The 55,529-nt window shown below is 69.8% G+C and carries 57 protein-coding genes (2 of these 57 running past the window's edge); 30 read left to right on the forward strand and 27 right to left on the reverse strand.

Annotated elements, in window-relative coordinates:
• The 4 genes from KZC51_RS04270 to KZC51_RS04285 form a co-directional block, all read right to left on the reverse strand.
• Nucleotides 1–1,505 carry the 5' portion of a polysaccharide deacetylase family protein gene (locus KZC51_RS04270; RefSeq protein ID WP_247628774.1) on the reverse strand. Its footprint begins 34 nt before the window's first position, so only the first 1,505 of its 1,539 coding nucleotides appear in the window; it begins with the start codon at nucleotides 1,503–1,505; the stop codon falls past the left edge of the window.
• Nucleotides 1,502–2,065 (reverse strand): hypothetical protein, encoded by a 564-nt coding sequence (locus KZC51_RS04275; RefSeq protein WP_247628775.1) that lies wholly within the window; start codon nucleotides 2,063–2,065, stop codon nucleotides 1,502–1,504. Before KZC51_RS04275 ends, KZC51_RS04270 begins: the two co-directional genes overlap by 4 nt.
• 144 nt (nucleotides 2,066–2,209) lie before the next feature.
• Complete coding sequence (locus tag KZC51_RS04280) at nucleotides 2,210–2,701, reverse strand: hypothetical protein (RefSeq protein WP_247628776.1); 492 nt, start codon at nucleotides 2,699–2,701, stop codon at nucleotides 2,210–2,212.
• The gene (locus KZC51_RS04285; RefSeq protein ID WP_247628777.1) at nucleotides 2,698–3,036 is read right to left on the reverse strand and encodes a winged helix-turn-helix transcriptional regulator; all 339 of its coding nucleotides are present in this window, start codon (nucleotides 3,034–3,036) and stop codon (nucleotides 2,698–2,700) included. Before KZC51_RS04285 ends, KZC51_RS04280 begins: the two co-directional genes overlap by 4 nt.
• A gap of 78 nt (nucleotides 3,037–3,114) precedes the next feature.
• On the opposite strand from KZC51_RS04285, the gene KZC51_RS04290 reads away from it, so the two are divergent.
• Nucleotides 3,115–3,771: an FMN-dependent NADH-azoreductase gene (locus KZC51_RS04290; protein WP_247628778.1), complete on the forward strand. Its 657-nt coding sequence runs from the start codon at nucleotides 3,115–3,117 to the stop codon at nucleotides 3,769–3,771.
• Between the two features lie 116 nt (nucleotides 3,772–3,887).
• On the opposite strand, the gene KZC51_RS04295 is transcribed toward KZC51_RS04290, so the two are convergent.
• Nucleotides 3,888–5,120: an Nramp family divalent metal transporter gene (locus tag KZC51_RS04295; protein ID WP_247628779.1), complete on the reverse strand. Its 1,233-nt coding sequence runs from the start codon at nucleotides 5,118–5,120 to the stop codon at nucleotides 3,888–3,890.
• A 170-nt stretch (nucleotides 5,121–5,290) separates the two neighbouring features.
• Entirely contained in the window at nucleotides 5,291–6,226 is a 936-nt protein-coding gene (locus tag KZC51_RS04300) for a dihydrodipicolinate synthase family protein (RefSeq protein ID WP_247628780.1), read from the reverse strand.
• A gap of 144 nt (nucleotides 6,227–6,370) precedes the next feature.
• Between KZC51_RS04300 and KZC51_RS04305 the strand changes: the two genes are divergently transcribed.
• Nucleotides 6,371–7,378, forward strand: coding sequence for a LacI family DNA-binding transcriptional regulator (locus KZC51_RS04305; protein WP_247628781.1), 1,008 nt, complete (start codon nucleotides 6,371–6,373; stop codon nucleotides 7,376–7,378).
• A gap of 20 nt (nucleotides 7,379–7,398) precedes the next feature.
• Here KZC51_RS04305 and KZC51_RS04310 read toward each other — a convergent pair whose 3' ends face one another.
• Nucleotides 7,399–8,466: a sensor histidine kinase gene (locus tag KZC51_RS04310; protein WP_281731712.1), complete on the reverse strand. Its 1,068-nt coding sequence runs from the start codon at nucleotides 8,464–8,466 to the stop codon at nucleotides 7,399–7,401.
• A 10-nt stretch (nucleotides 8,467–8,476) separates the two neighbouring features.
• A complete protein-coding gene (locus KZC51_RS04315; RefSeq protein ID WP_247628783.1) occupies nucleotides 8,477–9,148 on the reverse strand; it encodes a response regulator transcription factor in 672 nt (223 codons plus the stop codon).
• An 87-nt stretch (nucleotides 9,149–9,235) separates the two neighbouring features.
• Here KZC51_RS04315 and KZC51_RS04320 point away from each other — a divergent pair, with 87 nt between their 5' ends.
• From KZC51_RS04320 to KZC51_RS04335, 4 genes are read left to right on the forward strand one after another with little or no spacing between them, the layout of a single operon-like run.
• Complete coding sequence (locus KZC51_RS04320) at nucleotides 9,236–9,904, forward strand: M15 family metallopeptidase (RefSeq protein WP_247628784.1); 669 nt, start codon at nucleotides 9,236–9,238, stop codon at nucleotides 9,902–9,904.
• A complete protein-coding gene (gene alr, locus KZC51_RS04325; RefSeq protein ID WP_247628785.1) occupies nucleotides 9,901–11,031 on the forward strand; it encodes an alanine racemase in 1,131 nt (376 codons plus the stop codon). The genes KZC51_RS04320 and alr overlap by 4 nt, the downstream gene beginning before the upstream one ends.
• Complete coding sequence (locus KZC51_RS04330) at nucleotides 11,028–11,984, forward strand: D-alanine--D-alanine ligase family protein (RefSeq protein ID WP_247628786.1); 957 nt, start codon at nucleotides 11,028–11,030, stop codon at nucleotides 11,982–11,984. The genes alr and KZC51_RS04330 overlap by 4 nt, the downstream gene beginning before the upstream one ends.
• A gap of 56 nt (nucleotides 11,985–12,040) precedes the next feature.
• Nucleotides 12,041–12,430 carry a VOC family protein gene (locus KZC51_RS04335; protein WP_247628787.1) on the forward strand — a complete coding sequence of 130 codons (390 nt, stop codon included), beginning with the start codon at nucleotides 12,041–12,043 and terminating at the stop codon, nucleotides 12,428–12,430.
• A 192-nt stretch (nucleotides 12,431–12,622) separates the two neighbouring features.
• On the opposite strand, the gene KZC51_RS04340 is transcribed toward KZC51_RS04335, so the two are convergent.
• The 4 genes from KZC51_RS04340 to KZC51_RS04355 form a co-directional block, all read right to left on the reverse strand.
• Nucleotides 12,623–15,169: a DEAD/DEAH box helicase gene (locus tag KZC51_RS04340; RefSeq protein WP_247628788.1), complete on the reverse strand. Its 2,547-nt coding sequence runs from the start codon at nucleotides 15,167–15,169 to the stop codon at nucleotides 12,623–12,625.
• 148 nt (nucleotides 15,170–15,317) lie between these two features.
• Nucleotides 15,318–16,031, reverse strand: coding sequence for a purine-nucleoside phosphorylase (gene deoD, locus KZC51_RS04345; RefSeq protein WP_247628789.1), 714 nt, complete (start codon nucleotides 16,029–16,031; stop codon nucleotides 15,318–15,320).
• A 14-nt stretch (nucleotides 16,032–16,045) separates the two neighbouring features.
• A complete protein-coding gene (locus KZC51_RS04350; protein ID WP_247628790.1) occupies nucleotides 16,046–16,714 on the reverse strand; it encodes a DNA alkylation repair protein in 669 nt (222 codons plus the stop codon).
• A gap of 21 nt (nucleotides 16,715–16,735) precedes the next feature.
• A complete protein-coding gene (locus KZC51_RS04355; RefSeq protein WP_247628791.1) occupies nucleotides 16,736–17,770 on the reverse strand; it encodes an FUSC family protein in 1,035 nt (344 codons plus the stop codon).
• A gap of 186 nt (nucleotides 17,771–17,956) precedes the next feature.
• On the opposite strand from KZC51_RS04355, the gene KZC51_RS04360 reads away from it, so the two are divergent.
• The 10 genes from KZC51_RS04360 to KZC51_RS04405 all read left to right on the forward strand — a co-directional run bounded on the left by KZC51_RS04360 (nucleotide 17,957) and on the right by KZC51_RS04405 (nucleotide 29,062).
• A complete protein-coding gene (locus KZC51_RS04360; RefSeq protein WP_247628792.1) occupies nucleotides 17,957–19,012 on the forward strand; it encodes a DUF998 domain-containing protein in 1,056 nt (351 codons plus the stop codon).
• A gap of 116 nt (nucleotides 19,013–19,128) precedes the next feature.
• A complete protein-coding gene (locus KZC51_RS04365; RefSeq protein ID WP_247628793.1) occupies nucleotides 19,129–19,389 on the forward strand; it encodes a hypothetical protein in 261 nt (86 codons plus the stop codon).
• 86 nt (nucleotides 19,390–19,475) lie between these two features.
• Nucleotides 19,476–22,373 carry a helix-turn-helix transcriptional regulator gene (locus KZC51_RS04370; protein ID WP_247628794.1) on the forward strand — a complete coding sequence of 966 codons (2,898 nt, stop codon included), beginning with the start codon at nucleotides 19,476–19,478 and terminating at the stop codon, nucleotides 22,371–22,373.
• Between the two features lie 289 nt (nucleotides 22,374–22,662).
• Nucleotides 22,663–22,866 (forward strand): cold-shock protein, encoded by a 204-nt coding sequence (locus KZC51_RS04375; RefSeq protein ID WP_141874111.1) that lies wholly within the window; start codon nucleotides 22,663–22,665, stop codon nucleotides 22,864–22,866.
• 198 nt (nucleotides 22,867–23,064) lie between these two features.
• Complete coding sequence (locus tag KZC51_RS04380) at nucleotides 23,065–24,099, forward strand: iron-siderophore ABC transporter substrate-binding protein (protein ID WP_247628795.1); 1,035 nt, start codon at nucleotides 23,065–23,067, stop codon at nucleotides 24,097–24,099.
• Between the two features lie 31 nt (nucleotides 24,100–24,130).
• Entirely contained in the window at nucleotides 24,131–25,174 is a 1,044-nt protein-coding gene (locus KZC51_RS04385; RefSeq protein WP_247628796.1) for a FecCD family ABC transporter permease, read from the forward strand.
• A 5-nt stretch (nucleotides 25,175–25,179) separates the two neighbouring features.
• Nucleotides 25,180–26,253, forward strand: a complete 1,074-nt coding sequence (locus KZC51_RS04390) for a FecCD family ABC transporter permease (protein WP_247630585.1) — start codon at nucleotides 25,180–25,182, stop codon at nucleotides 26,251–26,253.
• Nucleotides 26,250–27,050 (forward strand): ABC transporter ATP-binding protein, encoded by an 801-nt coding sequence (locus tag KZC51_RS04395; RefSeq protein ID WP_247628797.1) that lies wholly within the window; start codon nucleotides 26,250–26,252, stop codon nucleotides 27,048–27,050. The genes KZC51_RS04390 and KZC51_RS04395 overlap by 4 nt, the downstream gene beginning before the upstream one ends.
• Nucleotides 27,040–27,996 (forward strand): siderophore-interacting protein, encoded by a 957-nt coding sequence (locus tag KZC51_RS04400; protein WP_247628798.1) that lies wholly within the window; start codon nucleotides 27,040–27,042, stop codon nucleotides 27,994–27,996. The genes KZC51_RS04395 and KZC51_RS04400 overlap by 11 nt, the downstream gene beginning before the upstream one ends.
• A 199-nt stretch (nucleotides 27,997–28,195) precedes the next feature.
• Entirely contained in the window at nucleotides 28,196–29,062 is an 867-nt protein-coding gene (locus KZC51_RS04405) for an alpha/beta fold hydrolase (protein WP_247628799.1), read from the forward strand.
• Nucleotides 29,063–29,185: 123 nt separating this feature from the next.
• Here the strand turns inward: KZC51_RS04405 and KZC51_RS04410 are convergent, their stop codons facing one another.
• Nucleotides 29,186–30,028, reverse strand: a complete 843-nt coding sequence (locus KZC51_RS04410) for an alpha/beta fold hydrolase (protein ID WP_247628800.1) — start codon at nucleotides 30,026–30,028, stop codon at nucleotides 29,186–29,188.
• 96 nt (nucleotides 30,029–30,124) lie between these two features.
• Here KZC51_RS04410 and KZC51_RS04415 point away from each other — a divergent pair, with 96 nt between their 5' ends.
• From KZC51_RS04415 to KZC51_RS04425, 3 genes are all read left to right on the forward strand, one after another.
• A complete protein-coding gene (locus KZC51_RS04415) occupies nucleotides 30,125–30,691 on the forward strand; it encodes a TetR/AcrR family transcriptional regulator (RefSeq protein ID WP_247628801.1) in 567 nt (188 codons plus the stop codon).
• Between the two features lie 118 nt (nucleotides 30,692–30,809).
• Nucleotides 30,810–31,595 (forward strand): TspO/MBR family protein, encoded by a 786-nt coding sequence (locus KZC51_RS04420; RefSeq protein WP_247628802.1) that lies wholly within the window; start codon nucleotides 30,810–30,812, stop codon nucleotides 31,593–31,595.
• A 31-nt stretch (nucleotides 31,596–31,626) separates the two neighbouring features.
• On the forward strand, nucleotides 31,627–31,899 hold the full coding sequence (locus KZC51_RS04425) for a DUF1905 domain-containing protein (RefSeq protein WP_247628803.1): 273 nt from the start codon (nucleotides 31,627–31,629) through the stop codon (nucleotides 31,897–31,899).
• A gap of 6 nt (nucleotides 31,900–31,905) precedes the next feature.
• On the opposite strand, the gene KZC51_RS04430 is transcribed toward KZC51_RS04425, so the two are convergent.
• The 6 genes from KZC51_RS04430 to KZC51_RS04455 are packed head-to-tail and all read right to left on the reverse strand — an operon-like array spanning nucleotide 31,906 to nucleotide 39,689.
• Complete coding sequence (locus KZC51_RS04430; RefSeq protein WP_308194287.1) at nucleotides 31,906–32,577, reverse strand: response regulator; 672 nt, start codon at nucleotides 32,575–32,577, stop codon at nucleotides 31,906–31,908.
• Nucleotides 32,574–35,129, reverse strand: coding sequence for an ATP-binding protein (locus KZC51_RS04435; RefSeq protein ID WP_247628804.1), 2,556 nt, complete (start codon nucleotides 35,127–35,129; stop codon nucleotides 32,574–32,576). The genes KZC51_RS04430 and KZC51_RS04435 overlap by 4 nt, the downstream gene beginning before the upstream one ends.
• Nucleotides 35,126–35,728 (reverse strand): potassium-transporting ATPase subunit KdpC, encoded by a 603-nt coding sequence (gene kdpC, locus KZC51_RS04440; RefSeq protein WP_247628805.1) that lies wholly within the window; start codon nucleotides 35,726–35,728, stop codon nucleotides 35,126–35,128. Before kdpC ends, KZC51_RS04435 begins: the two co-directional genes overlap by 4 nt.
• Before the next feature lie 24 nt (nucleotides 35,729–35,752).
• Nucleotides 35,753–37,918, reverse strand: a complete 2,166-nt coding sequence (gene kdpB / locus KZC51_RS04445; protein ID WP_247628806.1) for a potassium-transporting ATPase subunit KdpB — start codon at nucleotides 37,916–37,918, stop codon at nucleotides 35,753–35,755.
• Nucleotides 37,919–37,920: 2 nt separating this feature from the next.
• Nucleotides 37,921–39,600 carry a potassium-transporting ATPase subunit KdpA gene (gene kdpA, locus KZC51_RS04450; protein ID WP_247628807.1) on the reverse strand — a complete coding sequence of 560 codons (1,680 nt, stop codon included), beginning with the start codon at nucleotides 39,598–39,600 and terminating at the stop codon, nucleotides 37,921–37,923.
• Nucleotides 39,600–39,689, reverse strand: coding sequence for a potassium-transporting ATPase subunit F (locus KZC51_RS04455; protein ID WP_141874126.1), 90 nt, complete (start codon nucleotides 39,687–39,689; stop codon nucleotides 39,600–39,602). Before KZC51_RS04455 ends, kdpA begins: the two co-directional genes overlap by 1 nt.
• Nucleotides 39,690–39,980: 291 nt before the next feature.
• Here KZC51_RS04455 and KZC51_RS04460 point away from each other — a divergent pair, with 291 nt between their 5' ends.
• The 6 genes from KZC51_RS04460 (at nucleotide 39,981) to KZC51_RS04485 (ending at nucleotide 44,659) form a co-directional block, all read left to right on the forward strand.
• Nucleotides 39,981–40,274 (forward strand): hypothetical protein, encoded by a 294-nt coding sequence (locus KZC51_RS04460; RefSeq protein WP_247628808.1) that lies wholly within the window; start codon nucleotides 39,981–39,983, stop codon nucleotides 40,272–40,274.
• Nucleotides 40,271–41,920 (forward strand): hypothetical protein, encoded by a 1,650-nt coding sequence (locus KZC51_RS04465; RefSeq protein ID WP_247628809.1) that lies wholly within the window; start codon nucleotides 40,271–40,273, stop codon nucleotides 41,918–41,920. The genes KZC51_RS04460 and KZC51_RS04465 overlap by 4 nt, the downstream gene beginning before the upstream one ends.
• Nucleotides 41,917–42,426: a hypothetical protein gene (locus tag KZC51_RS04470; RefSeq protein ID WP_247628810.1), complete on the forward strand. Its 510-nt coding sequence runs from the start codon at nucleotides 41,917–41,919 to the stop codon at nucleotides 42,424–42,426. The genes KZC51_RS04465 and KZC51_RS04470 overlap by 4 nt, the downstream gene beginning before the upstream one ends.
• Nucleotides 42,427–42,455: 29 nt before the next feature.
• Nucleotides 42,456–42,923 carry a hypothetical protein gene (locus KZC51_RS04475; protein ID WP_247628811.1) on the forward strand — a complete coding sequence of 156 codons (468 nt, stop codon included), beginning with the start codon at nucleotides 42,456–42,458 and terminating at the stop codon, nucleotides 42,921–42,923.
• 29 nt (nucleotides 42,924–42,952) lie between these two features.
• Nucleotides 42,953–43,429 carry a hypothetical protein gene (locus KZC51_RS04480; RefSeq protein WP_247628812.1) on the forward strand — a complete coding sequence of 159 codons (477 nt, stop codon included), beginning with the start codon at nucleotides 42,953–42,955 and terminating at the stop codon, nucleotides 43,427–43,429.
• 66 nt (nucleotides 43,430–43,495) lie between these two features.
• Complete coding sequence (locus tag KZC51_RS04485) at nucleotides 43,496–44,659, forward strand: SLC13 family permease (protein WP_247630587.1); 1,164 nt, start codon at nucleotides 43,496–43,498, stop codon at nucleotides 44,657–44,659.
• A 53-nt stretch (nucleotides 44,660–44,712) separates the two neighbouring features.
• On the opposite strand, the gene KZC51_RS04490 is transcribed toward KZC51_RS04485, so the two are convergent.
• The gene (locus tag KZC51_RS04490; RefSeq protein ID WP_247628813.1) at nucleotides 44,713–46,818 is read right to left on the reverse strand and encodes an APC family permease; all 2,106 of its coding nucleotides are present in this window, start codon (nucleotides 46,816–46,818) and stop codon (nucleotides 44,713–44,715) included.
• Nucleotides 46,819–46,951: 133 nt separating this feature from the next.
• On the opposite strand from KZC51_RS04490, the gene KZC51_RS04495 reads away from it, so the two are divergent.
• The 5 genes from KZC51_RS04495 (at nucleotide 46,952) to KZC51_RS04515 (ending at nucleotide 50,828) form a co-directional block, all read left to right on the forward strand.
• A complete protein-coding gene (locus KZC51_RS04495) occupies nucleotides 46,952–47,650 on the forward strand; it encodes a GTP pyrophosphokinase (RefSeq protein ID WP_247628814.1) in 699 nt (232 codons plus the stop codon).
• 230 nt (nucleotides 47,651–47,880) lie between these two features.
• On the forward strand, nucleotides 47,881–48,159 hold the full coding sequence (locus KZC51_RS04500) for a hypothetical protein (protein WP_247628815.1): 279 nt from the start codon (nucleotides 47,881–47,883) through the stop codon (nucleotides 48,157–48,159).
• A 97-nt stretch (nucleotides 48,160–48,256) separates the two neighbouring features.
• On the forward strand, nucleotides 48,257–49,867 hold the full coding sequence (locus KZC51_RS04505; protein ID WP_247628816.1) for a molybdopterin-dependent oxidoreductase: 1,611 nt from the start codon (nucleotides 48,257–48,259) through the stop codon (nucleotides 49,865–49,867).
• Between the two features lie 41 nt (nucleotides 49,868–49,908).
• Nucleotides 49,909–50,397, forward strand: coding sequence for a MogA/MoaB family molybdenum cofactor biosynthesis protein (locus tag KZC51_RS04510; RefSeq protein ID WP_247628817.1), 489 nt, complete (start codon nucleotides 49,909–49,911; stop codon nucleotides 50,395–50,397).
• A complete protein-coding gene (locus KZC51_RS04515) occupies nucleotides 50,394–50,828 on the forward strand; it encodes a molybdenum cofactor biosynthesis protein MoaE (protein ID WP_247628818.1) in 435 nt (144 codons plus the stop codon). Before KZC51_RS04510 ends, KZC51_RS04515 begins: the two co-directional genes overlap by 4 nt.
• A gap of 157 nt (nucleotides 50,829–50,985) precedes the next feature.
• On the opposite strand, the gene KZC51_RS04520 is transcribed toward KZC51_RS04515, so the two are convergent.
• From KZC51_RS04520 to KZC51_RS04550, 7 genes are all read right to left on the reverse strand, one after another.
• On the reverse strand, nucleotides 50,986–51,219 hold the full coding sequence (locus KZC51_RS04520) for a MoaD/ThiS family protein (protein ID WP_247628819.1): 234 nt from the start codon (nucleotides 51,217–51,219) through the stop codon (nucleotides 50,986–50,988).
• Nucleotides 51,216–51,722 (reverse strand): cyclic pyranopterin monophosphate synthase MoaC, encoded by a 507-nt coding sequence (moaC, locus tag KZC51_RS04525; protein ID WP_247628820.1) that lies wholly within the window; start codon nucleotides 51,720–51,722, stop codon nucleotides 51,216–51,218. The genes KZC51_RS04520 and moaC overlap by 4 nt, the downstream gene beginning before the upstream one ends.
• Nucleotides 51,719–52,954: a molybdopterin molybdotransferase MoeA gene (locus KZC51_RS04530; RefSeq protein WP_247628821.1), complete on the reverse strand. Its 1,236-nt coding sequence runs from the start codon at nucleotides 52,952–52,954 to the stop codon at nucleotides 51,719–51,721. The genes moaC and KZC51_RS04530 overlap by 4 nt, the downstream gene beginning before the upstream one ends.
• Nucleotides 52,951–53,736, reverse strand: a complete 786-nt coding sequence (locus KZC51_RS04535; RefSeq protein WP_247628822.1) for a HesA/MoeB/ThiF family protein — start codon at nucleotides 53,734–53,736, stop codon at nucleotides 52,951–52,953. The genes KZC51_RS04530 and KZC51_RS04535 overlap by 4 nt, the downstream gene beginning before the upstream one ends.
• Before the next feature lie 71 nt (nucleotides 53,737–53,807).
• A complete protein-coding gene (locus tag KZC51_RS04540; RefSeq protein ID WP_247628823.1) occupies nucleotides 53,808–54,398 on the reverse strand; it encodes an RNA polymerase sigma factor in 591 nt (196 codons plus the stop codon).
• A complete protein-coding gene (locus tag KZC51_RS04545; RefSeq protein ID WP_247628824.1) occupies nucleotides 54,398–55,006 on the reverse strand; it encodes a hypothetical protein in 609 nt (202 codons plus the stop codon). The genes KZC51_RS04540 and KZC51_RS04545 overlap by 1 nt, the downstream gene beginning before the upstream one ends.
• 157 nt (nucleotides 55,007–55,163) lie before the next feature.
• On the reverse strand, nucleotides 55,164–55,529 hold the 3' portion of the coding sequence (locus KZC51_RS04550; protein WP_247628825.1) for a lipase family alpha/beta hydrolase. The gene runs 531 nt beyond the window's last position; the window shows 366 of its 897 coding nt (coding positions 532–897); the start codon falls outside the window, past its right edge; it ends in the stop codon at nucleotides 55,164–55,166.

A 55,529-nucleotide genomic window follows, 5' to 3' on the forward strand; every position in this document is an offset into this window, starting at 1 on the left:
GGCACGCTGCCGTCGAACAGGGCGTCGAGCGTGACGAGCGAGAATCCGCGGTCGCGCAGACCGCTCACGACCCGGTCGAACACGCGTGCCGATCCGGCCTGGATGTCGTGCATGAGCATGATGGTCGACACCGCGGGGGCCTCGATCGCGTAGCGGGCCAGATCGTCGTCGGCGGGCTTCTCCCAGTCCCGGGTGTCCACGCTCCAGAGGATCGCCGGTTCGCCCGCGATCGCCACGACGTCATCGTCGATGAAGCCGCCCGGCGGTCGGAACGTGGCCACCGGCTGTCCGGACAGCTCCCGCAGCAGCGTCGCGGTGCGACCGACCTCGTCCTCGACCTGTTCCTCGGTCAGCTCGGTGAGGTAGGCGTGGCTCCAGGTGTGATTGCCGATCTGGTGGCCCTCGGCCGCGACCCGACGGACGGTGTCCGGATGCGATCGCGCATTCTGGCCGAGCATGAAGAAGGTCGCCGCCGACTGCTCGTCGCGCAGCACGTCGAGGAACTGCGGGGTCAGGTCGGAGGGGCCGTCGTCGAGCGTGAGCGCCATGCACGGAACCAGATCGCACGGGGTGGGCGCGACGCCGGCGCCCGCGGTGGAAGGAGCGGTGAAGTCCCCCTCGGCGCGGATCAGAGCCTGCGCGAAGGGCGTGAGCGCGCGTAGCGCGACGGACGCGTGCAGCGCCACGGACGGCGGATGCTCGCGCGAGCGTTCCCGCCATCCGGCCAGCCCGTCGAGCTCGCGCGCCGTGAGCGCGGTGGGCACCGGGATCACGATCTCGTCATCGGTCAGATGACTGCCCAGTAGAGCATCGCGGAAGATCGCGAGCTGTTCGTCGGTGGGAGCCGCGACGGGTGAGAGACTCAGGCTGCCGGCGTCCCGACGCAGGGTGTCGATGTATGCGGGCCACAGCGCTCCCACGTCGGTGAACAGGTCCGCCTCGGGCACGACCTCATCGGTCGCGACATCGGTGTAGATGACCGTCGAGGTGTCGGACGGCTCCGCGCTGCCCGCCGTGGAGACGACGCGCAGGCGCTCGCCGAAGAGCGACCCGCGTGCCAGCACGATCTCGCAGACGATGACGGTCCCCTCGCGGTTGCCGAGGACGTCGGATGCCGACGCGGTCGCCGTCTCGGGGGTGCAGCCGCGCTCGCCGAGGCCGGCGCCGCTCGGGTGCACCATCGGGCGATAGCCCTGGCCGCTGACCTGAGCCCGCGTCACGACGGCGTCGCGCACCACCGCTTCGACCGCGGCGTTGAAGGCGGCAGCTCCCGGGAGCGTGGCCCAGCGGGCATCGATTCCGACGTCGTCGTTGCGCAGCCGCATGTCGGTCGTCGATGCCTGCCCCGGGTCGGAGGCGGTGGGAGCCTCGATGATCGTGCCGCCTGTCGTCCACTGGCGCGGCTCCCACCCGGCGACCGGCTCCGGCGCGCACCCCGCGAGGAGGAGAGCGGTGCCGACGGCGGCGGCGAGCAGGCGGGCGGATCGCGACCGGCCGGGCGTCATCGCCCGACCTCGATCGTGGAGAGGAGGTCGGCGAGCTCCGCGTCGTAGGCGGGCGACGGGGAGGAGATGAACGTGAGGACGACCGGCCCCTCGGCGACCGCTCCGACGACGGTCTCCTGGTCCCTGACCCGCGCGTGCAGGATCTCGCCGATGCCCGCGGCTCGTTCAGACAGGATCTCCTCGCTCGTGGGGCCGAGCGGAGCGGGCGCGATCTGATTGAGGGCTGCCGAGGCATCCGACCCGGAGAGGAGCGAGAACTCGACGATCATCGCGCGGTCGGGACTGCCGGCGACTCCCCGGGATTCGTCGCCGAAGGGTGTGCGCCACGACCATCCGCCGGGCAGGACGATCGAGGCCTGCCCCGTCTCGTTCTCCAGCACGATGGTGCGCTCCTGCGGCGAGACCGTCGCCGTGAGGCTGCGCACGATGACCGGGGCGACCAGTGCCGCGAGCAGCCCGAGCGCGACCAGCACGGTGATCACGACGATCGGAAGCAGGCGCCGCCGCGGCGGGCGCGGCCGCGGGAGCGTCGCCGCGTCGGCCGGGAGAGGGCCGGTCATGTCATGCGGAGCCTTTCTGCGAGAAGGGTGCCGATCCGTCACGCAGACACAGGCCCCCCGACCTACGGGGAGCCTACCGCGGGGGTGTGCGAGCAGCCCGATGACACGAGGAGCCTCGGGCGGACGGGGCAGCGGGGCGGCAGGTCAGGCGCGGGGTCGCGGTCGGGCGACCCGCAGGATGACGCCGAGCACCAGCAGCACCACGGCGAGAACGCCTGCGGCTGCGGCGCCGCCGATGTCGAAGAGCGACTGGACGGGGCCGACCGTGAACCGTCCGCCCTCGACCGGGCCATCGCACGTGAGGGCGGTGGTCCCCTCGGTGTCGGTGACGAAGCTGCCCTGCGCGTCCCAGGCCTCCGGCACCAGCAGGTTCTGCTGCGTCATGTCGGGGCGGAGCTGCACCTCTCCGCCGTCCGCGACGGTGCCGGTGCAGTCGATGTCGCCCCACCGGTCCGAAGGAGTGACGTAGACGGCGTGGGTGCCGGCGGACAGCTCGACCTCCATCGTCTCGCCGAACGGCGTCGGCGGTGCGAGCCGGAAACCCGGGCTGAAGGCCAGGAAGGCGGCCGCGGCCAGCGAGAGGATGCCGATGGCGAGCAGCAGCAACCAGGCGCGGCGCGGACGCAGCTCGCTCACCCCGAGCGCCGTTCCAGATTGACCGATGCCCAGGCGCCCAGCTGGTCGAGGATCGGCAGCAGCCCCTGCCCGCTCGCGGTGAGCGCGTACGACACGGTCACCGGCGGACCGGCGTCGACCGTGCGGGCGACGAGCCCTGACTGTGCCAGTTCGGTGAGCCGGTCGGAGAGCACGGTGTCGCTGATGCCGGAGACGGCACGACGCAGGGCGACGAAGGTCGACGGGCCGCCGCCGAGCGACGACACGATCATGCCGTTCCACCGCTTGCCGAGCACGCTGAACGCCAATGTGACCGCGGCGTCACACGCGTGGATCTCTGCCTCGGCTTCCGCCATGCCCCCATCCTACCTGTGCTACGTTAACCGCTGTCGCTAATAAAAACCTAGTGACTACGAAAACGAAAGGCAGCCCCCATGTCCCTGTTCCGCCTGGATGCCAGCATCCTTCCCGCGTCGTCCGCCAGCCGTGCGCTCGCCGACCTCGTCGAAGCCGAGTGGTCGGCCTCCCACCCGGACTCGACGGTGACGCGACGCGACGTCGCGGCGGACCCGGTGCCGGCGACGGCGTGGACGGATGCCGTCACCGCCGGCTTCGTGGATGCCGCGCAGCGCACCGAAGGGCAGAACCGGGCGCGCGCCCTCGCGACGCAGTTCGCCGACGAGCTGATCGGCGCCGACGCGCTGCTGTTCGCGGTGCCGCTGTACAACTACGGCGTCTCGCAGCACTTCAAGACCTGGTTCGACCTGGCCTACACCGACGAGCGGATCAACCCGACGGGCACCGCACTGCAGGGCAAGCCCGCGACCCTGGTCACGGTGCTCGGCGGCAACTACGCCCCCGGCACCCCGAAGGAGGGCTGGGACCACTCGACCGGATGGCTGCGCCGCGTGCTGGAAGACGTCTGGGGCCTCGACCTGCGCGTCGTGCAGCGTCCGTTCACGCTGGTCGGCGTCAATCCGGCGCTCGATGCGTTCACCGACACGGCCCGCGAGCTCAAGGAGACCGCCGAGACCGATGCCCGCACGTACGGCCGCGAGCTCGCCGCGCTGCGTGGAGACCAGGTCGCCTGAGGCATCCGGATCGGGTGCGGTGCACAACGGAGGGGGTCCACGCGCCGGAGGTCGGATTCGAGCAGTCCGTCTTCCGCCGTGCGGATCCCCTCCCGAGTGACGCGGGGTCCAGCCGCTCAGCCGATCAGGGTGAGGAACAGTCGCACCGACAGAGCGAGCACGGCCGCGAGTCCGATGACGCCCGCGGCGTTCTGCCACCATGTGTTGCGCATGTCGCCCATGAGCGTTCCCCGGTTCGCCATGACGATGATGAGCGCGGCGAGCACGGGGGCCACGAACACCGTCAGCGCCTGGGCGACGACGATCAGCTGTACCGGAGACTCCTGGAAGGCCACGGTCACGGCGATGCCGAAGAGCAGGATGCCGGCGCTCACCAGTTTCGCGGTCAAGGAGTTCGACGAGGCGCCGCGGCCGAGCCCGTCGGAGAGCATCGTCCCTCCCGCTGTCGCATTCGCGATCATCGACGAGAACGCCGCGCCGAAGAATCCGAGAGCGAACACGGTCGAGCCGACGGGGCCGGCGAGTGGTTCGAAGATGCTGGCGAGGGCGACCACGGTCGGTGCGGCTTCGCCGGTCTGGCCGAGGACGGATGCCGCGACCACGATCACCAGCGCCGTCATGATGCCGGGGGCGATGATGCCGGGGATCGTGTCGACGATCGTGACGTCGCGGTAGTCGGCTTCGGTGCGACCGCGCTCCTTGGTGCCGTATGCGGTGTAGAAGGCGGCGTTGATCGAGAAGTTCGTGCCCACGAGGGCGACGATCAGCAGCCAGGCGCCGTCGGGGAACGTCGGCAGGAGTCCTGCGCCCGCCGCCGCCCAATCGGGGTTGGAGATGAACGCCGAGGCGATGAAGGCGATCGCCATCAGCGCGACGATCACGACCAGCACCTTCTCGACCACGCGGTAGACGTTGCGCAGCAGCAGCAGCGCCCCCACGGCCGCGGTGCAGATGATCGTCCACATGATCGGATTGCCGCCGAACAGCATCGAGAGCCCCAGGCCGGAGCCCACGGCGTTGCCGACGGAGAAGCAGAGCGTGATGAGGAAGACGCCGATGCCGGCCAGCACGCCCACCCAGCCGCCCAGGTGCTCCTTGATCGACGAGATGAGCGAGGTGGGTGACTTGATGCCGAGGCGGACGGCCATGTCGGTGAGGAAGATCATCAGGATCGTCGACACCACGATCACCCAGATGAGCGCGTACTGGTAGCCGCTGCCGGTCTGGACGGCGGTGGTCAGATTGCCGGGGCCGAACTGCCAGGCGCCCGCGACGAACGCCGGGCCGATGAGGGCCAGGTGCTGCCAGAACGGGCGCCGTTGCTTGCGTGAGGTGACGATGTTCTTCATCGTCTCAGTCGAGACCCGTCCGTAGCCAGTGCCGGGGGTGGTAGAGGCGTGACGGGTGGTCGTTCGTTCGTTCATGGTCTGTCCTTCGAGTCGTCGTTGACTGCAGGGGGCGCCCGGGGGGCGGAAGGAGGGGAGGCGAGGCGGCCTCGGAAGCCGCCTCGCCCACGGGGTCATGCGGGGACGGTGACCTCGCCGAGGCCGGCGAGCGCGAATGCGGAGGCGATCTCGTCTTCGGCGCCGGCAGGCAGCGGGAGCAGCGGCGTGCGGACGGTGGCGTGGCTGAGGATGCCGCGCTGGACGAGGCCCCACTTGAGTGCCACGGTGCCCTCCATGTGCGAACCGCGGTGGTACACGTTCTGCGTCACGGGGAGGAGGCGTTCGTGGATGGCATGCGCCGCCTCGTAGTCCCTGGCCTTGCCCGCCGCGATGAGTTCGATCAGGGGCTCGGGGGCGACGTTGCCGTAGCCCACCAGAAGCCCGTCGACGTCGAACATGGTCGGCAGCAGGTACTCGTCGTGGCACGACAGGATCTGCAGTTCGGGGTAGGCGGCGCGCAGGGCGGGGATCTCGGTGTACCAGCGGCGCATGTTGCGCACGCCGTTCTTCGTGGCGAAGACTCCCTCCTGGCCGGCGATCTCGAGCTGGGTGTCGAGGTCGTAGGTGGCCTTGGTGTTGTCGGGGTACTGGAACAGGATGAGGGGCAGGCCGGATTCCTCGTAGATCTCGCGGTAGCGCGATTGCGGTGCGCCCTGCTGGTAGCCGAAACGCAGCCAGCCGTGCGAAGGGTAGACCAGTCCTGCGGCGGCCCCGGCGTCGACGGCGGCCTTCGCCTCGAGACCGGCGGTCTTGTTGCCTTCCTTGGTGATGCCGGCGATCACGGGCACTCGTCCGTCGGTCGATGCGACGAATGCGCGGATGACGTCGAGCTGCTCCTCTTCGGTGAGGAACGTGCCTTCGCCCGCGTGCCCGAGCACGACGAGGCTCTTAACGCCGTCGATCGAGCCGAGCCATGACCCCAGGCGCTGGATCGCGTCGTAGTCGACGGCACCGTCTTCGGTGAAGGGGGTCACGGGGGCGGGGTTGAGGCCGCGGAGGTCGAGGGTCATGGTGGGTCCTTTCCTGGGAGCTTCTTCGCTGTTCTCGTCTTCGAGAAGTGCAAACGTTCGCGGGAACGTTTGCAGGAACGATTGCAAGTATGATCGGAGCCACCGGGGATGTCAACACCCGAGTGAGACACCGAGGGGGACGCCGTGGCAGAGCAGCACGATCGACACATCGTGACGCTGAAGGATGTCGCAGCTGCATCGGGCGTCAGCATCTCCACGGTCAGTCGCGTCCTGGACGACCGCACGCCCCCCTCCCGGTCGGCGACGGCGGAGCGCGTGCGCCGCATCGCCGATGACCTCGGATACCGCCGCAACATGTTCGCATCCGGGTTGCGGCGGGGAGCGACCGGGACGATCGGCGTGCTCGTTCCCCGACTCACCGATCACGTGATGGCGTTGATGTTCGAGGCGATCGAGCGCACCGCGCGCACTCGCGGGGCCTTCGCCGTCGTCGCCACGTGCGGTGACGATCCGGTGGAGGAGAAGAGGGCGACCGAGACCCTGCTCGACCGGAACGTCGACGGGCTCATCCTCGCCACGGCGCGCCTGGACGACACGCTGCCGGCGTCACTGCGCGCGCGGGGGGTGCCGCATGCTCTCGTGCTCCGCACGGACGGGCTGAGCCCGTCTGCGCTCGGGGATGACGAAGCGGGCGGATACTTCGCGGCTCGTCACCTGGTGGATCTCGGTCATCGTGACGTCGCCGTCATCACCGGGCCGTGGTTCACCTCGAGTGCGCGTGATCGGCTCGCCGGGGCGCGTCGCGCGCTCGCCGAGGGCGGCATCGAGATCGGCGAAGACCGGGTGATCTCCACCGGCTACGGCATCGAGTCAGGACACATCGCCGGGCGCACCCTGCTTGCGCACGAGTCCCGTCCCACGGCGATCTTCGCGGCGAACGACAACCTCGCGATCGGGGTCGTGGCCGCCGCCACGGCTGCCGGGCTGACCGTCGGACAGGATCTGTCGGTCGTCGGCTACAACGACATCCCCCTCGCGGCCATGCTGCCCGTGCCGCTGACCTCCGTGCGCACGCCGTTCGACCAGATCGCCGCCAGCGCGCTGGATCTGCTGGGCGAATCGGCGGGCACCGTGACCCGTGCACTGCCGACGCTCATCCCCCGCGCCTCCACCACTGCCCCCAAGGCCTGACTTCCGCTCTCGTTCAGGGGTCACATCGGGTACGGATGCGGCAGCCACACCGTCACGATGAGCCCGCCCTCGGCGCGGGGCGTCAGCACGAGCGTGCCGTCGTGCGCCTCGGTGATGCGCTGGGCGATCGCGAGGCCGAGTCCGACGCCGGCGTGATCCTCGCCGCGGGTGCGCTCGGCGCCGCGCTGGAACGGCTCGACGAGCGTCGTGATCCGCTGCGTCGTGATCGGCTCTCCCGTGTTCTCGACCACGAGCGCCACCGCGTGCGGCAGGGCGTGCGTGCGCACGGCCACCCGCCCGCCGAACGACAGGTTGTGTACGAGCGCGTTGTGCACGAGGTTGGTCGCGAGCTGCTGCAGCAGCGCCGCCGAGCCCCGCACGGGGGCGGGGTCGCCGCCGACCTCGATCGTGATGCCACGACGGTCGGCGAGCGGCAGCAGTTGCTCGACCGCTTCTTCGGCGAGCAGCGAGAGATCGAGGATCTCGCGGGTGAACGTCCGCCGGTCCGCACGGCTGAGCAGCAGCAGTGCCTCGGTCAGGTCGATCGCGCGCGTGTTGACCTCCTGCAGGCGGGCGATGAGCGCATCGACGTCGCGGTCGGGGTCGGTGCGCGCGACCTCCAGCAGCGTCTGCGAGATGGACAGCGGGGTGCGCAGCTCGTGCGAGGCGTTCGCGGCGAACCGCTGCTGCTCGGACACGTGCGCTTCGAGCCGGTCGAGCATCGAGTCGAACACGTCGGCCAGGTTGCGGAACTCATCGCGCGGTCCGGGCAGCGCCACGCGATGAGACAGCGATCCCTGCGCGGCGAGCTGCGCGGCGTGGCTGATGCGGTCGAGCGGCGCCAGCATCCGTCCGGCCAGCAGCCATCCGCCGGCCAGGCCGAACACGAGCAGCACGATCATCACGACCACCGCGACCGGCACGAAGGCGCGCAGCAGATCGGAGCGGTTCGGCACCCGTATGTCGGCGACGATCTGCACGTCCGGCACATACCGCAGCAGGAAGAGGCCGACGACGGCGAGAAGAGCCGCCCCCGACACCACCACGATGCCCGCATAGCTGAGCGTGAGCTTGAGCCGGGCGCTCATCCCGCGACGCCTACGCATCGGCATCCGTCCCGATCCGGTATCCGACTCCGGGCACGGTGAGGATCAGCCACGGCTCCCCGAGCCGCTTGCGCAGCGACGACACCGTGATGCGCACGGCGTTCGTGAACGGGTCGGCGTTCTCGTCCCAGGCCCGCTCGAGCAGCTGCTCCGCGCTCACCACGCCACCGTCGGCGTCGACGAGCACTTCGAGCACGGCGAACTGCTTGCGGGTCAGCGCGACGTAGCGGCCGTCGCGGAACACCTCGCGCCGGAACGGGTCGAGCCGCAGGCCCGCGACCTCGAGCACGGGCGGACGCACGCGCTGACGCCGCCGGTCGAGCGCCCGCAGCCGCAGCACGAGCTCCCGCAGCTCGAACGGCTTGGTGAGATAGTCGTCGGCACCGATCTCGAAGCCGGACGCCTTGTCGTCGAGGCGGTCGGCCGCGGTCAGCATCAGGATCGGGATGCCGCTGCCGGAGGCCACGATCCAGCGCGCGACCTCGTCGCCGTTCGGACCGGGGATGTCGCGGTCGAGCACCGCGAGGTCATAGGAGTTGATGCTCAGCAGCTCGAGCGCGGTGTCGCCGTCTCCGGCTATGTCGGCGGCGATGGCCTCGAGCCGCAACCCGTCGCGGACGGCCTCGGCGAGGTAGGGCTCGTCCTCGACGATCAGCACACGCATGGCTGAGATCCTACGCACCGGCGCATATCGGGAGCATATGAAGAACCGCATACACCCCGGCAACAGCCCGCTGTCTTGGCTGGAGGCATGAACAGCACCACCGTCTCCCTCCCACCCCGTGTGCGGCGCCGTCGACGGATCGCCCTCGCGGTCGTCGGCCTCGTCGCGGCGGTCATCGTCGCGTTCGCCGTGCAGCAGTCGCTCGCGGCGGCATCCGCCACCGTCCCACCGGGGCAGAGCACGGCGACCGGCGAGGCGATGCCGAACGGAGCGATCGACGGGAGCGTCGTCGCGCCCAGCGAGGCCGACGGCGTGATCCGCGATGGCGACCAGCCGACCGTGTTCGATGTGGATCGGGTCGCGGTCTCGAAGCTCGATCCGGCGTTGCTCGCCGCCCTGCAGCGCGCGGCCACGGATGCCGCCGATTCGGGAGTGACCTTCCTCGTCAACAGCGGATGGCGCTCGCCCGTGCTGCAGGACCGGATGCTGCAGGACGCGATCGCGCACTACGGCTCTGAGGCGGAGGCTGCACGCTGGGTCGCCTCGTCGACCACCTCGGCGCACGTCTCGGGCGATGCGGTCGACCTGGGTCCGCTGCCGACGCTGGACTGGCTCGCGCAGCACGGCGCCGGCTACGGGCTGTGCCAGATCTACGCCAACGAGTCATGGCACTACGAGCTGCGGCCGGACGCGGTCACGCAGGGGTGCCCGCAGATGTACGACGATCCCACCGAAGACCCGAGGATGCACCGATGACCGCCGTGCTCACGCCCACGCGGACGCCGCTGTCCGCCCTCGTCGCGCCCACACTCCAGACGATTCCGGAGGCCGTCGCCGCGAACGTGCGACAGGTGCGCGCCGCGACCTCGTCGACCGTCATGGCGGTCGTGAAGGCCGACGGCTACGGCCATGGCGCGGTCACTGTCGCGCGGGCCGCCGTCGATGCGGGTGCGGAGTGGCTGGGGGTGACCGAGGTCGCGGAGGCCGTGGCGCTGCGCGAGGCCGGTCTCTCGGTGCCGATCCTGTCGTGGCTGAACCCCGCCGGGGCAGATGCCGTGCGCGCCGCCGCCCAGCGCATCGACATCGCGGTGGGCTCGGTGGAGGAGCTGCGCCAGCTGGTGGCGGATGCCGAGGAGCCGGTGCGCGTGCACCTGCATCTCGACACGGGCATGGCGCGAGGAGGGTGCGCGGTGGACGACTGGGCCGAGCTGCTGCGTGTCGCGCGGCGGGGGGCCGCCGCCGGGCGCCTCGAAGTCGTGGGGGTCATGGGGCATCTGCCGCGGGCCGACGAGGCCGACCCGGCTGCCAACGCCGCCGCCGTGCTGCGGATGCGGCAGGGGCGGGACGCCGTGCTGCGGGCCGGCTTCGGTCCGCTCCTCGTGCACCTCGCCGCGACGGCTGGCGCGCTGACCGACCCCTCCACGCACTTCGGGATGGTGCGCATCGGCGCGGGGCTCGTCGGGATCGATCCCTCCGAGACGGTGGCTCTGGCCGGGGCATCCCGGTTCACGGCATCCGTCGTGCACAGCGCGGGGGTGCCGGCCGGCACCGCGGTCGGCTACGGCGGAACCTGCGTCCTGCCGAGGGCGACGCACCTCGGCCTGGTCGGGGTGGGCTACGCCGACGGCATCCCGCGGCAGCTGAGCGCCGAGGCCGGCGTCGAGATCGGAGGGAGGCGGTATCCGATCGTGGGGCGGGTCTCGATGGATCAGATCGTGGTGGACACGGGGGAGGAGCGGTATCCACGGGGGACCGCGGTGACGCTGTTCGGACCGGAGGGCGGCGCCGTGCCATCGATACAGGACTGGGCGCGCTGGGCGGGGACGATCCCGCACACCATCGTGACGGGGATCGGCCCTCGCGTGCAGAGGAGCATCGCATGACGACGAACGTGCTTGTCATCGGCGGCGGACAGAACGCCGAGCATGAGGTGTCGCTGGCATCGGCGGCCGCGGTCGCCGCCGCATTGCGGATGGGGGATCACACGGTCACCACCGTGACGATCGATCGCGAGGGGATCTGGCGGGCGGACGGCATCCCGACCGGGGTCTCCGCGGCCGAGTCGCTGGCCCTTGCCGTGCCGCTGTTGGGCCGGGCGGATGTCGTCTTCCCCGCGGTGCATGGAGCGCTCGGCGAGGATGGCGCGCTGGCGGCGGTCTGCGCGCTCGCGGGGGTGCGGGTGGTCGGATCCGCGTTGCGCGCGGGAGCGATCGGCATGGACAAGTGGACGACCAAGCTGGTGGCGGATGCCGTGGGGCTGCGCACGGCTCGCGGACAGCTGGTCGCCGCGGCCGACATCGGCGATGTCGAGTTCGAGGGGCCGGTGGTCGTGAAGCCGGTGTCGGCGGGGTCGAGCTACGGGGTGGGCCTGGTCACGGAGGAGGGTCAGCTGCTCGACGCCCTGCGGGAGGCCGCGCGCTTCGACAGCCGGATCCTGGTCGAGGAGGTCGTGCGGGGGCGCGAGATCGACGTGGCGGTGCTGCGGGAGGCCGGCGGTGTGCGCTGGGCGGCACCGCCGCTCGAGATCCACGCGACCGGGCTGTTCGACACCGCCACGAAGTACGACGGGAGCGCGCGCTTCGAGGTGCCGGCGTCGCTGGACGCGGCCGAGACGGCAGCGTTGAAGCGGGCGGCCATCGCCGTGTTCGACGCGCTCGGCTGCGCGGGCGTCGCCCGGATGGACTTCTTCCTCACCGACGAGGGGCCGGTGCTGAACGAGGTCAACACCATGCCCGGTATGACCGCGGCCTCGCAGGTGCCACGCATGTTCGCGGCCGCGGGTGTGAGCTACGTCGACCTGGTGGCGAGGATGGTGCGGGCGGCCGTGGCGGGGTGAGCGCGGGCTCGCCACCGGCTCTCGACTTTCCGGGAGGGAAGGCGGATGCTGGACGCATGACAGCGTTCACTGCAGAAGGCGCGTTCAGCGGGTTCAGCGTCGATGACATCGATGCGGCGGAGGCGTTCTACGGCTCCACTCTGGGGCTCGACGTCCAGCGCAATGCCATGGGGTTCCTCGATCTGCGGCTGCCGAGCGGCGGATCGATCCTCATCTACGCGAAGCCTAACCACGAGCCGGCGAGCTTCACGATCCTGAACTTCCCCGTCGGCGACATCGATGCCGCGGTCGACGAGCTCATCGACCGCGGGGTGACGACCAAGATCTACAGTGACGCCGAGTTCCCCTCGGACGACCGGGGCATCGTCCGCGGCGACGGGCGGGGACCGGACATCGCGTGGTTCCGCGACCCCGCGGGCAACGTGCTGGCCGTGCTGCAGGCCTGATCCTGCGCGGACGGCTCCTCGAACAGCACGACGCAGGTGCCGGCCGAGGTGCCGATGATGCGGTAGCTCGCCGTGACGTCGTCGCTGGTGAGGCTGAGGCGCAGGCCGGGTGGCGTGCGGCGGGGGACCTCGACGGCACCTCCGTCGAACGGTCCTCCCTGGATCGTCAGTCGCACCGGCGCCATGTCGACCTCAGAGCCGGTCGACCGCGGTGACGGTGACCACCGCGGCGCCTTCCGCGTCGGAGGCGGCGAGGTCGACGGTCGCGGAGATGCCCCAGTCGTGGTCTCCGGCGGGGTCGTCGAGGATCTGGCGGACGGTCCACGTCTCGGCGCCTTCGGTGAGCAGCAGCAGCTTCGAGCTGCGCGCGTCGGCGCCCGTGAGGATCTCGTCGTGGTCGGCGAAGTATCCGTCGAGCGCATCCGACCAGGCATCCGCACCGAAGTCGGGATCGAGCTCGGCGAGGGCATCCACGTCTTCGCGCGCCGCGAGCTGTACCCGGCGGAACAGCTCGTTGCGCACCAGGATCCGGAAGGCGCGCACGTTGCTCGTGAGGCGCTTGGGCGCAGGGGGCACGATCGGCTCGTCACTGCTCCCCGGTCCCTGAGCGAGACCCGGCGCAGCCGGATCGAGACGAAGGGCTTCCCACTCGTCGAGCAGACTGGAGTCGACCTGGCGCACCAGTTCGCCCAGCCACTCGATCAGGTCGCGGAGGTCCTCGTTCTTGAGTTCCTCGGGGATCGTCTGCGAGGCCGCGCGGTAGGCGTCGGAGAGGTACCGCAGCACCACGCCCTCCGAGCGAGCGATCTTGTAGTACGCGACATATTCCCCGAACGACATGGCGCGTTCGTACATATCGCGCACCACCGACTTCGGGTGCAGCTCGAAGTCGCGGATCCACGGCTGCGCGGCGCTGAAGGTCTCGAACGCGGCGCTGAGCAGTTCGTCCAGCGGTTTCGGGTAGGTGACCTGCTCGACCAGCTCCATGCGCTCGTCGTACTCGATCCCTTCGGCCTTCATCGCGCCGATCGCCTCGCCGCGGGCGAGGAACTCCTGCTGCCCGAGGATGGCCCGCGGGTCGTCGAGCGTGGATTCGACGATCGAGATCATGTCGAGCGCGAACGCGGGGCTCTCCGGGTCCAACAGCTCGAACGCGGCGAGGGCGAACGGCGACAGCGGCTGGTTCAGCGCGAAGTTCGGCTGCAGGTCGACCGTGAGGCGCACTTCGTCTCGTCGCTCCGCTTCTCGCTCAGCACGCGGGTCTCCCGGAACGCGCTCCACGACCCCCGATTCGCGCAGGGTCCGGTAGATGCCGAGGGCCCGCAGCGCGAGCTCGCGCTGGCGTCTCCGGGGCTCGTGGTTGTCGTATACCAGCGCGCGTATATTCCCGAACACGTCGCCGCCGCGGCCGATCACGTTGAGCATCATGGCGCTCGTGATCTGCATGTGCGAGGTGAGCGTCTCCGGCACCGCGTCGATGAGCTTGCGGAAAGAGGGCTCTCCCCACGACACGAAGCCGTCCGGCGCCTTCTTGCGCACGATCTTGCGCTTCTTCTTCGGATCGTCACCGGCCTTGCGGATCGCGGCGAGGTTCTCGGTCTCGTGCTCCGGCGCCTGGGCGACGACGGTGCCGGCGGTGTCGTAGCCGGCCCGGCCGGCTCGGCCCGCGATCTGGTGGAACTCGCGGGCGTTGAGCTGCCGCATCCGCGTGCCGTCGAACTTCGTGAGCGCGGTGAGCAGCACGGTGCGGATGGGCACGTTGATGCCGACGCCGAGCGTATCGGTGCCGCAGATCACGCGCAGCAGTCCTCGTTGGGCGAGCTGTTCGACCAGGCGGCGGTACTTCGGCAGCATCCCCGCGTGGTGCACGCCGATGCCGGCGCGGAGGAAGCGCGAGAGCGTCTTGCCGAACGCGGTGGTGAAGCGGAACCCGCCGATCAGCTCGGCGATCTGGTCGCGCTGATCGCGGGTGGCGACCTTGGCGCTGGAGAGTGCCTGAGCCCGCTCCATCGCGGCGGCCTGCGAGAAGTGCACGATGTATACCGGCGCCTGGCCGGTGTTCAGCAGATCGTCGATGGTCTCGTGGATCGGGGTCTGCTCGTAGAAGAAGTGCAGGGGCACCGGGCGCTCGACGCCGGTCACCGAGGCGGTCTCCCTGCCCGTGCGGCGGGAGAGGTCGGCGGCGAGCTCGGTCACGTCGCCGAGTGTCGCCGACATCAGGATGAACTGCGCCTGCGGCAGCTCCAGCAGCGGCACCTGCCACGCCCACCCGCGGTCGGGGTCGGCGTAGAAGTGGAACTCGTCCATCACGACCTGACCGACCGGCAGCTCTGTTCCCTGACGGAGGGCGAGGTTCGCGAGGATCTCGGCCGTGCAGCAGATGATCGGCGCATCCGCATTGACCGAGGAGTCGCCGGTGATCATGCCGACGTTCTCGGCGCCGAAGACGTCGACGAGAGCGAAGAACTTCTCGCTCACCAGAGCCTTGATCGGCGCCGTGTAGTAGCTGCGGGCGCCGGCGTTCAGTGCCGAGAAGTGCGCGGCGATCGCGACGAGCGACTTGCCGGTGCCCGTCGGGGTCGACAGGATCAGGTTCTTGCCGGAGACGATCTCGATGACGGCCTCGTCCTGCGCGGGATACAGGCTGATCCCGGTGGACTCCGCCCATTCGACGAACGCCAGATAGACGGTGTCCGCATCGGCTCCGGCGGGAGGGGCGGCGTCGAGGAGGGAGGGCATGGTCCTCCGATCATCCCACCCTCAGATGAACGGTCCCGGCACGGAGGCGTTCACAACTCCTCAAGTAGTTCGGCTCGCAGGCCGGAGAACACCTGAATTGGCGTGTCGAACCTGGTCTTTGAGGAGTTATGAACGCAAAGACCCGGTGTCAGACCGCGGTGGCCGCCTGCAGGGCGATGCGGATCATGTCGCCGAACGTCTGCTCGCGCTCCTGCGCCGTGGTCTCCTCACCCGTGACGATGTGGTCCGACACCGTGCAGATGCTCAGCGCACGGCGGCCGTGGAACGCGGCGAGGGTGTACAGCCCGCTGGTCTCCATCTCCACTCCGAGCGCGCCGTGCTGCACGAAGGGCGCCGTGAGCTCGGGGCGGGTGCTGTAGAACTGGTCGCTCGACAGCAGCAGTCCCACGTGCACCGACGACTCCAGCGGCTCGCGCTCGCTCGCCTCGACCGCGGCGCGCAGCAGGGAGAAGTCCGCGACCGGCGCGTAGTCGAGCCCGTGGAAGCGCACCCGGTTGATACCCGAGTCCGTGCAGGCGCCGTTGGCGATGATGATGTCGCGCACCTTCAGCTTCTCGGTCAGCGCTCCGCACGACCCCACCCGCACGATGGTCTGCACGTCGTACGACGTGAACAGCTCGGTGGCGTAGATCGCCATGGACGGCTGCCCCATGCCCGAGCCCTGCACCGAGACGCGGTGCCCCTGCCACGTGCCGGTGAAGCCCAGCATCCCGCGGGTCTCGGAGTACAGCTCCGCGTCGTCGAGGAAGGTCTCGGCGATCCACTTCGCCCGCAGCGGGTCGCCGGGGAACAGGACGATGGGGGCGATCTGACCGGGCTCTGCGGCGATGTGCGTGCTCATCGACTCAGCGTAGGTCAGCCCTCGCGGCGTCGCACCATCTCGCCGATCCACAGCGGGGCGAACGGCGAGGTGCAGCCCGGCGCCGTGGGGTAGTCGGCCAGCACCTGCAGTCTCTCGCCGATGGCCAGCGCCCGCGCCCGCAGCTCCGGATGATGGATGCCGATCTGCGCGAGGGTCTCGTTCATCGACCACTGCAGCCGCTTCGGAGCATCTTTCAGGTCGCGTTCGATCAGATCGAGCAGGTGGTCGAGATCGAGGCCGTCCGGCTGTGTCACGACGCGTACGGAGGTGAGCGACCAGGCCGCGGCGGCGACCGTCGGATCGGGATCGTCGAACCAGCGCAGACGCATCTCCTCGGCGAGAGGCGTCTTCTTCGCCACGTAGTTCACGAACCAGTCGTTGACTTTGGGCGGATGTGTCTCGCGCAGCATCGCGTCGAGCTCGTCCGGCGTGAAGGCGCGCGGCGTGCAGATGAGCAGCGCGAGCAGTCGCGCGCCGGTCTCGCCCGTCGCCCACAGCTCCTTCGCGAGCGGCTGATCGGTCTTGATGCGCTTCGCCAGCGTGCGCAGGCGGCTGAGGTTCATGCCGTGGTCGTCGCCGCGCTTCTCGTTCGCGGCGCGCATCTTCGGATCCTCGAGGGCGGCGAGTTCGCCGAGAGCCTCCGGCAGCGTCATGTCGGGCATGCGTCCAGGGTAGGCCGCGCGTCAGTCCTCGACCAGCTGATCGCGGATGCGCCGCAGGTCCTCCATCATCGACCCGATCAGGATCCAGTGCTGCGACGCCGGCGGGCGGATGACCAGGGGAGCCGTCAACGCGGGGATGGCGGAGGTGAGCGCTTCCGGCTCCTGGGCGACGTCGGCGATCTGCACTGCGAGGCGCACGTCGTGCCCGGCCCGGCGCAGCTGCTCGGCGATCGCGGCGACGGCGGGTTCATCGCCGATCGAGTCGTCGTAGTGGTCGAAGTAGGCCCGCGTCATGCCGATGACCTGGGTGACGATGGGCGACAGCCGCTCCAACAGTTCCCGCATCTCCCGCAGGTCGGCGCGGTGGGTGGAGCGCCGGGGATTCAGCGTCAGCGACTCCTCGCCGGCCGCGATGGAGGCTTCGGCCGCATCCTTCATCGGACGCAGCAGCCGTGCCTCCAGCATCAGCTCCTGCATCCTGGCCGGGGTCTGCGGCGAGGGCAGCGCGTCGGCGAGGCGGTCGAGGCAGGCTGCCAGCTCGCCGCCCAGCAGGCCGAGGTCGCGCCGGGCGGGGGCGACGAGCACCGGAGGCACGATCGCGGCGTTCACCACGATGCCGATCGCGACGCCGATCAGCGTCTCGACGATGCGCGCGAATGCGTACTCCGGACTCGACGATCCGAGCGCGAGCACCAGCATCGCCGAGATCGCGACCTGGTTTCCGGTCCCCGGTGAGGCTCGGAACACCCACGCGACGAGCATGGCGACCACGATCGCGAGCAGCACGATCCAGCTCGGCGACCCCAGCAGCAGGCCGAGAGCCATGGCGATCACGACGCCGGCGATCACCCCGATGCTGCGCTCGAGCGCCTTCGAGAGGGACTGGTTCACGCTGGGCTGCACGACCAGCAAAGCGGCGATCGCGGCGAAGACGGGGAGCTGCGCCGGGAACACCCACCCGGCGATCAGCCACGCCGAGATCGTCGCTGCGGCGGACTTGACCACCTGCAGCAACGGGGAGCGCTGCGAAGCGCGGATCGCGGCGGGGATGCGCATGCTCTCCACGGTAGTCGTGCGACGGCGACCGTCGGAGCCGTGTGGATGCTGTGCTGCCGCCTGCCGCCTGCCACCTGCCGCCTGCCGCCTGCCGGTGGCGGTCGGTCCTGCGCTCGGCGTGGCGGGTGTGCTGCATCGCGGCGAGGGCGGATGCCGACGTCGGAGCCGCGTGCTTGCATGGGGCACATGGAGCAGCAGTATCGACTGCAGGGCGAGGCCAGGGCGGTCTGGGCGACGGCGATCTGCTTCGTGCTCGGCACGCTCGCGGGCATGGTGCTGCTGGCCGGTGAGCCGCGACCTCTGACGGGGAACGGCGGGCTTGCGCTCCCTGCCGCCTCGATCGCCGGGGTGATCGCGGCTGCGGCCTTCGTCATCAGCACCCGGATGCATCGACGAGGCGAGACCGTGCCGATGCCCCGCTGGCAGGCCGTCGTCTCTGACGTGTCGGCGATCGCGCTCACCATCGCATTCGGCGCGGTCACCGCGATGGGGGTGCTGCTGGCGACGGAGGTCCTGGCGGTCGGACTGCGTGGACTCGAACTCGGCGCGCTCGGCGGGGGCCTGCTGGCCGGGGTCGCGGCGGCGGTGGGCGGAAGGTTCGCGTTCGGCGCCGGGATCGGGCTGCGTACCGCCGACCTCGCAGGTCTCCTGTCCGGGTACCTCGTGATCGGCACGCTGTTCGCGATGGTCACCGCCGCCGATCCGCGGTGGTGGGAGCGGAACTTCTCGCAGCTGGGCGGCGGGGCGGGCTCCTGGGCGTTCAACGGCACACTCGTGATCGCCGGGCTGCTGGTCGCGACAGTGGGCTCGTACATCGGGCGCGACCTGCACCGGGCGATGGGTGATGGTGCACTGCGGCGCATCGCCGGCATCGTGGCGGTGTGGGCGGCCACCGGGATCGCGCTCGCCGCGGTCGGGCTGCTGCCGTTGCACCGGGTGCCGATCGGGCACGACATCGCGGCGTTCGCGACGCTCGTGCTGTTCGGGGTGGCGATGGTGGCCACGGCGACGACGGTGCCCGATCGTCCGAGAGCGCTGGTGATCACGACGGCGGGTGTCGTGCTGCTGGTGGTCGTGGCGGTCGTGCTGTGCTTCGGATTCGCACTGTTCTCCGTGACGGCGCTCGAGGCGATCGTGGTCGGCCTCGGCCTGCTGTGGATGACCACGCTGGTGCGCGTGCTCGCGATCGTGGTCCCGGGCGCATCCCGCCCGTCGGCCCGTGTCACGCTGCGGCGGGCCTGAGCGTTGCGACGGATGCCCGCAGCGGGGCCACGCGCCGAAGATAGGTAATCCGTCCGATGTGGACGGGGTGCCTCAGAGCGGAGTGTAGGGATATCGCACACCGTCGAGGAGAAGTCATGTACGAGCACCCGTATCTCAGCTACCAGGTCACCGAGTTCGAGCGCGAGGAGTTGGTGCGCGCGGCCGAGCGGCGTCGACTGCTGATCGAACGCGCGGACCAGATCGTGCCGCGTCAGGTCGGAGCAGTGCGTGGGGCGGTGCGCCGGATGCTCGGGCGCACCGGCACGGCGGCGGATGCCGTGACCGCGCGAGCGGCTGCCGGGTCGTCGGTCGAGCGCCGTCCCTCCGGCTCCTGCGAGCCGCTGACCGCCCGGTGAGCCCGGCGATCCCGACCCCGCGGGGCCGCCAGGCGACCGCCGCGGACAGCGCTCCGGATGTCGGTGAGGAGTGGGAGCATGAATCCATGTCCTCGTTCGGGTCCAGCTCCGCGATGGTCGGTCGCGACGCCGATCTCGCGCTCGTGCACCGCGGATTCGGCAATGCCGTCGACGGAACGCCGGCCGCGCTCCTCGTCGAGGGGGAGGCCGGTATCGGCAAGTCACGGCTGCTGCGCGAATTCGCGGCCGAGGTCGCCGATCGGGCCGACGTGCACGTCGGGTGGTGCCTCGACCTCGGGCCCGCGCGCACGCCCTACGGCCCGCTCACCGGCATCCTGCGCTCGCTCGTCTCCGCCGTCGGCGCCGACGAGGTGCGTGAGGCGGTGGGGGTGGGCGCCGAGGCGCTCGGCATGCTGCTGCCCGAACTGGTGGCGGTGCCGAGCGAGCGCGAGCGCACGAGCCCCGAACGGCTCCGCGACGCGATCGCCACACTCATCGAGACGGCGGCGTCCCGCGCCCCGCAGGTGCTCATCGTGGAAGATCTGCACTGGGCGGACGAGTCGACGCTCGCGATCCTCTCCTTCCTGCTGCGCACCCTCACGCGGGGACGGGTGCTCCTGCTTCTCAGCTGCCGCACCGACGATGTGCGTCGTGGCGATGCGGTCAGCAGGTTCATCGCCGAGGCCACCAGGGCGCGGCTGCTCGAGCGCATCGCTCTGCGGCGCCTCGAGGCGGATGCGGTGCGCACCCTCGCCGAGCAGATCACCGGCCATCCGCTGAGCGAGGTCGCGTTGGAGCGCGTGCAGGAGCGCGCCGAGGGCGTCCCGTTCTTCGTCGAGGAGATCGCCGGGTGCACGGCGGGTCCGCTGCCCGACGGTCTGCGCGACATCCTGCTCGCGCGGTTCGACCGTCTCGGCGACGATGCGCGGCGGGTGGTGCAGGTCGCATCGGGGGCGGAGCGTCCGCTCGCGCATCCCCTGCTCCTGCGCCTCGCCGACCTCCCGGAGGAGCGGCTCGACGATGCGCTCCGTGAGGCGATGAGCAGCGGCATCCTCGTGATCTCCGACGACCTGTATCGGTTCCGGCATGCGCTGCTGCGCGAAGCCGTGCACGCCGATCTGCTGCCGGGAGAGCGGTCGAGGCTCCACCGCTCCTACGCCGAGACGCTCGAGGCGCACAGCGACGACACCGAGAGTGGCGATGCCGCGGCGCTGGCATACCACTGGCAGCTCGCCAAAGACGAGCGTCGCGCCCTGATCGCCGCGGTCGAGGCGATGCGTCACGCCAAGGCGCGGTTCGCATTCGGCACGGCCGCCCGGTTCGGCGAGCTCGCCCTCGACCTGTGGCCGCAGGTGCCCGATGCGGCGGACGCGGCGCGCGTCACGCACCTCGAACTGCTCCACACGCTCGGGTCGATCCTTCGCAATGCGGGCGATGGCGAACGGGCGCTCACCGTCGCGAATCTCGCACTCGACGAGGTCGACACCGCGACGGTCGACCCGCGACTGCATGCCCGCCTGCTCCGTAACAAGGCGCTGTACCTGGTGAACCTCGGTCGCGCCGGGGCGATCCCGCTGCTGCAGCAGGCGCTCGCGATCCTCGACGGGAAAGTCGACGACGAGCGCGACGACGACGGGCTCGTCACCGCAGAGCGCGTCGACGATGACGGGCTGAGGGCCGAACTGCTGAACCAGCTGGCCAGCCGGCGCATGATCGCGGGCGACCGGGCGGAGGCGATCGCGATCGCCACCGAAGCCGCGGAGTTCGCCGCCCGCGCGCACTCCGACGATCAGCTCTCGATCGCCGCGAACGTGCGAGGTGCGTCGCGGGCTCATCTCGGCGACATCGAGGGTGGCGTCCGCGAGTATGCGCTCGCCCGCGACCTCGCCCGTGGTTCCACGGCCGAGATGCGCTACCGGGTCAACTACTCCGACCTCCTGGGTCTGCTCGGCCGCTACCGCGAGGCGCTGCTGCTCGCGGAGGAGGGTCTCGCCCGCGCGCGCGTGCTCGGAGTGGAGCGCACGTCGGGATCGATCATGGCGCAGAACATGGCCGTGCCGCTGCTCGAGCGCGGCGAGATCGACCGCGTCGAGCAGATGCTCTCGCGCGACTTCATGCAGGGCACGCTGCGGGTGTTCCGTATGTACGCGACCATGACGTGGGTGCGTGTGCTGGCGTGGCGAGGAAGGTCAGCCGAGGCGGCAGATGCGATGCGCGAATGGCTTCCCGCGTTCCGGGAGACCGGCGCCGTCGAACGGCAGATCTGGTACGACGGGGTGGTGATGGCCGTCGCGGTGGCCGAGAGCGCCGGAGACCCACGCGGAGCGCTCGCCGCGATCCTCGCGATGATCGACGACGACGGTCCCGTGCTGCTGCACCAGCGCCGGCTGCTGCTGCAGGCGGGGGCGATCATCGCGCAGCTGCGGGCCGCAGGAGACGATGTGGCCGCGGCCTCTCGTGCGGTCGCTGCGGCGTGGGCCGCGCAGTCGGCGCCGTTGCGGGGCGGCGCCTGGTCGGTGATCCTCGACGCGCTGCTCGTGCCGACGGCAGAGGCGCTCGATGAGGCGATCGCCCTGGCGGACGGAGAAGACGTGCCGGTCACGTTCCGTGTCGTCAGCCGTATCGAGCGCGCGCGGCTGCTCGTGCACGCCGGCCAGCGCGCAACGGCCGCACCGCTGCTGGCAGATGCCGAGAGGATCGCCGACGAGCTCGGTCACGTGCAGCTGCAGGCCGCGGTCGCGGAGTTCGCCACGGCGGCCGGGCTGCGGGCGGGAGATGTCGATGAGTCCGCACTCCTCACCGCCCGCGAGCGCCAAGTGCTGACGCTCGTCGCCGAGGGGCTCAGCAATCGCCAGATCGGGGAGCGGCTGTTCATCAGCGTGAAGACCGTGAGCGTGCACGTCTCGGCGGTGCTGCGCAAGCTCGGGGTGAGCACGCGCACCGAGGCGGCGCTGGCGGCCCGCGCTTCCCGCGTGCTGTCGTGAGCCGGGTGTGGCGCGCTCCGGAATTCGGGGGCGCACGACCGCGGACGGCGTGGTACGGTTGGCAACGTGCCTCTTCCTGGAGGCGTCATTCATCACCGGCCCGCGAACGCTTGCTGCGACGTGTGTGGCCCGACATCTGGATCCGAATTCTGCGCCGATCGGTTCGGCACGGATCCCCTGAAAATCTCGCCCCTTCATTCGAAGGCGGCTCACTCGTATCCTCCGGTTGTTCCGGGGCGATGCACAAGCCGTGTAAAACAGCGGCTAGTTCAACAGAAAGAAGAAACACATGGCCACTGGCACTGTGAAATGGTTCAACGCGGAAAAGGGCTTCGGCTTCATCGCTCCCGATGACGGCTCCGACGACCTGTTCGCCCACTACTCGGCGATCACGGGCTCGGGCTTCAAGGAGCTTCGCGAGAACCAGAAGGTCGAATTCGACGCTGAGCGTGGCCCCAAGGGCATGCAGGCGGCGAACATCCGCGCACTCTGAGCGCGCACTGATCGTCCGGAAGCCGGTCGGGCCCCTTGTGGGTCCGGCCGGCTTCTGCGTTCCCTCCGGGAGTGGATGCGCGAGGAGAGGGGTCGGTAAGTCCAGACTCTTGGCTTATTAGGGATGCCTAACCATCTGTTAGATTAGGCCAGGCTTACCAAAGCCTCACCCCCCCTCCATCCTCCGAAGGGAATGCCTGTGCGCACCTCTCGACTTCTCGCCGCCGGCGTCGCCGCGGCGCTCGCCCTCAGCCTCACCGCGTGCGCGACCGCGTCGACCGGCGAAGACTCCGGCTCCGTCGGCGGCAACCCTGCCGATCCCTCCGCCTTTCCTGTCACGGTCGAGCACGTCTACGGCGAGACCACGATCACCGAGAAGCCCGAGCGCGTCACGACGATCGCCTGGGCGAACCACGAGGTGCCGTTGGCTCTCGGGATCGTCCCTGTGGGCATGAGCAAGGCCACCTGGGGTGACGACGATGACAACGGCGTGCTGCCCTGGGTCGAGGAGAAGCTCGACGAGCTGGGCGCCGACACCCCGGTGCTGTTCGACGAGACCGACGGCATCGACTACGAGGCTGTGGCCGACACCGAGCCCGACGTCATCCTCGCCGCGTACTCCGGTCTGACGCAGGAGGAGTACGACACCCTCTCCAAGATCGCCCCGGTCGTCGCCTACCCCAAGGTCGCATGGGGGACCTCGGTCGATGACATGATCGAGCTGAACTCGAAGGCGCTCGGCCTGGAGGCAGAGGGTCAGGCGCTGATCGAGGACCTGCACGCCGATTCCGCGGCGGCGCTCGAGGAGAACAGCATCCTCAAGGACAAGAAGGTCCTGTTCGCCTACGTCGACCCGACCGACCTCAGCCAGATCGGCTACTACACGGCGGTCGACACGCGCCCCGGCTTCCTGCACGACAACCTGGGGCTCCCGCTCCCGTCGATCGTCGAGGAGAACGCCGGCAGCGACCAGTTCTACCTCACGGTCAGCGCGGAAGAGGCCGACAAGTTCGCCGACGTCGACGTGTTCGTCACCTACGGAGACGACTCGCTCATCGCGACGCTGCAGGCCGACCCGCTGCTCTCCAAGATCCCGGCCATCGCCGAGGGCCGGATCGCGATCCTGCCCGACGCCACCCCGGTCGCGGCATCCGCGAACCCCTCGCCGCTGTCGATCCCGTGGGGTCTGAGCGACTACCTGGCCCTTCTGGCCGCGCCGCTCGCGGCGAAGTGAGCCTCGGCTCCCGCTCCGTGCACTGAACACAGTGGCCACCGTCACCGTTCCCACGCCGGGCACCGCAGATCTGCGGCGCCCGGCGTGGGCGCGTACCCTCTGGCTGCTGATCGGGCTGGGCGTGCTGCTCGTGCTCTGCGTGCTGTCGGTGTGCTTCGGCGTGCGCGCGGTGAGCATCGACGACATCTTCGCGGCTCTTGGCGGGCAGACCGACACGCTCGCCCAGGCGGCGATCGTCAAGAGGCTGCCGCGCACGGTGCTCGCTCTGCTGGTCGGCGCCGCTCTCGCGCTCTCCGGCGCCACCATGCAGGCCGTGACCCGCAACCCGATCGCCGACCCCGGCATCCTCGGGGTCTCGAACGGCGCCTCGCTCGCGGTCGTCCTCGGCATCGCGTTCCTGGGCCTCACGAACCCCTACGGACAGATGGCCTTCGCGATCGTCGGCGCTGCGATCGCCGCGACCTTCGTCTACACGGTCGGCTCGCTCGGCCGCGGGGGAGCGACACCTCTCAAGCTCGCGCTCGCGGGAGCGGCGACCTCTGCCGCCTTCGCCTCGCTCATCAGCGCGATCATGCTTCCCCGCGTCGACCTGCTGCAGACGTTCCAGTCCTGGCAGATCGGCGGTGTCGGCGGCGCCGAGTGGCCGCGCATCGCTCTGACCGCGCCGGTGCTCGCGGTCGGTGCGCTCATCTGCGTCGCGAGCGCCCGCGGCATGAACTCCCTCGCGCTCGGCGACGATATGGCCAAGGGGCTGGGGGAGCACGTGTTCCGCACCCGCCTGATGTCGGCCCTGGGCGCCGTCATCCTCGCCGGAGCCGCGACCGCCATCGCCGGACCGATCGGTTTCGTCGGCCTGGTGATCCCGCACGTCTGCCGCCTGCTGATCGGCACCGACCACCGCTGGCTGCTGCCGTTCTCCGCACTGGCCGGTGCGGCGCTCCTGCTCGCCAGCGACATCATCGGGCGCGTGATCGCGCCGTCGTCCGAGGAGATCCAGGTGGGCATCATCACCGCGATCGTCGGCGCCCCGTTCTTCATCTGGATCGTCCGCCGCCAGAAGGTGCGTGAACTGTGAGCGCCCTGAAGCAGACCAGCGAGGCGCAACCGCCCGCGTCCGACGCCGCAGCGGCGAGCATCGCCGCGATCATCGCGGGTCGTCGTGCCCGCCACCGCCGCCACGGCATCGCCACCGTCGTGCTCGGCATCCTGCTGTTCGCTCTCTTCGCGGTCGCGCTCATGGTGGGCAACACGTTCTACACGCCGGACCAGATCATCCGGGTGATCCTCGGCGAGACGGTGCCGGGCGCCTCCTTCACGGTCGGCGAGCTGCGGCTGCCGCGCGCCGTGCTGGCGGTGCTCGCCGGGCTCGCGTTCGGGATCGCGGGCGTGTGCTTCCAGACCCTGCTGCGCAACCCGCTCGCCTCCCCCGACATCATCGGCATCTCCGATGGTGCCGGTGCGGCGGCCGTGGTCGGCATCGTGGTGCTGTCGCTGAACGGACCCGTCGTCTCGCTGCTGGCCCTCGCCGGTGCGCTCCTCACCGCCGGGGTGATCTACCTGCTCTCGATCAAGGGCGGCTTCGCGGGCACCCGACTGATCCTGATCGGCATCGGCGTCGCGGCCATGCTGCAGAGCGTCATCTCGTACCTGCTGTCGCGCGCCGCGAGCTGGGATATCCAGACGGCCATGCAGTGGCTCACCGGCAGCCTGAACAACGCGTCGTGGGAGCGGGTGCTCCCGCTCGCGGTCGCCGCAGCGGTCGTCCTGCCGCTCATGCTCACGCAGGGCAGGGCCCTGGGGGCCCTGCAGCTGGGCGACGACTCGGCCTCCGGTCTCGGAGTGCGCGTGAATCGCACCAGGCTCCTGTTCATCCTGGGCGCCGTCACGCTGCTGGCCTTCGCCACGGCGGCCACCGGACCCATCGCCTTCGTCGCGTTCATGGCCGGGCCCATCGCCGCCCGCATCACGGGCCCCGGTGCGAACCTGCTGCTGCCGAGCGCATTCGTCGGCGCGGTGCTGGTGCTCGGCGGCGACCTGATCGGCCAGTTCGCGCTCGGCGCGCGTTACCCGGTCGGCGTCATCACCGGCGTGCTCGGCGCGCCCTACCTCATCTATCTGCTCATCCGCACCAACCGCACGGGGGGCTCGCTGTGACCGTCTCGCACACGCTGTCGGCGGAGGGGGTCACCCTCTCCTACGGCGACCGCACCATCATCGACACGCTCGATCTGCAGATCAGCCCCGGTAAGATCACCACGATCGTCGGGGCGAACGGATGCGGCAAGTCGACGCTGCTGCGCTCGCTCGCCCGGCTCCTGTCGCCCCGCACCGGACAGGTCGTGCTCGACGGCAAGTCGGTGCACGCGCGTCCGACCAAGGAGGTCGCGCGCATCCTCGGCCTGCTCCCGCAGTCGCCTGTCGCGCCGGAGGGCATCGCCGTGGCTGACCTGGTGGGCCGCGGCCGGCATCCGCATCAGAAGGTGCTCGCGCGGTGGAGCGCGCACGACTACGAGGTCGTGGCCGACGCGCTCGCGGCCACCGGCACCACCGAGCTCGCCGACCGCAGCGTCGACGAGCTCTCGGGCGGGCAGCGTCAGCGCGTGTGGATCGCGATGGCGCTCGCGCAGGAGACCGACATCCTGCTGCTGGACGAGCCGACCACGTTCCTCGACGTCGCGCACCAGGTCGAAGTGCTCGATCTGCTCACCGACCTCAGCGTCTCGCGCGGCACGACCATCGTGATGGTGCTGCACGACCTCAACCTCGCCGCGCGCTACGCCGATGAACTCGTCGCCATGAAGGACGGGCGCGTGCACGCGATCGGCGCTCCGCAGGATGTCGTCACCGCTGCACTCGTCGAAGAGGTCTTCGGCCTCGCCAATCAGATCACCATCGACCCGGTCTCCGGCAAGCCGATGGTCACGCCCATCGGGAGGCATCATGTCCGCTGAGACCACCACCGACCGCCCCACCTACGTGCTGGCGCGCGCCGAGGTGCGTGCCGTGAACCGCGTGTCTCCCTCGTTCGTGCGGGTGACCTTCGGCGGCGACGAGCTGTTCGAGTTCGGCACCCCTGGCGAGGTCTTCGACAGCCGGATCAAGCTCATCTTCCCGCCGGCATCCGGCGTGCTCCCGGCCCTCGACCGCGAGAACGGCGATTGGTGGGGCTCGTTCCTGGCGGTGCCGGAGGAGGAGCGCGGATCCATGCGCACCTACTCGGTGCGTGACCTGCGGGTCGATGACGAGGGTACGGAGGTCGACGTGGACTTCGTGCTGCACCTCGAGCCGGGTCTCACCGGGCCCGCGTCCCTCTGGGCGAGCGCCGCCGCGGTGGGGCAGGAGCTGTTCCTGGTCGGACCGCGCCGCGGGGTGGCTGCCGATGCGCACGGTGGCGCGGAGTTCGCCCCCGGAACCGCCGCCTCGGTCGTGCTCGCCGGAGACGAGACGGCCGCGCCGGCCATCGCCCGCATCCTCGAGGACGCCCCGAGCGACCTGCGCGGCGTCGCCTTCATCGAGGTGCCGTCGCCGGCCGACATCCTGCGGATCGACGTGCCAGCCGGCGTCGAGGTGCACTGGCTGCCCCGTGATGTCGGTGAGCCGCACGGGGTGCGCCTGATCCCTGACGTGCTCGCGTACCTCGGCGATGCCGACGCGGCGGACGAGATCGACGTCGCAGACATCGAGTCCGAGGACCTGCTCTGGGAGACACCTGAGTACTCGGGCTTGGGGGAGGAGATCGCGGCGACGGACGCTCCGACCGAACGCTACTTCTGGATCGCGGGTGAGAGCGGCGTCGTCACGACCCTGCGCCGTCATCTCGTGAAGGACCTCGGCATCGACCGCTCTCAGGTCGCGTTCATGGGGTACTGGCGCCGCGGCGTCGCCATGCGCGGCTGACGGGGTCGCGCGGGGCTGCCGCGCCCGTTCTGACGGAGATCTCACGGAATGAAGGACCGTTTCCCATATCCGGTCCTTCATTCCGTGAGATCTCCTTCACCGCGTGCGATCGCGGGGATGCGGAGCTCCGCAGGGACCGGTGGCGGACGCGGGCGCTGCGGCGTAGCATCCCCGTGGATCGTTCGACGAGGAGGCCCCGATGACGCAGCACACGCTCGAGCTCCCGGAGGTGGACCTCGTCTACGACGTGCACGGACCGCTGCCGACCGCGGACGGCCGGCCACCGCTGATGATGATCGGCCAGCCGATGGATGCGAGCGGGTTCCAGGCGCAGGTGGCGCTGTTCGCTGATCGCACCGTCGTGACGTACGACCCTCGCGGCCTCGGCCGCAGCATCCGCAAGGACGGCGGGGTCACGAACGACCCCGAGGTCCAGGCGGAGGACGTCCACGCGATCATCGAGACGCTCGGTGCCGGACCCGTCGACATGCTCGCGAGCAGTGGCGGCGCGGTCACCGCCCTCGCGCTGGTGACGGCGCATCCGCATGACGTCGCGACGCTCGTCGCGCACGAGCCGCCGATCGACAGCGTGCTGCCGGACGCCGAGGCGGTGCATCGAGCCCGTATCGCCTACACGCAGGCGTATCAGGACCGCGGATGGGGCGCCGGGATGGCGGCATTCGTCGCGATGACCTCATGGGAGGGTGAGGTCACCGACGAGTTCCTCGCCCAGCCGGCGCCCGATCCCGCCGCGTTCGGGATGCCAACGGAGGATGACGGGAGGCGGGATGATCCGCTCCTGTCCGAACTCTCCTGGGCGGTGCCGCTCTACGAGCCGGATCTGGAAGCGCTGACGGCGGCGCCGACGCGGATCGTGGTGGCCGTCGGCGAGGAGTCGCTGAAGGGTTACACCGGCCGCACCTCGATCGCGCTCGCCGAGAAGCTCGGACAGCAGGCCACGGTCTTCCCCAGCCATCACGGCGGGTTCATGGGCGGCGAGTTCGGGTATGCCGGGCAGCCCGAGGCCTTCGCCGCGAAGCTCCGCGAGGTGCTCGACCGGACCTAGACGGGGTGCTGAGCCGCGGATCGCCGGATCGCCCTTCGGAGAACTGCGGCATCTCGGACCGATCCGCACGGGATGATCCGAGATGCCGCAGAACTCCGAGATCCGGATGCCGCAGCAGGCGGGTTACTTGTTCAGGAAGTCCTTCAGTGCGGCGTTGACCTCGTCGGCGTGGGTCCAGAGCAGGCCGTGCGGCGCGCCCTCGACCTCGACGTACTCGGCCGCAGGCACTGCCTGGTGGAAGCGGCGGGCGGTCGCGTCGATCGGGAGGATGTTGTCCTTGGTGCCGTGCAGGATCAACGTCGGCTTCGCGGCGGCGGCCACGGCCTCGACGTCGGCGCGGAAGTCCTCGATCCAGGACGAGACGACGGCGTACGCGGCGACGGGTGCGCTGCCGATCGCGACGTTCCAGCTGCCGGTGACGGCCTCCTGGCTGATGCGCGAGCCGAGGTTCTCGTCGAGGTTGTAGAAGTTCTGGTAGAAGTCGGTGAACCACGCGAAGCGGTCGCCCTTCGCCGCCGCTTCGATGCCGTCGAAGACCTCCTGCGGCACGCCCTCGGGGTTGTCGTCGCGCTGCACCAGGAACGGCTCGAGCGAGGCGAGGAACGCGAGCTTGGCGACGCGCTCGTGGCCGTAGCGGGCGACGTAGCGGGCGAGCTCGCCGGTGCCCATCGAGAAGCCGACGAGCACGACGTCGCGCAGGTCGAGGGTCTCGAGCACCGTGTTCAGGTCGGCGGCGAAGGTGTCGTAGTCGTAGCCGGCGTTCACCTTGGATGACTGCCCGAAGCCGCGGCGGTCGTAGGTGATCACGCGGTAGCCCTGGGCGAGCAGCTCACGCGTCTGGCGCTCCCAGCTGTGCCCGTCGAGCGGGTAGCCGTGGATCAGGACGACCGGCTGCCCGGCTCCCTGGTCTTCGTAGTACAGCTCGATCGGGGTGCTGTTCTCGTTTCCGACGGTGATGTAACCCATGATCCTGGTCCTTTCGGTTCCGGTGAGAACGATCGTTCTCGCTCGATGTCCTCAATCTAGAGAACGATCGTTCTCATGTCAAGTACACTTCTGGGTATGACCGAAGAAGACGCTCGCGAACGCATCCTCGCCGCCGCCGAGGAGCTCTACTACCGCAAGGGCTACGCGGCCGTCGGCATGGACGAGCTGCGTCAGAGCGCCGGAGTGTCGCTGCGTCGCCTCTACGGACTGTTCCCCGCCAAGAACGACATCGTCGCCGCGGTGCTCGCCCGCAAGCACGCCGAGTGGGAGGCGGGACTCTCGGCGGCGGTGGCGGACGCCGGGGATGACGCTCGTGCACGGCTGCTCGCGGTGTACGGCTACCTGGAGGACTGGTTCTGCACCGACAGCTTCCGCGGCTGCGCCTTCATCAACGCCTTCGGCGAGCTGGGTGGCACCAACCCCGAGGTCGCCGGGGTCGTGCGCGCGCACAAGGCATCGTTCCAGGCGTACATGGCCGGGCTCGTCGCCGAGATCGGGGCTCCCGCCGCTCTGGCCGCGCAGCTGTCGATCCTCGCCGAGGGGGCGCAGAGCACCGCCGCGATCTCCGCCGACCCGCAGGTCGCGGTGCAGGCGCGCGGTGCCGCCGAGGTGCTGATCGACGCGGCGGTGTCGGCGGACTGACGCGGGCCGATTCTCGGTGCGCAGCGCGGCCGACGCAATTCGCTAGCTAAGCTAGACAATTGCCAGGCGAGAGTCAAGGCCCCTGCGACGGCGACGACCCCTCGGTATCGTCCGGGGTATGGAGTCACAGACCAAGGGCGTCGCCCGACAGAGCCTGATCATCGCCGCGGCATCCTTCATGCTCATCGCGGCCGCCGTCGGCGCCGGAGCATTCGGCGGAGCATCCGTCGACGATCTGCAAGACGGCGCACTCTCGGCACAGGGGTCGTATCTCGCTCCGGCCGGCCCCGCATTCTCGATCTGGTCGCTGATCTACATCGGCCTGCTCGCGTACACGGTGTGGCAGGCGCTGCCGGCGCAACGGGCGGATGCTCGGCAGCAGGCCGTCGGCGGATGGATCGCCGCCTCGATGGTGCTGAACGGTCTGTGGTTGGTGACCGCGCGGTTCCTGACGCTGTGGCTCACCGTGATCGTGATCGCGCTGCTTCTCGCGACCCTCGCCCGCATCATCGTGCTGCTCGGGCGGTTCCCCGCGAAGAACCTCGCCGACCGGATCCTCACCGACGGCGCCAACGGCCTGCACTTCGGCTGGGTGACGATCGCGACCGTGGCGAACACCGCGGCGTGGCTCACTCAGATCGCTCCGGCGGAGTGGGCGGATCAAGCGGATGTCTGGGCCGTCGCCGTGCTCGTGGTCGTGGCGGTCATCGGTGTCGCCGCGGCACTCGTCACCCGCCGCATCGCCCCGGCGCTCGCGACGGCGTGGGGCCTCGTCTGGCTCGCCGTCGGACGCTTCACCGACGCCCCGGAGAGCGTGCCGACCGGCATCGCGGCGCTCGTGGTCGCCGTCGTGCTCGTGCTGGCGGGCGCGATCGGGGTAGCCAGACGGACCTCACGTCGCTGAGGCACCCCTCAGGCCTCGGTATCGTGTGCGCATGGCCACCGAGAAGAAGACATTCACCGCAACGATCGGCGTCGATGTGAAGGGCGAGACGTGGAGCTGCGTCGAGATCCCGGATTCGGCTGAGTTCTTCGGCACGGGGAAGACCGTCAGGGTCGACGCCCAGGTCGACGAGGTCGTGCTGGAGAACGTCGGTGCGATGCCGACGGGAACGGGCGGTCACATGGTGTCGCTGAGCGCGAAGGTGCGTAAGGCCCTCGGCAAGGACGTCGGTGACGAGGTGCGGGTGGCCGTCACCCCGCGATAGCGAGGCTCAGAGCACCAACCGGTAGCCCATCCCCGACTCGGTCAGCAGGTGCACCGGGGCACTGGGCTCCTGCTCGAGCTTCTTGCGCAGCTGTGACATGTACAGCCGCAGGTAGCCGGAGTCGGAGACCTGCTCGCTGCCCCAGATCTCCTTCAGCAGATCCTGCCGGGTCACGAGCGCGCCGGGGTGCCGCGAGAGATGCTCGAGCATGCGCCACTCGGTCGGCGTCAGGTGCACGCGCGAGCCCGCGCGGGTCACGGTCTTGGTGGCGAGGTCGACCAGCACATCGCCGAACGCCACGGCCGACTCGCCACTCGCAGGGAGGGAGCGCCGCGCCAGGGCGCGCAGCCGCGCCAGCAGCTCGTCGACCTGGAACGGCTTGGTGACGAAGTCGTCGGCGCCGGCGTCGAGCGCATCGACCTTGTCGGCCGAACCGGTGCGTCCGGAGACCACGATGATGGGTACGTTCGTCCAGCCGCGCAGTGCCTGGATCACCTCGATGCCGTCAAGTCGTGGCATGCCGAGGTCGAGCATGATGAGGTCGGGGTGGGACTGCGCCGCCGCCGCGATCGCTGCCGCACCGTCGGCCGCGACCACGACCTCGTAGCCGTGGGCGGCGAGCGTGATGCGCAGCGCGCGCACCATCTGCGGGTCGTCGTCGGCGATGAGGAGCTTCACTCCGTGTCCTCCCTGTGCGGATCCGCTGCGGCCAGCGGCAGCGAGATGACCATCGTGAGTCCTCCACCCGGGGTGTCCTCGGGTGTCAGGCTACCGCCCATGCCCTCCGTGAACCCGCGCGACAGGGCGAGTCCGAGCCCCAGGCCGGTCGTGTTGTCGGTGTCGCCGAAGCGCTGGAACGGCTGGAAGATGCTGTCGCGCCGCTCGACAGGCACGCCCTCACCGCGGTCGATGATGCGGATCTCGGCGCGGTCGCCGATCGTGCTCGTCGAGATGATGACGCGTCTGTCCGGCGGCGAATGGCGATGCGCATTGGCCAGCACGTTCACCAGCACCCGCTGCAGCAGCACCGGATCGGCGAACAGCGCGGGCAGGGCGGGGTCGAGCGTCAGGTCGACGTCGCCCGGACCCAGCCCGAGCTCGTCGACGGCGGCGAGGATCGGGGACGTGGCGTCGAGCCGCTGCGCGGACACGGCGAGCACTCCGGCCTGCACGCGGCTCACGTCGAGCAGGTCGGTGACGAGCGTCGACAGTGTCGCGAGGCTCTCGTCGGCGGTGGCGAGCAGCTCGGCGCGATCATCGGCCGAGAGCTCGTGCGCGCCGCGCAGCCCGCCGATCGCGGCGACCGCTGAGGCCAGCGGGCGGCGCAGGTCGTGGCTGAGGGCCGAAAGCAGGGCGCTGCGCACCTGGTCGGTCTCGGCGAGCGCGACCGCCTCCTTCGCGGTGGCGCGCAGGTCGGTGTGCTCGATCGCGGCCGACAGTTGGGCCACGATCGCATCGAGCAGGCGGCGTGCCGGGCCGTCGAGCGGGCCTCCGTGCAGTTCCAGCAGCGCGCGCGGTGTCGTGTCGGATGCCGAGAGCACCGGGATCGTGGTGGCTCGCCCGTCGGGCAGCGGCTCGCCGTCGCTGGCCAGCACCTCGCCGTCGGGGGAGAGCAGCCGCACCCCGCTCAGGCCGAACGCCTCGCGGGTGCGGCTGACGAGGGCGAGCACGGCGCTGTCGCCGCGCAGCACGTTGCCGGCGACCGCGGCGAGCAGTTCGGCCTCTGCCGTCGCGCGCTTGGCTGTGCGCGCCCGTCGGGCGGCCTGGTCGACGATCAGGCTCACCAGGATCGCGATGATGACGTAGAGGGTGAGCGCCAGCGCGTGCAGCGGATGTGCGATCGTGATCGTGAACAGCGGGGCGACGAAGAGGAAGTCGAGGGTGATCCCCGAGAGCACGGCGGCGAACACCGCGGGGCGCAGGCCGCCGATCAGCGCGACGACGACCACGAGCAGCTGGTAGGCGAGGACCTCGGCCGTGATCGACTCGGGGCTGCGGAACGTGAACATCAGCCACGACAGCAGGGGGCCGAACACGAGTGCGACCGTGAAGCCGAGCACCTGGCGCCGCCAGCCCAGTGCGCCGCCGGTGATGCGAGGGAGCGCCGCGCGACCGCCGGCCGCGGCGTGCGTCACGATGTGCACGTCGATGTCGCCGGAGCCGCGGATGATCTCGGAGCCGATGCCCGGTCCGGTGAGCGCCGCCATCATCCGGCTGCGCCTGCTCACGCCGATCACCAGCTGCGTGGCATCCGCACCCTGGGCGAACTCGACGAGGGTGCCGGGGATGTCGTCGCCGATGATCTGGTGGAAGCTGCCGCCCAGCGACTCGACGAGCGCGCGCTGGGAGGCCAGGGCGCCGGGGGTCTCTCCGCGCAGCCCGTCCTGCGTGGAGACGTGCACCGCCAGCAGCTCGCCGCCGGCCGAACGCGCGGCGATGCGGGCGCCGCGGCGCAGCAGGGTCTCGCCCTCCGGGCCCCCGGTCAGCGCCACGACCACGCGCTCGCGCGCCTGCCAGCTGCCCTCGATACCGTGGTCGGCGCGGTAGCTGCGCAGGGCGCTGTCGACCTCATCGGCGAGCCAGAGCAGCGCGAGCTCGCGCAGCGCGGTGAGGTTGCCCAGCCGGAAGTAGTTCGACAGCGCGGCGTCGATGCGCTCCGCGGGGTACACGAGTCCGGCGGAGAGCCGGTCGCGCAGCGACTGCGGGGCCAGATCGACGACCTCGATCTCATCGGCCGCACGCACGACGGCATCCGGGATCGTCTCCTGCTGGGCGATCCCGGTGATCTTCTCGACCACGGCGTTCAGCGACTCGATGTGCTGCACGTTGACGGTGGTGATGACGTCGATGCCGGCGTCGCGCAGCAGCTCGACGTCCTGCCAGCGCTTGGGATGCGCAGAGCCGGGGATGTTCGTGTGTGCGAGCTCGTCGACCAGGGCGATCTCGGGATGACGGGCGATCACCGCATCGACGTCGAGCTCGGTCAGGGTGATGCCGCGGTGGCTGTCGGAGCGACGGGGGACCTCGGGGAGTCCGATGGTCTGCGCCTGCGTCGCGGCTCTGTCGTGCGTCTCGACGATCGCGATCACGACATCGCGGCCCTCGTCGAGCAGCCGTCGGCCCTCGGCCAGCATCTCGAAGGTCTTGCCGACGCCGGGTGCGGCTCCGAGCAGCACGCGCAGACGGCCACGGCGTGCGGGCCCGTGGCTACGCGTCCGCTCTGCGCTCATGCACCCTCCCGCTCATCGAGCGCGAGATTGAGCTCGGCGACGTTGATGCGCTCCTCGCCGAGGAATCCCAGATCCCGCCCTTGAATCCTAGACTCCACGAGCGCCCGCACCTCGGCCTCCGGCAGGTCGCGCGCCTCCGCCACCCTGGGCACCTGCAGCAGCGCGTAGGCCACGCTGATGTGCGGGTCGAGTCCCGAGCCGGATGCCGTGACGGCGTCGGCGGGAACCTCGGACGGGTCGACCCCCTCGCGCGCGGCGATGGCCTTCTTGCGCTCCTGGATCGCGGTGACGAGGTCGGGGTTCTCCGGGCCGAGGTTGCTGCCGCCGGAGGACGTGCCGTCGTAGCCGTCGCCGGCGGCGGAGGGACGCGACTGGAAGTACTCGGGGAGTGCTTCGCCGTCGGCATCCGTGAAGGGCTGCCCGATCAGCGAGCTGCCCTTGCCGTCGGGGAGCGGCGAGCCGTTCGCCTGCCAGGGGAGCAGCAGCTGTCCGATGCCGGTGACGACCAGCGTGTAGCCGATGCCGAGCACCAGGGTGAGGATGAGCATCGCGCGCACGGCGACCCCGGTGGTGCGCAGAGCGGTACGGGTGGAGGACATGTCTGTATCTCTTTCGGATGCGGGTCAGAAGCCCGGGATGAGGCTGACGACGAGGTCGATGAGCTTGATGCCGATGAACGGGGCGATCACTCCGCCGAGCCCGTAGATCAGCAGATTGCGCTGCAGGATCTGCGAGGCGCTCGCCGGGCGGTACTTCACTCCGCGCAGCGCGAGCGGGATCAGGAAGACGATGACGATCGCGTTGAAGATGATCGCGCTCGTCACCGCGGATGCCGGCGAGTGCAGCTGCATCACGTTGAGCACGGCGAGTCCGGGGAAGACGCCCATGAACATCGCGGGGATGATCGCGAAGTACTTCGCGATGTCGTTCGCGAGCGAGAAGGTCGTGAGCGCCCCGCGCGTGATCAGCAGCTGCTTGCCGATGCGCACGATGTCGATGAGCTTGGTCGGGTCGGAGTCGAGGTCGACCATGTTGCCGGCCTCCTTTGCGGCCGAGGTGCCGGTGTTCATCGCGACGCCGACGTCGGCCTGGGCGAGGGCGGGGGCGTCGTTGGTGCCGTCGCCGGTCATCGCGACCAGGCGACCGCCCTCCTGCTCGCGGCGGATCAGCTCGAGCTTCTGCTCGGGCGTGGCCTCGGCGAGGAAGTCGTCCACTCCGGCCTCCGCGGCGATGGCCTGGGCGGTGAGCGGGTTGTCGCCCGTGATCATCACGGTGCGGATGCCCATGCTGCGCAGCTCGTCGAACCGCTCGCGCAGCCCCTCCTTGACGATGTCCTTCAGATGCACGACGCCGAGGATGCGGCCCTCCGTGGGGGTCTTCACCGCGACGACCAGCGGGGTGCCGCCGCTCTGCGCGATGACATCCGTCCGGCTCGCGAGCTCCTCGACCACCTGGGTCCCTGAGCCTGATGAAGGGTCCAGCCACGCTTGCACGGCGGAGCCTGCGCCCTTGCGGATCTGCGTGCCGTCGGCGAGGTCGAGTCCCGACATGCGTGTCTGCGCCGTGAACGGCACGACCACGGCGTCCGACGGCTCGGCGACGCGGACGCCTCGCGCCGTCGCCAGCTCGACGATCGACGCGCCCTCGGGGGTGGGGTCGGCGAGCGACGACAGAGCGGCGACCCGCAGCAGCTCGTCGGGGTCGACGCCGGGCATCTGCACCACCTCGTGGGCGCGGCGGTTGCCGTACGTGATGGTGCCGGTCTTGTCGAGCAGCAGAGTCGTCACGTCTCCGGCGGCCTCGACCGCGCGGCCCGACATCGCCAGCACATTCCGCTGCACGAGGCGGTCCATGCCGGCGATGCCGATGGCCGACAGCAGGGCGCCGATCGTGGTCGGGATGAGGCACACGAGCAGAGCGATCAGCACCGGGATGCTGACGGGCGATGCCGCGTACGAGGCGATCGGGTTGAGGGCGAGCACGACGATCACGAACACGATCGACAGGCTCGCGAGCAGGATGTTGAGGGCGATCTCGTTGGGCGTGCGCTGGCGGCTGGCGCCCTCCACGAGGGCGATCATGCGGTCCACGAACGTCTCGCCGGGCTTCGAGGTGATGCGCACCACGATGCGGTCGGAGAGCACACGGGTGCCGCCGGTGACGGCGCTGCGGTCGCCACCGGACTCGCGGATCACGGGGGCGCTCTCGCCGGTGATCGCGGATTCGTCGACGGTCGCGATGCCGGCGAGGATGTCCCCGTCGCCGGGGATCAGCTCCCCCGCCTCGACGATCACGATGTCGTCGCGCTGCAGCTCGGCCGATGACACCTCGGTCGTCGCGGCGTGTTCGGCCGGGGCATCCGCCGCACCGTCGTAGGCGGTGACGCGCCGCGCCATGGTGCTGGTACGCGTCTTGCGCAGGCTCGCCGCCTGCGCTTTGCCGCGCCCCTCGGCGACTGACTCGGCGACGTTCGCGAACAGCACGGTCAGCCAGAGCCACACCGCGATGCCCCAGGTGAACAGCGGCGGCACGGCGGTGCCTCCGGATTCTCCGGCGCCGCCGAGGAACGGCTCCGCGATGGCGAGCACGGTCGTGAACGCCGCGCCGACCCAGACCAGCAGCATCACGGGGTTGCGCACGAGCGATGCCGGGTTGAGCTTGCGGAGTGCGCCCGGCAGCGCCTGCGCGAGCTGGGCGAGCCCGAAGGCGCGCGCGGCCACGGCGGGCGTCGAGTCGTCCTCGGGCTCAGGGGCCGACGGGGAGTCGGTGGCGGAGGTGATGAGCGTCATGGTCAGACCAGTCCTTCAGCGAGCGGGCCCAGGGTGAGCACCGGGAAGTAGGTGAGCGCGGTGACGATGACCGTCACGGCGAGGAGGAGGCCGACGAACTGCGGCCGATGGGTGGGCAGGGTTCCGACCGTGGCCGGCACGCGTTCCTGTGCGGCGAAGGAGCCGGCCAGCGCGAGCACCAGCACGATCGGGATGAACCGGCCGAGCAGCATCGCCACCCCGAGTGCGGTGTTGAACCAGGGTGTGTTCGCGGTGAGCCCGGCGAAGGCGGAGCCGTTGTTGTTCGCTGCCGAGGTGAAGGCGTAGAGCACCTCGCTCATGCCGTGCACGCCGGGGTTGAGGATGCTGGTCGCCTCGACGTCGGCGCGGATGCCGGGGATCGCGAAGCTCAACGCGGTGCCGCCCAGGACGAGCGCGGGCACCACCAGGATGTAGAGGCTCGCGAGCGTGATCTCCTTCGGGCCGATCCTCTTGCCGAGGTACTCGGGGGTGCGCCCGACGAGCAGTCCGCCCACGAACACCGCGACGATCGCGAGCACCAGCATCCCGTACAGGCCGGAGCCGACGCCGCCGGGGGCGACCTCGCCGAGCATCATGTTGAGCATCGGCATCATGCCCCCGAGCGCGGTGTACGAGTCGTGCATCGAGTTGACAGCGCCGGTGGAGGTGAGAGTGCTCGCGCTGCCGAAGAGTGTGGAGCCCAGGATGCCGAAGCGCTGCTCCTTGCCCTCCATCGCGGCGCCGGCGAGTTCCGGTGCGGTGCCGCGTCCGGCCAGCTCGAGGGCCGAGAGGGCGACTGTCGAGACCAGGAAGATCGTCGCCATGACCGCGGCGATCGCGTAGCCCTGGCGGTGGTCGCCGATCATGCGGCCGAAGGTGCGGGGCAGCGCGAACGGGATCACGAGGATCAGCAGCACCTGCAGCAGGTTGGTGAATCCGCTCGGGTTCTCGAACGGGTGTGCCGAGTTGGCGTTGAAGAATCCGCCGCCGTTCGTACCGAGGAGCTTGATGGCCTCCTGCGAGGCGACCGGTCCGCCGGGGATCGTCTGGGTGCCGCCCGAGACCGTGGTCACATCGGTGAAGCCCGCGAAGTTCTGGATGACGCCGCCGGCGAGCAGTGCGATCGCGCCGATCACCGCAAGCGGCAGCAGGATGCGCCCGAGCCCGCGGATCAGGTCGACCCAGAAGTTGCCGATGGTCGTGGAGCCGCGGCGGGCGAAGCCGCGCACGAGGGCGATCGCGATGGAGAGGCCGACTGCGGCGGAGACGAAGTTCTGCACCGTGAGGCCCGCGAGCTGCACCGTGTAGCCCATGGTCTGCTCGGGGGAGTAGGACTGCCAGTTCGTGTTCGCGACGAACGATGCTGCGGTGTTGAACGCCAGCCCCTCGGGCACGGCGGGGAGCCCGAGCGACTGCGGCAGGAACGCCTGCAGTCGCTGCAGCGCGTAGACGAGCACGACGCCGGTCACCGAGAACGCCAGCACGCTGCGGGCATACGCGCGCCAGGTCTGCTCTGAGGCCGAGTCGACGCCGATGAGCCGGTAGATGCCGCGTTCGACGCGCAGGTCGCGGGCCGAGCTGAACACCCGGGCCATGTAGTCGCCGAGGGGGCGGTAGAGCAGCACGAGCACGACGACGACCGCCGTGAGCTGCAGGATTCCGAACCAGATCGTGGCGTCCATCAGAACCTCTCCGGCGCGACGAGCGCGACCACGAGGTAGACGATGGCGGCGACGGCGAGCACGACGCCGAGGATCTCGAAGACGATCATCGGCGCTCCACCCCCTTCGCGATCAGCGAGACGAGGGCGAACAGCGCGAAGGTCAGCGCGAGGTAGATGATGTCGAGCACGGATCCGATACAACTCCGCTGCGGCATCCGAGAATGCGATCCTCACGCTTCCCCTACGCCCCCGCGCGCAACGCATGCGGGTTGCTCACGGCGGCGCCTCCCCCTGGGCATCCGCCGGCCGTCGCGGTGAGGTCCGGAGTCCCCTACTTCGGGGGCTGGATGTCCTCGGATGACGACGAATAAACTCCTCGTGAATACTGGGGGTGGCTTTGTGACGGCGGTGGAACTGTTCTACGACGATCTGTACGAATCAGAGACGGACTTCACCGGAGCCGTGTCGACGTTGCAGTTCGACGTGCCCTGCCTGCGCGGAGATGATCCCGGCGTCGAGACCCCGATCGGGCGGTATCCGCTGAAGGTGGAGCTGAACCGCCGCATGGACGAGCTGTACGACGCGTCGTCCGCGTACGAGGACGCGGGGATGGCGCTCGCCGAGGCGCTCTCCACGATCAGGTCGGCGTACTCGGCGCTCGATGAGGAGCTGTCGGGGGAGGATGTCGGGTGACGTTGTTCTCTCCCCGGCGCGGCTATCCGCTGGAGCGGATCACGGGTGACGTCGGCACGATGTCGCGCTGGGTCGATCAGTTCACGATGCTGGCCGAGCACCTCAGGGCGCTCCGCGGTGCATCCGCGCGTGCGACGGGACTGCCGGGTATGGGGCGGGCGGTCACCGCGGTGCGGGCGGATGCGCTAGACATCCTCACGACCATCGGGTCGCACATCGCGCTCGCGCAGACGGTCTCGTCCGTGCTGTCCGCCTACGCGAGGTCGCACGACGAGCATGCCCGCCGGGCGAACGCCCTGATCGAGCAGATCGAGTCCGCGCACGCGGCGTGCGCCCAGCTCGGCGCCGCATCTGATCAGGCGGGGCGTCGTGCGCGCGCCGCGTCGGAGGGTGATGATCCGGTCGCAGCGCAGCTGGCGGAGGATGCGGCCTCCGACATCGTGTCGGAGCATCGACGTGCTGAGGATGATCTCGACGAGCTCTGGACGCGCTACGAGTTCCATTTCCAGGCGTGGGACGAGGCGTACGACGCCGGTGTGCGGGCGCTGGTGGGCGAGACCGGCGCCTTGTCGACGCCCGAGGCGCGGGATCTGCTCGACGAGATGCTCTCCGCCGACAGTCCGGCAGCGGTGCTGGCACTGTGGCTCGCACATCCGGAGCTGCAGGAAGAGCTGATCGCCGCGCACCCGGAGATGCTCGGCGCGATGGACGGGATTCCGGCCGCTGCGCGGGTGCGGGCGAACCAGGCGAATGCCGAGGTATGGATCGAGGCGGCCGAGGCCGAGCGTGCTGCGGAGCCTGAAGGGTCCGAGCGGTCGGCGTTCCTGGCGAAGGAGATCGCGTACCTGCGCCAGGTGCTCGACGGCAGCGTGCAGCTGTATCTGTACGACCGCGTCTTCTCGCGCATCGTCGAGGTGATCGGCGACCTGTCGCAGGTGCCGCAGCGCGTGCTGACCTACGTGCCCGGCACCTTCACGAGCTTTGGCGACTTCTACGCCGGACAGGTACAGCAAGTCGCGGCATCCATGGTCGAGAAGGTTCCGGGCACGTTGGCATTCGTGTACAAGGACGGTCTGTTCCCCGGTGAGAACCCGGAAGTCGGGGGCGTGGATCCGCTGCGGATCGTCGAGGCGAACGATCAACAGCGTGCGGCCGAGGCGGGCCGACAGCTTGCGCGGTTCGAGGCGGGGATGCGGGCGGACCCGCAACTCGCGGTCGCAGAACAGGATGCCTTCGGCCACAGTTGGGGCCTGGCGAACGTGACGAGCGCCGAAGTCGCCGGCGCCGATTTCGACAAGGTCGTCTCCCTGTCGGGTGCCGGGATGCTGCCGGAATGGACGCCCGATCCCGGCACCGTCTACACCGACCTCTCGTATCGGGACATCCTGCAGGCGGGCCAGGACCTCGGTGTCGTCTGGGACGGCAACACTCCGCGGTCGGACCCCGTGTTCGACCACGACGACTACTACGTCGGCCCGAACGACGAGGTTCTCGACAGGGCAGACAACGGCAGCCTCGGCCGGCCGACGATCAACATTCCCAAGGACTATTTCGCAGTGCTGACCGAGAACCACAACCTGATCGCGACCGACGATCCGGCGAATGAGCGCGCGCTGCGTCAGATGCGAAAGCTGGTGAGCGAGTGAAGAAGGCATTGGGAATCGCCATCACGGTCGTGATCCTGCTTGTCACGTCGGGTTGCGTCGGACAGCCGATGGAGAATAGGACGACTGCAGTGGAGTGGCAGGACGCGAAGGCGACCGCGCAGACGGTGGAGTTGGAGATCGCGGGCCTCATACCCGCAGACGAAGTTGTCAGCATCGATCAGCACGAGACCGGCTCGCTGTTCAGTTGCGACGAGAAGCGCCATCGGTGGACGGGAATCACCTATGTGACCCTCGTGCCAGGGGCGAAGATCGAAGCCGTGGTGAAGCAGATGGAGAAAGGTCTCGGCGCTCTCTTCTCCGAGGACGGAGACTTCAAGATCAGCAACTATCGGGACATGTCCGACGAATACACAGTCACGGCAGAGTCCCCGACAACAGGTGAGTCGTACCTCTTTGGACAAGACGATTCCGTAACCATATCCATCGACTCTTGGTCCCAATGTTTCACCCTTCCTGAGGGCACGTATCCGGGTGGCAGCTTCTGACCGGGCAGCTTCTCGCGGCAGTCTCTGGTGTGGTCGCGCTCGTCGTCGTGGTGACCGGGTGCTCCGCGGAGCCGGAGCCGGTCGAGAGCAGCCTGAGCTGGGAACAAGCGAAGGCCATGGCACAGGCGATGGAGTTGAGAATCGCGAGGCTCGTACCAGCCGATGCCGTTCTGAGTATCGACCAGAACGAGAAGGGCGGGTTCTTCAGCTCTGACGAGACTCGTCATCGGTGGAAAGGGATCACCAATGTGGTGTTGGTTCGTGGGACGAATGTCGAGGCAGTGACGAAGCAGCTTGAGAAGCAGTTCCTAGAAGAGGGCGACTTTGATGTCACGAATCATCGTGGAATCACAGACAAGTATGTCGTGACGTTGAAGTCGGAGGGGAAAGGTGAGGACTATCTCTTTGGGGAGGGTGCCCCCGGGACGATCCTCATCGATTCCTGGTCGGAGTGCTTCACGCTTCCGGAGGGCACGTATCCCGGCGGTGACTTCTGAGCGCGCGCCGTATCGTGGTGGCGGCCGTTGTGGCGCTCGCCGTCGCGCTGGTTGGGTGCTCTGCGGAGCCTGAGCTGGTCGAGAGCAGTCTGACGTGGGAAGAAGCGAAAGCCGCGACGAAAGAGATGACGTCCAAGATCGTTGATCTCATCCCCAGCGAGGAGGTTACGGGTGTCGATCAGCATGAGACCGGCACGTTGTTCAGTTGCGATGAGGCTCGCCACCGGTGGCATGGGTACACCTTCGTGGGGCTCATCCCTGGCACGGACATCGAGTCGATCGTCGGACGGCTGGAGGGGGAGATGCCGGCGCTCCTCTCGGGCCGAGGAGACTTCGACGTGACTCACTATCGGGACATCGCCGACAGTTTGGTAGTCATGGTCGAGTCGTCGACTACGAGCGAGGAGTACCTCCTCGGCGAAGGAGATCCTGGGACCATCGTCATCGATTCGTGGTCGGAGTGCTTCACGCTCCCGGAGGGCACGTATCCGGGCGGCGACTTCTGACCGGGTGAGTTCCTGGTGCGCCGGGCTCCCCGGCGGATCTATGCTCACGAGGTGAGTGCGCGGCGGATGAAGCTCGGCGCGGGGACGATCGTGGTCCTCGCGCTGATCGTCGTCGCGGCGGTGTGCGTGTTCACCGGACTGCTCCCCGCATCGGATGCCGGTGCCCTCGGCGCCCGCATCACCCCGGTGCTCGGGTTCGTGGTGGCCATCACGATCGTCGCCGAACTCGCCAGGGATGCGGCGGTGTTCGACGTGCTTGCGCAGCGGCTCGCGCAGTGGGGTCGCGGTCGCGTGATCGCGCTGTGGGCCTCGGTCGTCGCGCTCGCCGTGGTGAGCACGGTGTTCCTCTCGCTCGACACGACCGCCGTGATCGTGACGCCCGTGGTCGTGGTGCTGGCGCAGAGCATCGGGGTCTCGCCGCTGCCGTTCGCTCTCGCCACGGTCTGGCTCGCGAACACGGCATCCCTCGCTCTGCCGGTCTCGAACCTCACCAACCTGCTCGCCGCTCCCGCGATCGGCGACGATCCGGGTGCGTTCCTGGCCTTGAGCTGGGCACCGACCCTGGTGGGTGTGCTGATCCCGGTCGCGATCCTGACCGTCGCCCACCGGCGCACCTTGTTCGGCGCTTACCGCGTGCCCCCGTCTGGAGATCCCTCCGACCGCGTGCTGTTCTGGGGAGCGACCGGGGTGCTGGTCGTGCTGCTCCCTCTGCTCACCCTCACGCACGACGTGTGGATCCCCGCCACAGCCGCCGCTCTGCTGCTGGTCGGACTCTTCGCGGTGCGGCGGAGGCATGTGCTGCGCCTCTCCCTCGTGCCGTGGCAGGCGATCGCGCTCGCCGCAGCGCTGTTCGTGCTGGTCGAGACCGCGCACGCCAACGGCATCCTCGACTTCCTCACGTCGCTGGTGTCGCGCGGTCACGGCATCGGCGAGATCCTGGGGCTCGCCGCCCTCGGAGCCCTCACCGCCAACGGCGTGAACAACCTGCCGGCCTACCTGATCCTGGAGCCGGCGGCGGGTGACCCTGTTGCGTTGATGGCGCTGCTGATCGGCGTCAACCTCGGCCCGCTCATCACGCCCTGGGCATCGCTGGCGACGCTGCTGTGGCACCACCGGATCGTCTCGCTCGGCGTCGAGATCCGCTGGGGCCGCTTCATGCTCTGGGGTCTCGTCGTCGCCGTGCCGACGGTCGTGGTCGCCGCTCTCGCTCTGGCGCTCGTCGCCGGATGATCTCGCGGCCGGCGCCGCAGCGTACGGGGCGAGCCGCCGGAGCCGCCCGAGCGTCAGTCCTGCGGCGGACCGGCGGGGCGATGCGCTCGGCGTCCGCTCACGACCACCGGGCGACCGGCGCGCTCCTGCCCTGGCAGCGGGCGCGAGCGGCGTCCGTAGATCAGCTCCGAGGAGTCCAGCAGCCACGGCACCAGCGTGATCGAGACGCCGTGCACGAGCATGAGCTGGTTCGCGAGGCGCCGGGCGCGACGGTTGTGCAGGAACGACTCCCACCAGTGCCCCACGATGTACTGCGGCAGATACACGGTCACGACCGACGATCCGTGCTTCTCCCGATACTGCTTGATGAACTGCGTCACCGGCTGCGCGAAGGAACGGTACGGCGACTCGACGATCACCAGGGGGATGGGCACCAGGTGGTCGGCCCAGTCCTTCTGCAGCTGGGCAGCGTCGTCGGAGGCGACCGCGACGTGCACGGCCAGCGTCTTGCCGTGCTTGGCGGCGATCGCGTAGTCGATGGCCTTCACGACCGGCTTCTGCAGGCGGTTGACGAGCACGATGGCGAGGTCGCCGGTCGCGCCGAACCTTGTCGTGTCGTCGATTGCGATCTCGTGCTCGACATCGCGGTAGTACCGCTTCACCCCGAGCATCAGGAAGGCCAGGATCGGGATCGCGAAGAACACCAGGTAGGCGCCGTGCGTGAACTTCGTGATGGTCACGATCAGCAGCACGAGCACCGTCATGACGGCCCCGGTGGAGTTGATGATGAGCCCCACCTTCGCCGAACGGCGATCGGATGCCGAGGCGCCGTCGATCCCGGAACCCGCCGAATCCTCGGACGGCCCGCGGAGGACCCTGCGCCAGTGCCGCACCATGCCGATCTGCCCGAGCGAGAACGACACGAAGACGCCGATGATGTACAGCTGGATCAGGGTCGTCAGTCGCGCCTGGAACACCACGAGCACGATGATCGCGCCGATGCCGAGCAGGATCATGCCGTTCGAGAACACGAGCCGGTCGCCGCGGGTGTTCAGCGACTTCGGCGCATAGCCGTCGCGGGCGAGCACCGCGCCCAGCAGGGGGAAGCCGTTGAACGCCGTGTTCGCCGCGAGCAGCAGCACGCACGCCGTGGCCGCCTGCACGATGAAGAACAGGATGCTGCCGCCGCCGAACGTCGCGCTCGCGATCTGGGCCATGAGGCTGGGTTGCGGCGTCGTGCAGTCGAAGCCGACGAGGTCGCACGGGTTCTCGGCGTAGTGCACGCCGGTGATCAGCGCGAGGGCCGTGAGGCCGGCGAACAGACAGGCCGCGATCGACCCCATCAACACCAGGGTCGACTGCGCGTTGCGCACCTTCGGAGCACGGAACGCCGGCACGCCGTTCGACACCGCTTCCACTCCGGTGAGCGCCGAGCATCCACTCGAGAAGGCGCGCAGGATGAGCAGGATGACGGCCGCCTGGCTGAGGCTCTCGGCGTGCACCGTGAAGTCGTGGCTGGAGGCGACCGGGGCGTCGCCGAGGAACGTGCGGATGAGGCCGGTGACGATCATGAACCCGACGGAGGCGATGAACACGTATGTGGGTATCGCGAACACCAGCGATGCTTCGCGCACCCCGCGGAGGTTCACGATGATGATCAGGATCACGAAGCCGACCGCGAGCTCCACCCGGAACGGATCGAGACCGGGCACCGCGGAGATGATGTTGTCGACGCCGGAAGCGACCGACACGGCGACCGTGAGCACGTAGTCGACGAGCAGAGCGGCGGCCACGACAACGCCGGGGATCTCGCCCAGGTTCTTCGACGCGACCTCGTAGTCGCCACCGCCGGAGGGATACGCCTTGATGAGCTGCCGGTAGCTGAGCACCACCACGATCAGCAGCACCACGACGGCCGCGGCGACCAACGGGGTGAACGACAGGAACGTCAGTCCGCCGATCAGCAGGATCATCACGAGCTCCTGCGGCGCGTAGGCCACCGAGCTCAACGCGTCCGACGCGAAGATCGGCAGCGCCATGCGCTTGGGAAGGAGTTGCTCGTCGACTTGCTCGCTCGTCAGCGGATCGCCGATGAGGATGCGCTTGGCGAGAGGAGGCGCATCTGCGCTGTCGCGGTTTTCGTCTGACACGTCCCGCGACACTACGCCCGCAGATGGCATCCTCACAAGATCCTCACGGAATCCCTACGGGCCGCCGGGTGTCCCTGACGGAATCCTTACGGGTGCTCACGGCATCATCGACCCCTCGGGAATCCACAGGGATTTCCGATCACGAACGCGTAACGTCGGACGTATGACGACCCTTCAGGTCACCGAAGACTCCATCCGCAAGACGCGCGAACTGCGTGACGAGTTCCAGCGCTTCCTGCGTGAGTACGAGTTCGGGATGCGGGAGGTCGAGACGAAGATCTCGATCCTGCGCGACGAGTTCACGCACCATCACGCGTACAACCCGATCGAGCACGTGAAGAGTCGGCTCAAGACTCCCGACAGCATCGTCGAGAAGATCGCCCGCAAGGGGATCGAGGAACCGGACTTCGAACGCATCCGTGCCGAGATCACCGACATCGCCGGTGTGCGGGTGACCTGCAGCTTCGTGGCCGATGTCTATCGGCTGTTCGATCTGCTCACGGCGCAGGATGACATCACGGTGCGCACCGTCAAGGACTACATCGCGACGCCGAAGGACAACGGCTACAAGAGCCTGCACGCGATCATCGAGGTGCCGGTGTTCCTGTCGACGGGCGCGCTGTCGGTGCCGGTCGAGGTGCAGTTCCGCACGATCGCCATGGATTTCTGGGCCAGCCTCGAGCACAAGATCTACTACAAGTTCTCGAACCAGGTGCCGTCGCACCTCGTCGAGAGCCTGACGGATGCCGCGGAGGCGGCCGCCGAGCTCGACAGCCGTATGGAGCGCCTGCACCGCGAGGCGCACGGGGTGCCGCAGCGTCAGCTCGCGCCTCCGCCCCCTCCGCGGATCGTCCCGGTCTGATCGTCGCGCGGCGTTTCCGCGTTCCACGTCGGCGTTCACAACTGTTTCCGCGTTCCGCGTCGGCGTTCGCAACTCAGGAAGAACGGCGGGCGAAGCAGACGGGTCGCCTGTGGGGGCGTCGCGTGACAGGTGACCCCACGGCGTCGCGTCCTGAGTTACGGACGGCGTTGCGCGGAGACGCCGATGTTGCGATGCCTCCCGGGCCCTGGGAACATCGGCAGGTGGTGAGAATGCAGGATGCCGTGTCCGTGGACTCCGACCGCGAGGTCGATGAGTTCGCGCGCACCGATGACCTGGCGGGCGTCGACCGCGGACGCCAGCGTTGCGAGTGCGACCACGGCGACGATGAGGGCTACCAGCCGTGCGGACGCAAGGCGAAGTGGCGCGTGACGGTCGACTGCGTCTGCGGCGAGGGACACCCTCGGCGGGTCGAGATCCTCTGCTCGCGCTGCATGCGCACACTGCGACAGATCCAGGGTCGCGAGGCCATCACCGTGCGCCGTCTCTGACCACGGCGCGGAGACGTTCGCGGGTCACTACATCCGATCCCCCGTCGGCTCCGAACAAGCCTGGACCACACCGGCGACGGTGGAACAGGAGACGATCATGGCGCAGCGCAGCAGTGGCAAGAGGTTCTTCGTGTGGGCTGCTCTCGCGGGTGTGATCGGCGGCGGGGTGTTCCTCGCGACGGCTGAGCTGTTCGCGTTGCTGTTCGCGCGCGCGGCCAGCCCGATCCTCGCGGTGGGCGGTTTCGTGATCGACATCGTGCCGCAGCCGTTCAAGGAGTTCGCGATCGCCACCTTCGGCGAGTACGACAAGATCGCGCTGCTGGCGGGCCTCGGTCTCGCCGTGGTCATCGCCTCGGCGATCGCCGGCATCCTGCAGCTGGTGCGTCCGCCGCTCGGGGTGGTCGCCCTGGTGATCGCGGGGGTGCTGTCCACCGCGGCGATCGTGACCCGTGCTGCCGTGTCGCCGCTGGCGTTCCTGCCCCCGGTGCTCGGCACCGTCGCGGGGTCGTTCATCCTCGTGCTCCTGATCCGCCGTCTGCGCGCGTGGCGGGCCTCGGTCGTCGGCGTGCGGACGGATGACGCGGCCGAGACCGTTCCGGCCGATGTCGAACCCGTCGACGGCGCGCCCGTCCGGCCCGGCTTCGATCGTCGCCGCTTCTTCATGCTCACCGCGGTCGCCGGAGCATCCGCCCTGATCGTCGGCATCACGGCCCGCACCGTGAGCATGGCGGTGTCGTCGGTCGAGGCCATCCGCGGCGCGCTCAAGCTGCCTGCCCCGAAGTCGAAGGTCATGGTCCCGGATGGCGCCGAGCTCGACATCCCCGGGCTCAGCAAGCTGTTCACTCCGAACAAGGACTTCTACCGCGTCGACACCGCGCTCACGGTTCCCACGATCGACCCGGAGACCTGGCGACTCGTGATCGACGGCATGGTCGACCAGCGGGTCGAGATGAGCTTCCAGGACCTCCTCGACATGGGCTTGGACGAGTACGCCATCACGCTCACGTGCGTGTCGAACGAGGTCGGCGGCGAGCTGGTCGGCAACGCGAAGTGGCTCGGGGTGCCGCTGCGTGACGTGCTGAAGAAGGCGGGCGTGAAGTCCGGAGCCGACATGGTGCTCTCCCGCAGCGTCGACGGCTACACCGCGAGCACCCCGCTCTCGGCGCTGACCGACGACAACCTCGATGCGATCCTCGCGGTGGCGATGAACGGAGAGCCGCTGCCGCTCGAGCACGGCTTCCCCGTGCGCATGGTCGTGCCGGGGCTCTACGGCTACGTGTCGGCGACCAAATGGCTCACCGAGCTCAAGGTCACGACCTTCGCCGACGACGAGGCCTACTGGACGCCCCGCGGCTACAGCGCGGAGGCGCCGATCAAGTTCTCTTCGCGTGTCGACACCCCCAAGCTCGGCGAGGCCGTCGACGCGGGGAGGATCCCGATCGCGGGAGTGGCCTGGGCGCAGTCGGTCGGCATCGACCGGGTCGAGGTGCGCATCGACGACGGGGACTGGGTTCCTGCCACGCTGTCGACGCCCGTCAACGACGACACCTGGGTGCAGTGGTTCATGGAGTGGGATGCCACTTCGGGCACCCACTACGTCGCCGTGCGGGCCGTGAACAAGAACGGCGACCTGCAGATCGAGGAGCGCGCCCCGATCGCCCCCAACGGCTCGTCCGGCTGGCAGCGCTCACTCATCCGGGTCACCTGAGACCGGTGCGCGGCCGCACGCCCGGGCCTAGGGTGGGAGCCATGACGCCGCGCCCCGCACTCGTGATCACCGTCTCCGACCGATCGGCCGCGGGTGAGCGCGAGGACCGCGCAGGCCCGATCGCCGTCGAGCTGCTGCGGGAGGCCGGATGGCACTGCCCGGATGCCGAGATCATCCCCGACGGCGCGAGCGCGGTGGCGGATGCCCTGCGGCGCGCCCTCGCCCGCGGCATCCGGCTGGTCGTGACCACGGGCGGAACGGGAGTCGGTCCCCGTGATCTGACGCCCGAGGGGACGCGCCGGGTGATCACCCGCGAGATCCCCGGGATCGCGGAGGAGCTGCGTCGCAGCGGCCGCGCCGACACCCCGCTGTCGGTGCTGTCGCGCGGGCTGACCGGCATCGTGGACCCTGCGGGCATGCTCGTGGTGAATCTTCCGGGTTCCCCGCGTGCCGTGGCATCCGGCGTGCCCGTGGTGCTCGGCGTCGCCGGGCACATCCTGGATCAGGTGGAAGGCGGAGATCACTCATGAACGATGTACGACTGGCTGTGGTGTCGGAGGAGCGGCTCGATCTCGATACGCATCTCACCGCCGTGGAGGACCCCCGCCTCGGCGCGGTGACGACCTTCGTCGGACGCGTGCGCGACAACGACCCGGATGCCGCGACGCCCGTCGTCGGCCTCGAATACAGCGCTCACCCGGATGCCGAGGCGACGCTGCGGCGGATCGCCCAGGCGGCCGGCGCCGAGGCAGATGCTCCGGCCGTGGTGGCGGTGAGTCACCGGATCGGACGCCTCGACGTCGGCGACGCGGCCGTCGTGATCGCGGTCGCCTCCGAGCATCGCGCGGAGGCCTTCGAGGTGTGCCGGGCCGTGATCGAGGCGATCAAGAGCGACCTGCCGGTGTGGAAGCGGCAGCTCGAGGTCGACGGGACCTCGTCATGGAAGGGCATCGGCGGCTGAGCCGAGGTGGTATCCCGTCGGTCCGGCATCCGCCCCTGGCCTTGGCGCGCCGTGTGCAGGAGATCTCGCGGGTTGCAGGAGGAATCGCCCCGGATCGGTCCTGCAGGTGGCCGTCGGTCCTGCAGGTCGCGGGGTCAGCCGGTGGCGCGCCGCGGGGTCAGCCGCCGGCGAACGGCGGGAGGATGTCGATGAGCTCGACGTCGTCCAGGGCGAGGTCGCCGTCGGTGCGCACCCCGTCTATCATGACGGCGCAGCGCGGCAGGATGTCGGCCAGAGCCGGATGCGCGGCCACGACCGCTGCGCGCAGCGCGACGAGTGAGGCCTCGTTGCGCTCCTCGCTGTCGGCGCCCACGGCCTCGGCTGCGGCGGCGAAGTAGCGCACGCGCGTCATCGGGAGTCCCCGGAGCCGATGAAGGGGGCATCCTCGCCGGGGCGCACCCAGTCGCCGGAGCGTCCGCCCGACTTCGCCACGATGCGCACGTCCTCGATCACGACCGCACGGTCGACGCCCTTGATCATGTCGACGATCGCGAGAGCCGTCACGGATACGGCCGTGAGCGCTTCCATCTCGACCCCCGTGCGGTCGGCGGTGCCCACCGTCGCCTCGACGCGCACGCCGTCGTCGACGATCTCGAGCTCGACGCTCGCACGGTGCACGCCGATCACGTGTGCGAGCGGCAGCAGCGACGCGGTGGACTTGGCCGCCTGGATGCCGGCGATGCGCGCCACCGCGAGCACGTCGCCCTTGGGCACGGTGCCGTCGCGGAGGGCAGCGATCACGTCGGCGCTGCAGCGCACGAATCCGCGGGCTGTCGCCGTGCGGATGGTCGGCTGCTTCGCGGTCACGTCGACCATGTGGGCGCGGCCGGCGGCGTCAAGGTGAGTGAAGCTCATCCCACCAGCATGACATCGATCGCATCCCCCACGGCGACGGCCTCGACCTCGGCCGGAACGATCGCGAACGCGTGGGCGCGTGCGAGTCCGCCGGCCAGGTGCGATCCCGATCCGCCCGCGGTGGCGGGGCGCACGGTGCGGGCCGCGAGGTCGACGACCGCCGGGAGGTACTGGCGGCGGCCAGGCGGCGTGGTCCATGCCGCATCGGCGGTGAACGCTGCACGTGGCCGCTGGATCTCGGTGCGCCCCTGCAGCGCGAGCAGGGCGGGGCGCACGAACACCTCGAACGAGACGGCGACGCTGACGGGGTTGCCCGGAAGTCCGAACACCAGGGTCCCGCCGTTCAGCACGCCGAAGGCCTGCGGCTTGCCCGGCTGCATCGCGACGCTCGCGAACTCCACCTCGCCTTGGCCGTCGAAGGCGCCGCGCACCGGTTCGTAGGCCCCGGCGCTCACGCCGCCGGTGAAGACGATCACATCGGCGCCGAGCGCGACGGCCTCGGCGGTCACGGCGCGCACGGCGTCGGCGTCATCCGTCACCCGCGCGACCAGCACGACCTCGGCGTCGGCGTCGGCGACGAGCTGCTCGAGCAGCGGCCCGTTGGAGTCGGGGATGCGCCCGCGGGTCACGGCCTCGCCGGGGGCGAGCAGCTCGCTCCCCGTCGACACGACGGCCACGCGGGGCGCGCGCGTGACGGTGACATCGGCGACGCCGGCGGCCACCGCTGCCGCGACCTGGAAGGCGCCCAGGCGCTCACCGGGGCGCACCACCTCGTCGCCCGCGCGCAGGTCGGCGCCGCGCCGGCGCACGAACACGCCGGGTTTCGCGGGTGCGCGCAGCACCCGCACCTCGCCGAAGGAGTCGGCGAGCCCGCCCTCCGTGTCCTCGAACGGCACGATCACGTCGGCGTCGGCGGGCGTGGGAGATCCGGTCATGATGCGGGCGGCCTCGCCCGGGGCCAGCGGCGGGTCGAGGGCGACGCCCGCCGGCAGGTCGGCGACCACTCGCAGAGTGATCGGGTTGTCCTCGGATGCCGCGGCGACATCGGCTCCGCGCACCGCGAACCCATCCATCGCCGAGTTGTCGAACAGCGGGATGTCGTGGGCTGCGGCGGCGGGGGCCGCCAGCGTCCGTCCCGCTGCTGTACGCACCGGACGAGTCTCGGGCGGGAGCACCCGCACCGCGGCGAGCACGCGGGCGAGCTGTTCCTCGACCGTGCGACGCCCGCTCATGCGTGCACCTCCGCCGTTGCAGACGAGGCCGGGCGGATCGCGATCTCGTGCTGACGCGCGGTGAGCGCGTCGATCACCGCGAGTCGACCGAGCAGGGGTTCCCCGGCGCCGGTGACGAGCTTGATCACTTCGCCGGCCAGCATCCCGCCGACCTGCACGCACAGCGCGCCGAGCACCCCGACCTGGGCGCAGCTGGGTGGTTCGCCCTCGGTGCCAGGCGGGAAGAGATCGGCGAGCACCACCGGTTCGCCCATGCGCGGTGCCGACCAGAACACGGTGACCTGTGCGTGCCACTCCTGCACGGCGCCCCATACGACGGGCAGTCCGAGGGATTCGGCTGCGGCGGCGACGTCGCGGCGGGTGGCGAAGGAGTCGCTCGTGTCGACCACGACATCCGTGCCCGAGAGCAAGCGGGCGGCGTTGACGGCATCCAGTCGTTCGGGCACCTGCGTCACAGCGGTCTGCGGGGCGAGCGCCAGGACGGCGCGGGCGGCCGACTCGGTCTTGCGGGTGCCGATGTCGTCGACACGATGCGCGAGCTGGCGCTGCAGGTTGGTGAGCTCCACGATGTCGTCGTCGATCACGGTGATCGATCCGACCCCCGCAGCCGCCAGGGCCAGCAGCACCGGGGAGCCGAGCCCTCCTGCGCCGACGACCGCGACGCGCGCGGCGCTCAGACGGCGCTGCCCTTGTTCTCCGATGCCCGCGAGCACGGCATGTCTGGCGGTGCGGACGAGTTCTGCCGGGTCCAGCGCGGGGGCGGGGGCGACGAGAGGCTGCATGGGTTCAGCGTATGCCCGCGCGGGACGAGGCACTCCCGTGCGCCGCTCGGCCGTGCAGCCGCTGCGCTCCGTCAGCTGGTTCCTCTCGCGGTGGCTGCCCTGCGGCCGTTGTGCGCGAGCGGGGGATGCGGGGCGGATTCGAGCAGCGCTTCGAGTCGGCGAAGCGCGCGCATATGGCGGGTCCGCGCGGTCGATGCGTTGATGCGCAGAAGTCGCGCGGCCTCGGCGATGGTGAAGTCGTCCCAATAGATGAGCATCAGGAGTTCCGCCTCCCGTTCATCGAGGCGCCGCAGCGCCGCGCGGACACCATCGGCGCGCATCGCGGCCTCGACGATCGCATCCGCCGAATCGACCCGAGACGGTGCGTCGCGAAGGTGGCGACGCAGCGCGTCGGCGAGGTCGAGGGACTTCAGCGCCCGCCGCCGGTGTTCGCGGAGCACGTTCCTCGCGATGCCGAAGCACCACATCCGTGCGGCCTCGTCGGTGGTGGGTACGCGCGCGCCCTTCTCCCACAGGATGAGCAAGACCTTCCCGAGCAGGTCTGCGGCATCCTCCCGCGGGTGAACCCGTCGCGCGAGATACCGGAGCAGGTCGTCGGCGTTGTCCTGGACGACGATCTCGACCCAGGCGCGAAGCTCCTCCGGGAGGGGACGCGGGCCCATCAATGGAGCACCCCTGTGCAATCCATCGTGCTGCCCGACGACCACTCGTCGTGCAGCAGTTCGTCGGGGATCTCCGCCCAGATCAACTCCGTCGCGTGGATGAACGAGGACTGGTCCCGCAGCTCGGGGGTATCGACCTCCCAGTCGTCGTCGGGACCGGGGACGAACGGGTTCGCGATCGCTTCGTCATAGATGCGCTGCCCGATGCCCGTCCAGTCATGGCTGCTCACGAAGGCGGCGAGTCGTTCATCGGCCGCTGAGCGATCGACGGGGTCGCCGAAGTACAGCCCGTAGCGGCAGCTGACTTCGATGCCGGTGTCGGTCGTGTAGACGATGGGGATCTCGACATCGAGCTCGACCGGAGTGTCGTTCACGCTCAGTTGCAGAGGGATGAGCACGGCAGCCCCCGTCGCAATCGCAAGGACACCGAGGCTGATCGGAACGATCGCTCGGCGACGCCTCCACCACGGGGTACGGGCGGCGATGCCCGTCGTGGCCGTCGCCTGCGCGTCGGCGGCCACGCGGCGGACGAGGTCGTGAAGCTCTGCGTCATCGCCTCCGCGCACCGGATCGGCGGACGCGAGATCCGACTGCACTCGTTCGTTCATTGTTCGCTCCTCATCATGTCGCTTCACACAGGACATGACGCGAGCGCGCGAACCGTCTCACAATCGTCTCTCCGGGCCGCGCGGTCCGCCCCGATGCGACGACGGACGGCGGCTCACAGCTGATCCGGGCCTGCCGCAGCGGCGGGCGTGACGCGAGTCAGGCCTGGAGCGCGTCGTCGACGACGGCGAACACGTCGGGGTCCCAGGTGAGTGCTCGTTCCCAGGGCAGGTCGAAGGCATCCGCGAAGAAGATGCTGTGCACGTCGTGGTCGAACGTGCGGCGGGCGACGTGGGGGAGCACCTCGACCGGAACCTCGTCTGCGCGCGCGCTCTGCTGCGAGACGAGCCCGTCGTGCGGCCACAGCTGGCGCGGTTCGGAGGCCGCGCGGAAGTGACCGGCACCCACCGCCGTGACGGTCACCGCGTCGAGCACCCCCGCCTGGGTCGCGTTCCATTCGCGCAGGAAGCGCCGCGAGACCTGGTCGGCGGCGCCCTGCGAGTTCTCGGCCGCGTAGCTGCGCGA

Origin of the sequence: Microbacterium croceum, assembly GCF_023091245.1 — a bacterium.
Lineage (GTDB): Bacteria > Actinomycetota > Actinomycetes > Actinomycetales > Microbacteriaceae > Microbacterium > Microbacterium croceum.

Coding starts and splice junctions, on each gene's coding strand:
- KZC51_RS04275 (WP_247628775.1), bottom strand. CDS start 2,065: ATGACCGGCCCTCTCCCGGCCGACGCGGCGACGCTCCCGCGGCCGCGC.
- KZC51_RS04285 (WP_247628777.1), bottom strand. CDS start 3,036: ATGGCGGAAGCCGAGGCAGAGATCCACGCGTGTGACGCCGCGGTCACA.
- KZC51_RS04290 (WP_247628778.1), top strand. CDS start 3,115: ATGTCCCTGTTCCGCCTGGATGCCAGCATCCTTCCCGCGTCGTCCGCC.
- KZC51_RS04295 (WP_247628779.1), bottom strand. CDS start 5,120: ATGAAGAACATCGTCACCTCACGCAAGCAACGGCGCCCGTTCTGGCAG.
- KZC51_RS04300 (WP_247628780.1), bottom strand. CDS start 6,226: ATGACCCTCGACCTCCGCGGCCTCAACCCCGCCCCCGTGACCCCCTTC.
- KZC51_RS04310 (WP_281731712.1), bottom strand. CDS start 8,466: ATGAGCGCCCGGCTCAAGCTCACGCTCAGCTATGCGGGCATCGTGGTG.
- KZC51_RS04315 (WP_247628783.1), bottom strand. CDS start 9,148: ATGCGTGTGCTGATCGTCGAGGACGAGCCCTACCTCGCCGAGGCCGTC.
- KZC51_RS04320 (WP_247628784.1), top strand. CDS start 9,236: ATGAACAGCACCACCGTCTCCCTCCCACCCCGTGTGCGGCGCCGTCGA.
- alr (WP_247628785.1), top strand. CDS start 9,901: ATGACCGCCGTGCTCACGCCCACGCGGACGCCGCTGTCCGCCCTCGTC.
- KZC51_RS04330 (WP_247628786.1), top strand. CDS start 11,028: ATGACGACGAACGTGCTTGTCATCGGCGGCGGACAGAACGCCGAGCAT.
- KZC51_RS04335 (WP_247628787.1), top strand. CDS start 12,041: ATGACAGCGTTCACTGCAGAAGGCGCGTTCAGCGGGTTCAGCGTCGAT.
- KZC51_RS04340 (WP_247628788.1), bottom strand. CDS start 15,169: ATGCCCTCCCTCCTCGACGCCGCCCCTCCCGCCGGAGCCGATGCGGAC.
- deoD (WP_247628789.1), bottom strand. CDS start 16,031: ATGAGCACGCACATCGCCGCAGAGCCCGGTCAGATCGCCCCCATCGTC.
- KZC51_RS04350 (WP_247628790.1), bottom strand. CDS start 16,714: ATGCCCGACATGACGCTGCCGGAGGCTCTCGGCGAACTCGCCGCCCTC.
- KZC51_RS04355 (WP_247628791.1), bottom strand. CDS start 17,770: ATGCGCATCCCCGCCGCGATCCGCGCTTCGCAGCGCTCCCCGTTGCTG.
- KZC51_RS04360 (WP_247628792.1), top strand. CDS start 17,957: ATGGAGCAGCAGTATCGACTGCAGGGCGAGGCCAGGGCGGTCTGGGCG.
- KZC51_RS04365 (WP_247628793.1), top strand. CDS start 19,129: ATGTACGAGCACCCGTATCTCAGCTACCAGGTCACCGAGTTCGAGCGC.
- KZC51_RS04370 (WP_247628794.1), top strand. CDS start 19,476: ATGTCCTCGTTCGGGTCCAGCTCCGCGATGGTCGGTCGCGACGCCGAT.
- KZC51_RS04375 (WP_141874111.1), top strand. CDS start 22,663: ATGGCCACTGGCACTGTGAAATGGTTCAACGCGGAAAAGGGCTTCGGC.
- KZC51_RS04400 (WP_247628798.1), top strand. CDS start 27,040: ATGTCCGCTGAGACCACCACCGACCGCCCCACCTACGTGCTGGCGCGC.
- KZC51_RS04405 (WP_247628799.1), top strand. CDS start 28,196: ATGACGCAGCACACGCTCGAGCTCCCGGAGGTGGACCTCGTCTACGAC.
- KZC51_RS04410 (WP_247628800.1), bottom strand. CDS start 30,028: ATGGGTTACATCACCGTCGGAAACGAGAACAGCACCCCGATCGAGCTG.
- KZC51_RS04415 (WP_247628801.1), top strand. CDS start 30,125: ATGACCGAAGAAGACGCTCGCGAACGCATCCTCGCCGCCGCCGAGGAG.
- KZC51_RS04420 (WP_247628802.1), top strand. CDS start 30,810: ATGGAGTCACAGACCAAGGGCGTCGCCCGACAGAGCCTGATCATCGCC.
- KZC51_RS04425 (WP_247628803.1), top strand. CDS start 31,627: ATGGCCACCGAGAAGAAGACATTCACCGCAACGATCGGCGTCGATGTG.
- KZC51_RS04435 (WP_247628804.1), bottom strand. CDS start 35,129: ATGAGCGCAGAGCGGACGCGTAGCCACGGGCCCGCACGCCGTGGCCGT.
- kdpC (WP_247628805.1), bottom strand. CDS start 35,728: ATGTCCTCCACCCGTACCGCTCTGCGCACCACCGGGGTCGCCGTGCGC.
- kdpB (WP_247628806.1), bottom strand. CDS start 37,918: ATGACGCTCATCACCTCCGCCACCGACTCCCCGTCGGCCCCTGAGCCC.
- kdpA (WP_247628807.1), bottom strand. CDS start 39,600: ATGGACGCCACGATCTGGTTCGGAATCCTGCAGCTCACGGCGGTCGTC.
- KZC51_RS04455 (WP_141874126.1), bottom strand. CDS start 39,689: ATGATCGTCTTCGAGATCCTCGGCGTCGTGCTCGCCGTCGCCGCCATC.
- KZC51_RS04485 (WP_247630587.1), top strand. CDS start 43,496: ATGAAGCTCGGCGCGGGGACGATCGTGGTCCTCGCGCTGATCGTCGTC.
- KZC51_RS04490 (WP_247628813.1), bottom strand. CDS start 46,818: ATGCCATCTGCGGGCGTAGTGTCGCGGGACGTGTCAGACGAAAACCGC.
- KZC51_RS04495 (WP_247628814.1), top strand. CDS start 46,952: ATGACGACCCTTCAGGTCACCGAAGACTCCATCCGCAAGACGCGCGAA.
- KZC51_RS04500 (WP_247628815.1), top strand. CDS start 47,881: ATGCAGGATGCCGTGTCCGTGGACTCCGACCGCGAGGTCGATGAGTTC.
- KZC51_RS04505 (WP_247628816.1), top strand. CDS start 48,257: ATGGCGCAGCGCAGCAGTGGCAAGAGGTTCTTCGTGTGGGCTGCTCTC.
- KZC51_RS04510 (WP_247628817.1), top strand. CDS start 49,909: ATGACGCCGCGCCCCGCACTCGTGATCACCGTCTCCGACCGATCGGCC.
- KZC51_RS04515 (WP_247628818.1), top strand. CDS start 50,394: ATGAACGATGTACGACTGGCTGTGGTGTCGGAGGAGCGGCTCGATCTC.
- KZC51_RS04520 (WP_247628819.1), bottom strand. CDS start 51,219: ATGACGCGCGTGCGCTACTTCGCCGCCGCAGCCGAGGCCGTGGGCGCC.
- moaC (WP_247628820.1), bottom strand. CDS start 51,722: ATGAGCTTCACTCACCTTGACGCCGCCGGCCGCGCCCACATGGTCGAC.
- KZC51_RS04530 (WP_247628821.1), bottom strand. CDS start 52,954: ATGAGCGGGCGTCGCACGGTCGAGGAACAGCTCGCCCGCGTGCTCGCC.
- KZC51_RS04535 (WP_247628822.1), bottom strand. CDS start 53,736: ATGCAGCCTCTCGTCGCCCCCGCCCCCGCGCTGGACCCGGCAGAACTC.
- KZC51_RS04540 (WP_247628823.1), bottom strand. CDS start 54,398: ATGGGCCCGCGTCCCCTCCCGGAGGAGCTTCGCGCCTGGGTCGAGATC.
- KZC51_RS04545 (WP_247628824.1), bottom strand. CDS start 55,006: ATGAACGAACGAGTGCAGTCGGATCTCGCGTCCGCCGATCCGGTGCGC.